General features: G+C 72.8%; 46 protein-coding genes and 1 pseudogene (2 of these 47 cut by a window edge). 29 read left to right on the top strand and 18 right to left on the bottom strand.

The window, feature by feature from the left end:
• Together NMK44_RS17890 and NMK44_RS17885 are read left to right on the top strand one after the other, a co-directional pair.
• Positions 1-1690 carry the 3' portion of an MFS transporter gene (locus NMK44_RS17890; protein WP_254744174.1) on the top strand. It extends 5 nt beyond the left edge of the window, so 1690 of the gene's 1695 nt are visible here — the last part of the coding sequence; its start codon lies off the left edge, out of view; the stop codon is at positions 1688-1690.
• A 169-nt stretch (positions 1691-1859) separates the two neighbouring features.
• Positions 1860-3047, top strand: coding sequence for an acyl-CoA dehydrogenase family protein (locus NMK44_RS17885; RefSeq protein ID WP_254744172.1), 1188 nt, complete (start codon positions 1860-1862; stop codon positions 3045-3047).
• 163 nt (positions 3048-3210) lie between these two features.
• On the opposite strand, the gene NMK44_RS17880 is transcribed toward NMK44_RS17885, so the two are convergent.
• A complete protein-coding gene (locus NMK44_RS17880) occupies positions 3211-3645 on the bottom strand; it encodes a cell division protein SepF (protein ID WP_254744170.1) in 435 nt (144 codons plus the stop codon).
• Between the two features lie 232 nt (positions 3646-3877).
• On the opposite strand from NMK44_RS17880, the gene NMK44_RS17875 reads away from it, so the two are divergent.
• From NMK44_RS17875 to NMK44_RS17830, 10 genes are all read left to right on the top strand, one after another.
• Entirely contained in the window at positions 3878-5125 is a 1248-nt protein-coding gene (locus NMK44_RS17875) for a DUF5685 family protein (protein ID WP_254744168.1), read from the top strand.
• 442 nt (positions 5126-5567) lie between these two features.
• The gene (locus NMK44_RS17870) at positions 5568-7508 is read left to right on the top strand and encodes an FAD/NAD(P)-binding protein (protein ID WP_254744166.1); all 1941 of its coding nucleotides are present in this window, start codon (positions 5568-5570) and stop codon (positions 7506-7508) included.
• Between the two features lie 49 nt (positions 7509-7557).
• Positions 7558-8445: an amino acid ABC transporter permease gene (locus NMK44_RS17865; protein ID WP_374215286.1), complete on the top strand. Its 888-nt coding sequence runs from the start codon at positions 7558-7560 to the stop codon at positions 8443-8445.
• Between the two features lie 5 nt (positions 8446-8450).
• Positions 8451-9203, top strand: coding sequence for an amino acid ABC transporter ATP-binding protein (locus NMK44_RS17860; RefSeq protein ID WP_254744268.1), 753 nt, complete (start codon positions 8451-8453; stop codon positions 9201-9203).
• Positions 9204-9278: 75 nt separating this feature from the next.
• Complete coding sequence (locus tag NMK44_RS17855) at positions 9279-10244, top strand: ABC transporter substrate-binding protein (RefSeq protein ID WP_254744164.1); 966 nt, start codon at positions 9279-9281, stop codon at positions 10242-10244.
• Positions 10245-10275: 31 nt separating this feature from the next.
• On the top strand, positions 10276-11370 hold the full coding sequence (locus NMK44_RS17850) for an LLM class flavin-dependent oxidoreductase (protein ID WP_254744162.1): 1095 nt from the start codon (positions 10276-10278) through the stop codon (positions 11368-11370).
• Complete coding sequence (locus NMK44_RS17845; protein WP_254744160.1) at positions 11367-12677, top strand: NtaA/DmoA family FMN-dependent monooxygenase; 1311 nt, start codon at positions 11367-11369, stop codon at positions 12675-12677. The genes NMK44_RS17850 and NMK44_RS17845 overlap by 4 nt, the downstream gene beginning before the upstream one ends.
• 323 nt (positions 12678-13000) lie before the next feature.
• Positions 13001-13906: a S1 family peptidase gene (locus tag NMK44_RS17840; RefSeq protein WP_254744158.1), complete on the top strand. Its 906-nt coding sequence runs from the start codon at positions 13001-13003 to the stop codon at positions 13904-13906.
• Positions 13907-14107: 201 nt separating this feature from the next.
• Positions 14108-15061: a slipin family protein gene (locus NMK44_RS17835; protein WP_254744156.1), complete on the top strand. Its 954-nt coding sequence runs from the start codon at positions 14108-14110 to the stop codon at positions 15059-15061.
• Between the two features lie 338 nt (positions 15062-15399).
• The gene (locus NMK44_RS17830; RefSeq protein ID WP_254744154.1) at positions 15400-16473 is read left to right on the top strand and encodes a S1 family peptidase; all 1074 of its coding nucleotides are present in this window, start codon (positions 15400-15402) and stop codon (positions 16471-16473) included.
• Between the two features lie 218 nt (positions 16474-16691).
• On the opposite strand, the gene NMK44_RS17825 is transcribed toward NMK44_RS17830, so the two are convergent.
• Both NMK44_RS17825 and NMK44_RS17820 read right to left on the bottom strand, forming a co-directional pair.
• A complete protein-coding gene (locus tag NMK44_RS17825; RefSeq protein WP_254744152.1) occupies positions 16692-17135 on the bottom strand; it encodes a subtilase-type protease inhibitor in 444 nt (147 codons plus the stop codon).
• Between the two features lie 431 nt (positions 17136-17566).
• Positions 17567-18052 carry a PPOX class F420-dependent oxidoreductase gene (locus NMK44_RS17820; protein WP_254744150.1) on the bottom strand — a complete coding sequence of 162 codons (486 nt, stop codon included), beginning with the start codon at positions 18050-18052 and terminating at the stop codon, positions 17567-17569.
• Between the two features lie 190 nt (positions 18053-18242).
• On the opposite strand from NMK44_RS17820, the gene NMK44_RS17815 reads away from it, so the two are divergent.
• The 3 genes from NMK44_RS17815 (at position 18243) to NMK44_RS17805 (ending at position 23947) form a co-directional block, all read left to right on the top strand.
• On the top strand, positions 18243-21767 hold the full coding sequence (locus tag NMK44_RS17815) for a DNA polymerase III subunit alpha (protein WP_254744148.1): 3525 nt from the start codon (positions 18243-18245) through the stop codon (positions 21765-21767).
• Positions 21764-22891, top strand: a complete 1128-nt coding sequence (locus NMK44_RS17810; protein WP_254744146.1) for a DNA polymerase Y family protein — start codon at positions 21764-21766, stop codon at positions 22889-22891. Before NMK44_RS17815 ends, NMK44_RS17810 begins: the two co-directional genes overlap by 4 nt.
• Positions 22892-23041: 150 nt before the next feature.
• Positions 23042-23947, top strand: a complete 906-nt coding sequence (locus NMK44_RS17805) for an esterase/lipase family protein (RefSeq protein WP_254744144.1) — start codon at positions 23042-23044, stop codon at positions 23945-23947.
• A 33-nt stretch (positions 23948-23980) separates the two neighbouring features.
• On the opposite strand, the gene NMK44_RS17800 is transcribed toward NMK44_RS17805, so the two are convergent.
• Positions 23981-24457, bottom strand: coding sequence for a MarR family winged helix-turn-helix transcriptional regulator (locus tag NMK44_RS17800; RefSeq protein ID WP_254744142.1), 477 nt, complete (start codon positions 24455-24457; stop codon positions 23981-23983).
• A gap of 68 nt (positions 24458-24525) precedes the next feature.
• Here NMK44_RS17800 and NMK44_RS17795 point away from each other — a divergent pair, with 68 nt between their 5' ends.
• On the top strand, positions 24526-24960 hold the full coding sequence (locus NMK44_RS17795) for a winged helix DNA-binding protein (RefSeq protein ID WP_254744140.1): 435 nt from the start codon (positions 24526-24528) through the stop codon (positions 24958-24960).
• An 18-nt stretch (positions 24961-24978) separates the two neighbouring features.
• On the opposite strand, the gene NMK44_RS17790 is transcribed toward NMK44_RS17795, so the two are convergent.
• Positions 24979-25395, bottom strand: a complete 417-nt coding sequence (locus tag NMK44_RS17790; protein ID WP_302888332.1) for an organic hydroperoxide resistance protein — start codon at positions 25393-25395, stop codon at positions 24979-24981.
• Positions 25396-25513: 118 nt separating this feature from the next.
• On the opposite strand from NMK44_RS17790, the gene NMK44_RS17785 reads away from it, so the two are divergent.
• Positions 25514-25984, top strand: a complete 471-nt coding sequence (locus NMK44_RS17785) for a MarR family winged helix-turn-helix transcriptional regulator (protein WP_254744136.1) — start codon at positions 25514-25516, stop codon at positions 25982-25984.
• A 104-nt stretch (positions 25985-26088) separates the two neighbouring features.
• On the opposite strand, the gene NMK44_RS17780 is transcribed toward NMK44_RS17785, so the two are convergent.
• Entirely contained in the window at positions 26089-27126 is a 1038-nt protein-coding gene (locus tag NMK44_RS17780) for a lytic polysaccharide monooxygenase auxiliary activity family 9 protein (RefSeq protein ID WP_254744134.1), read from the bottom strand.
• A 241-nt stretch (positions 27127-27367) separates the two neighbouring features.
• On the opposite strand from NMK44_RS17780, the gene NMK44_RS17775 reads away from it, so the two are divergent.
• The 6 genes from NMK44_RS17775 to NMK44_RS17750 all read left to right on the top strand — a co-directional run bounded on the left by NMK44_RS17775 (position 27368) and on the right by NMK44_RS17750 (position 36147).
• Complete coding sequence (locus NMK44_RS17775) at positions 27368-29452, top strand: carboxyl transferase domain-containing protein (RefSeq protein WP_254744132.1); 2085 nt, start codon at positions 27368-27370, stop codon at positions 29450-29452.
• Between the two features lie 84 nt (positions 29453-29536).
• Complete coding sequence (locus NMK44_RS17770; protein WP_254744130.1) at positions 29537-30826, top strand: ATP-grasp domain-containing protein; 1290 nt, start codon at positions 29537-29539, stop codon at positions 30824-30826.
• Positions 30823-32676, top strand: a complete 1854-nt coding sequence (locus NMK44_RS17765; protein ID WP_254744128.1) for an IucA/IucC family protein — start codon at positions 30823-30825, stop codon at positions 32674-32676. Before NMK44_RS17770 ends, NMK44_RS17765 begins: the two co-directional genes overlap by 4 nt.
• A gap of 152 nt (positions 32677-32828) precedes the next feature.
• On the top strand, positions 32829-34568 hold the full coding sequence (locus NMK44_RS17760) for an IucA/IucC family protein (protein WP_254744126.1): 1740 nt from the start codon (positions 32829-32831) through the stop codon (positions 34566-34568).
• Positions 34565-35752, top strand: a complete 1188-nt coding sequence (locus NMK44_RS17755) for a type III PLP-dependent enzyme (RefSeq protein WP_254744124.1) — start codon at positions 34565-34567, stop codon at positions 35750-35752. Before NMK44_RS17760 ends, NMK44_RS17755 begins: the two co-directional genes overlap by 4 nt.
• Before the next feature lie 95 nt (positions 35753-35847).
• The gene (locus tag NMK44_RS17750) at positions 35848-36147 is read left to right on the top strand and encodes a DUF6506 family protein (RefSeq protein WP_254744122.1); all 300 of its coding nucleotides are present in this window, start codon (positions 35848-35850) and stop codon (positions 36145-36147) included.
• Between the two features lie 49 nt (positions 36148-36196).
• On the opposite strand, the gene NMK44_RS17745 is transcribed toward NMK44_RS17750, so the two are convergent.
• The gene (locus NMK44_RS17745) at positions 36197-36730 is read right to left on the bottom strand and encodes an MmyB family transcriptional regulator (protein ID WP_254744120.1); all 534 of its coding nucleotides are present in this window, start codon (positions 36728-36730) and stop codon (positions 36197-36199) included.
• A 212-nt stretch (positions 36731-36942) separates the two neighbouring features.
• On the opposite strand from NMK44_RS17745, the gene NMK44_RS17740 reads away from it, so the two are divergent.
• On the top strand, positions 36943-37692 hold the full coding sequence (locus tag NMK44_RS17740) for an SAM-dependent methyltransferase (protein WP_254744118.1): 750 nt from the start codon (positions 36943-36945) through the stop codon (positions 37690-37692).
• A 37-nt stretch (positions 37693-37729) separates the two neighbouring features.
• Positions 37730-38893 carry a methyltransferase domain-containing protein gene (locus tag NMK44_RS17735; RefSeq protein ID WP_254744116.1) on the top strand — a complete coding sequence of 388 codons (1164 nt, stop codon included), beginning with the start codon at positions 37730-37732 and terminating at the stop codon, positions 38891-38893.
• Here the strand turns inward: NMK44_RS17735 and NMK44_RS17730 are convergent.
• A complete protein-coding gene (locus NMK44_RS17730; protein ID WP_254744114.1) occupies positions 38869-39798 on the bottom strand; it encodes a GNAT family N-acetyltransferase in 930 nt (309 codons plus the stop codon). The genes NMK44_RS17735 and NMK44_RS17730 overlap by 25 nt on opposite strands.
• A 136-nt stretch (positions 39799-39934) precedes the next feature.
• Here NMK44_RS17730 and NMK44_RS17725 point away from each other — a divergent pair, with 136 nt between their 5' ends.
• Both NMK44_RS17725 and ddaH read left to right on the top strand, forming a co-directional pair.
• The gene (locus NMK44_RS17725; protein WP_254744112.1) at positions 39935-40312 is read left to right on the top strand and encodes a GntR family transcriptional regulator; all 378 of its coding nucleotides are present in this window, start codon (positions 39935-39937) and stop codon (positions 40310-40312) included.
• 62 nt (positions 40313-40374) lie between these two features.
• On the top strand, positions 40375-41151 hold the full coding sequence (ddaH, locus tag NMK44_RS17720; RefSeq protein ID WP_254744110.1) for a dimethylargininase: 777 nt from the start codon (positions 40375-40377) through the stop codon (positions 41149-41151).
• A 13-nt stretch (positions 41152-41164) separates the two neighbouring features.
• Here the strand turns inward: ddaH and NMK44_RS17715 are convergent, their stop codons facing one another.
• Together NMK44_RS17715 and NMK44_RS17710 are read right to left on the bottom strand one after the other, a co-directional pair.
• Positions 41165-42034 (bottom strand): peptidoglycan-binding domain-containing protein, encoded by an 870-nt coding sequence (locus tag NMK44_RS17715; protein WP_254744108.1) that lies wholly within the window; start codon positions 42032-42034, stop codon positions 41165-41167.
• A gap of 206 nt (positions 42035-42240) precedes the next feature.
• A complete protein-coding gene (locus NMK44_RS17710) occupies positions 42241-43419 on the bottom strand; it encodes a DUF5925 domain-containing protein (RefSeq protein ID WP_374215285.1) in 1179 nt (392 codons plus the stop codon).
• A 156-nt stretch (positions 43420-43575) separates the two neighbouring features.
• Between NMK44_RS17710 and NMK44_RS17705 the strand changes: the two genes are divergently transcribed.
• Positions 43576-44889 carry a xylan 1,4-beta-xylosidase gene (locus tag NMK44_RS17705; protein ID WP_254744266.1) on the top strand — a complete coding sequence of 438 codons (1314 nt, stop codon included), beginning with the start codon at positions 43576-43578 and terminating at the stop codon, positions 44887-44889.
• 23 nt (positions 44890-44912) lie between these two features.
• On the opposite strand, the gene NMK44_RS17700 is transcribed toward NMK44_RS17705, so the two are convergent.
• The 6 genes and pseudogenes from NMK44_RS17700 to NMK44_RS17675 all read right to left on the bottom strand — a co-directional run bounded on the left by NMK44_RS17700 (position 44913) and on the right by NMK44_RS17675 (position 53443).
• Positions 44913-48635 (bottom strand): lipopolysaccharide biosynthesis protein, encoded by a 3723-nt coding sequence (locus tag NMK44_RS17700; protein WP_254744106.1) that lies wholly within the window; start codon positions 48633-48635, stop codon positions 44913-44915.
• Between the two features lie 4 nt (positions 48636-48639).
• Positions 48640-49431: a polysaccharide deacetylase family protein gene (locus tag NMK44_RS17695; RefSeq protein ID WP_254744104.1), complete on the bottom strand. Its 792-nt coding sequence runs from the start codon at positions 49429-49431 to the stop codon at positions 48640-48642.
• Between the two features lie 308 nt (positions 49432-49739).
• Positions 49740-50750 (bottom strand): annotated as a pseudogene (locus NMK44_RS17690) (glycosyltransferase family 2 protein); the annotation flags it as partial.
• Positions 50747-51559 (bottom strand): glycosyltransferase family 2 protein, encoded by an 813-nt coding sequence (locus NMK44_RS17685; RefSeq protein WP_254744103.1) that lies wholly within the window; start codon positions 51557-51559, stop codon positions 50747-50749. The pseudogene NMK44_RS17690 and the gene NMK44_RS17685, both read right to left, overlap by 4 nt.
• A 375-nt stretch (positions 51560-51934) precedes the next feature.
• Positions 51935-53029: a GNAT family N-acetyltransferase gene (locus NMK44_RS17680; RefSeq protein ID WP_254744102.1), complete on the bottom strand. Its 1095-nt coding sequence runs from the start codon at positions 53027-53029 to the stop codon at positions 51935-51937.
• A 3-nt stretch (positions 53030-53032) separates the two neighbouring features.
• Positions 53033-53443 (bottom strand): hypothetical protein, encoded by a 411-nt coding sequence (locus NMK44_RS17675; RefSeq protein WP_254744101.1) that lies wholly within the window; start codon positions 53441-53443, stop codon positions 53033-53035.
• 365 nt (positions 53444-53808) lie between these two features.
• Here NMK44_RS17675 and NMK44_RS17670 point away from each other — a divergent pair, with 365 nt between their 5' ends.
• The gene (locus tag NMK44_RS17670; protein WP_254744099.1) at positions 53809-54615 is read left to right on the top strand and encodes an SGNH/GDSL hydrolase family protein; all 807 of its coding nucleotides are present in this window, start codon (positions 53809-53811) and stop codon (positions 54613-54615) included.
• 6 nt (positions 54616-54621) lie between these two features.
• On the opposite strand, the gene NMK44_RS17665 is transcribed toward NMK44_RS17670, so the two are convergent.
• Complete coding sequence (locus tag NMK44_RS17665; RefSeq protein WP_254744097.1) at positions 54622-56274, bottom strand: serine/threonine-protein kinase; 1653 nt, start codon at positions 56272-56274, stop codon at positions 54622-54624.
• 44 nt (positions 56275-56318) lie between these two features.
• A protein-coding gene (locus NMK44_RS17660) for an urease accessory protein UreH domain-containing protein (protein WP_254744095.1) crosses the window boundary here: on the bottom strand, positions 56319-57671 show its 3' portion. It continues 210 nt past the right edge of the window; only the last 1353 of its 1563 coding nucleotides appear in the window; the start codon falls outside the window, past its right edge; the stop codon is at positions 56319-56321.

Raw genomic sequence — 57671 nt, 5'->3', positions numbered from 1 at the left:
CGGGACGACCACGGGCCGCGAACAGCGGACGGCGGGCGTTCCCCGGCAATGGCGCGGGACCGAAGCGGGCGGCGGTGCGAACCGCTGGGTCGTCCTGCTCGTGCTCTGCGTCAGCCTGCTGCTGGTGGCCGTCGACGCCACCGTGCTGCACGTCGCGGTCCCCGCCGTCACCGAGGACCTGCGCCCCGGCTCGATCGAGCTGCTGTGGATCGTGGACGCCTACCCGCTGGTATGCGCGTCCCTGCTGATCCTCTTCGGCACCCTCGGCGACCGCGTCGGCAGACGCCGGGTGCTGCTGCTCGGCTACGGGCTGTTCGGCGCGGCCTCGGCTCTCGCGGCCTTCGCGGACACCCCCCAGACCCTCATCGTGGCCCGCGCCCTGCTGGGCGTCGGCGGCGCGATGATCATGCCCGCCACCCTGTCGATCCTGCGCCAGGTCTTCCCCGACCGCCGGGAGCGCGCCCTCGCCATCGGTATCTGGAGCGCGGTGGCCGCGGTCGGCGCGGCCGTCGGCCCGCTGCTCGGCGGCTTCCTGGTCGAGCACTTCTGGTGGGGCTCGGTCTTCCTGATCAACATCCCGCTGATGGTGGTGGCCCTGCCGGTGGGCCGCTGGCTGCTGCCGGAGTCCACCGGTGAGCGCGACGGACCGTGGGACGTGCTGGGCGCCGTCATGGCGGCCGGCGGACTGTTCTGCGTGGTCTTCGGCGTGAAGCGGGTGGGCAGCGGCTTCGGTCTGCTGGAGCCGCTCACCGCGCTCCCGGCGGTGTGCGGTGTCCTGCTGCTGGTCCTCTTCGTCCGGCGTCAGCGGCGCCGGACGCACCCGCTGGTCGATCTCAATCTGTTCGCCCGCCCGGCCTTCTCGATCTCGGTCGGCTGTATCGTCCTGGCGCTGCTCGCGCTCGTCGGCCTGGAGCTCATAGCCGCCCAGTACCTCCAGCTCGTGCTGGGACTCACCCCGCTGGAGACCGGGCTGCGGCTGCTGCCGCTCACCTTCGCCGCGATGGCCGCCGGACTCGCGGGGTCCCGGATGCTCCAGGGCCTCGGCCCGCGCACCATGGTGGCGCTCGGCTTCGGGCTCACCGCCGCCGCGGTGCTCACCCTCACCGTCATGGGCCAGGGCGACCGGCCCGCGGTGCTCATCGGCGCCTTCGTCGTCCTCGGCTTCGGCCTGGAGATGACCCTCTTCGGTGCCTATGAGTCCATGCTCAACGAGGCGTCCGCGGAGTCGGCCGGTGGCGCCGCCGCCATCGGCGAGACCTCCTACCAGCTCGGCGCGGGTATCGGCATAGCGCTGCTGGGCAGCGTGATGAACGCCGCCTACAAGCCGGGAGTCTCCTCGGTCACCGGGGTGCCGCACCACGCCAGCGCCGACGCCGGGGAGTCGCTGGGCGCGGCCTACGAGGTCTCCCACGATCTCGGCGGGGCCGCCGGAGAAGCGCTGCGCGCCGCCGCCCGCGCCGCCTTCGTCCACGGACTGCACGTCACACTCGTGGTCAGCGCGGGACTGCTGCTGCTCGGCGCGCTGGCCGCGCTGCGGCTGCCGAAGACCATGGAGTGCGCACCCGCCGAGGAGGCGTCCGCACCGGGCGCCGCCGCGGACGCGCCGGGCGGCGCGGACCGGGTGCAGGCCAAGGAGGCCCCGGCCCGCCGCGACCGCGCGGCTGTCGTGGGCGCCGATTCCACCGGCTGACCTGGCGCGGGGCCGCCAGGACGGGCCCGAGTGGGTCTGGACGGCGGACGGGGCCCGGCCGTAGCGTCGGATCCGACACGGATGATCAGTCGGCCGTCGGGGCGGAGGGCGCGCCCGGCGACCGGTGGACGTCCGCCGCACCCGCCGTACGCACCGGAGGCCGCTACCCATGTCCGCTGGCACCCTGCCGCCGTTCGACCCGAGCGATCCGCTGGGCATCGACGACCTCCTCGGAGCTGAGGACCTGGCGGTCCGCGACACCGTGCGACAGTGGGCCGCCGACCGCGTCCTGCCGCAGATCGCCGACTGGTACGAGCGCGGCGAACTGCCCGGTATCCGTGAGCTGGCCCGTGAGCTGGGCTCGATCGGCGCGCTCGGGATGTCCCTGACGGGCTACGGCTGCGCGGGCGCCAGCGCCGTCCAGTACGGACTGGCCTGTCTGGAGCTGGAGGCCGCCGACTCCGGGATCCGTTCCCTGGTCTCGGTGCAGGGCTCGCTGGCGATGTACGCGATCCACCGCTTCGGCTCCGAGGAGCAGAAGCAGCGGTGGCTGCCGGGGATGGCCTCCGGCGAGATCATCGGCTGCTTCGGGCTCACCGAGCCCGACATCGGCTCCGATCCGGCCGCCATGCGCACCCACGCCAAACGGGACGGCTCCGACTGGGTGCTGACGGGCCGCAAGATGTGGATCACCAATGGCTCGGTGGCCGGGGTCGCGGTGGTCTGGGCCCGCACCGACGACGGCATCCGCGGGTTCGCCGTCCCCACCGACACCCCGGGCTTCTCGGCCCCCGAGATCAAGCACAAGTGGTCGCTGCGCGCCTCGGTCACCAGCGAACTGGTGATGGACGAGGTACGGCTGCCCGCCGACGCGGTGCTGCCCGGCGGCACCGGGCTGCGCGGACCGCTGAGCTGTCTGAGCCATGCCCGCTACGGCATCGTCTGGGGCGCGATGGGCGCCGCGCGGGCGTCGTTCGAGGCGGCGCTCGACTACTCCCGGACCCGGGAGCAGTTCGGCCGGCCGATCGGGGGCTTCCAGCTCACCCAGGCCAAGCTGGCCGATATGGCGGTGGAGCTGCACAAGGGCGTTCTGCTCGCCCACCACCTGGGCCGGCGGATGGACGCGGGACGGCTGTGTCCCGAGCAGGTCAGCTTCGGCAAGCTGAACAATGTGCGGGAGGCGATCGAGATCTGCCGCACCTCACGGACCATCCTGGGCGCCAACGGGATCTCGCTGGAGTACCCCGTGATGCGGCACGCCACCAACCTCGAGTCGGTGCTGACCTACGAGGGCACCGTCGAGATGCACCAGTTGGTGCTCGGCAAGGCGCTCACCGGCCTCGACGCCTTCCGCTGAGCCGCGGAGGCCTCCAGCCCGGGCGAGTGAACCGAAGGGGCGCGACCCTGCCGAAAGGGAGAGCGCGCGGAGGCCGCGAGGTACGAGTGGCCGAGCACGGTCGACCGTCGGCAGGGGCTTCAGCGCCCCGGAGGAGAACCGAGCCCCTGGAAAAGGGGGGGGCTCAGCTCTGGTTGAAGAAGCCGCCGATCGAGCGCTGGGTCTCACCGCTGACGATCTGGTAGTCCGCCGGGGTGAGCAGGAAGACACGGTTGGCGACGCGCTCGATGGAACCGCGCAGCCCGAACGTCAGCCCCGCGGCGAAGTCGACGACGCGCTTGGCGTCGGCGGACTCCATCGTCGTCAGGTTGACGATGACCGGGACCCCCTCCCGGAACAGCTCACCGATGCCCCGGGCGTCCCGGAAGCCGTCCGGGGTGACCGTGGCGATACGTGTGCCCTGGTCCTGCGCGGCCTGGTCGGCCACCCGCACGCGCGGGTCGGTCACCCAGGAGTCGCCGGGCTCGGGCCCCTCGGCGTAGTCGTCGTCGTAGTAGCGCTCGTCATCGCTGTCGTCGACGAGGCCAAGCCAGGCACTCGCCTTGCGTACCGATCCCATGGACGCCTCCTTTCGCTAACGGTGTGTACTGTCCGCCCCTCCATGGTCGTCCATGATGCGGATGGTGTGCCACGTGGATTGCGGCCGCACAGGGGATTCGTGACGTTACTGGTGCACAACGCCTGGCGCCATATCAGAGTTCCACCTGCTTAAGGGGGCTGACGGGGTGCTGGGTAGACTCCGCCGGGCCGGACGGGTGACGTCGGGGACGTACGGGTGAACGGGGATCTTCGTGTTTGGCATTATCCGGCCTTGCCGCCATCGGCTGTCGGAAAACCTGCGGACCGAATGGATGGCGCATCTGTGCGGGTTGTGCCTCGCGTTGAGGGGCGATCACGGGCAGTTCGCCCGGGTTGCCACTAATTACGACGGTCTGGTGATCTCGGTACTGGTCGAGGCCCAGACCGGAGCCTCCGACAGCGGGCGGCGTACGGCGGGGCCGTGTCCGCTGCGCGGGATGCGCACCGCTTCCGTCGCCCAGGGCGAGGGCGCCCGGCTCGCCGCCACCGTCTCACTGGTGCTGGCCTCGGCGAAGATGCGTGACCATGTGGATGACGGCGACGGGGCGTTGGCCCGGCGGCCGGTCGCCGCGGCCGCCCGCCGGGTCGCCGCCCGCTGGGACCGGGCCGGGGCGCGCAGCGGTGCCGAGATCGGCTTCGACACGGCCGTGCTGCTCGACGCGGTCGGCCGGCAGGGCGGCATCGAGGGCGCGGCCGGGATCGGCACCTCACTGCTCACCGTCACCGAGCCGACCGAAACCGCGACGGCGGCGGCTTTCGGCCATACCGCGATCCTGGCCGGGCGGCCGGAGAACCGGGCCCCGCTGGAGGAGGCCGGACGGCTCTTCGGACGGCTGGCCCATCTGCTGGACGCGGTGGAGGACCTGGCCGAGGACGCCGAGACCGGCGCCTGGAACCCGATCGCCGCCACCGGCGCCGATCTCGCCGATGTGCGCAGGCTCTGCGACGACGCGGCGCACGGGGTGCGGCTCGCCCTCCGGGACACCCGGTTCGCGAGCAAGGGTTCGGGCAGGCTGGCGCATGTGCTGCTGGCGCATGAACTGCCGCGCGCGGTGGACCGCGCCTTCGGCACCACCGGCTGTGCGCACACCGTCGAGGCCGCGCCGCCCGGGTCCGGTGCGCCGGAGCTCGAGATGCTCGGCCCCGAGGGATCCCAGGGAGCGCCGCCCCCGCAGTCGCCGTGGATCAACAATCCGCACGGTCCGGGTGGCGCGCCGCCGGAGCCGCCGAACCGGGGCCGCCGCCGGGGGCTGATAGCCGGGTGCGCGGTGTGGTCCGGGCTCTTCTGCACCTGTCAGGTGTGCTGTAAGGATCCGTACCACGACCCGTGGACCGGGGAGCCGCGCGAGGGGCTGTGCCACAAGTGCGATGACTGTTCCGACTGCTGTGACTGCTGCAACTGCTGCGGTGATGGCTGTAACTGCTGCGACTGCGACTGCGGGTGTGACTGCGGCTGCTGAGCGGCGGCCGCGGCCGGGTGCCCGAGGGGAGGGCGACGGGCCGGCACACCGGGACGGGTGTGCCGGCACACGGGTGCCGAAGCGGGTGTGAGGACGCGTGAGAACGCGGATGTACGGGGCCACATCGGACGGAATGTGCGATGGGCGGGCGAAGCCTCCCGAGGCAGCGGAGGCGGGCGATCAGCCCGAACAGGACGACGACCACACCCGACCGAAGTCGATGTGGTCGCGGGTGACCAGTCGCTGCCATGAATACATGCGCCAAGTGGAGCAGCCTTCCGGCCGTGCGTCAACTGAGCTGAGACGCGCTGCTCACAGTTCGGACAGCCTTGACAACCGGCCGTAGGGACGCCTTAATCTCGGCGCCAGGCCGTGCTGAGGGGTGCGGCCGGGTGTGAAGGCCCGCGTTGAGTTCACTCGAAGAACTCACGGAGCCTTTCGTATGTCCGCGATCCCGGACCTGCCCTCCCGACCGCCCCGAACTCCCCGGTCCTCCCTTGCCGCCCGGCCCTCCCGGCCGTCCGCCGTGGTCATCGTCGGTGCGGGCCCGCGCGCCACCGGACTGGTGGAACGGCTCGCCGCCAACGCCCCCGAGCTGTACGGGGCCGGCGCCCCGCCCTTCGCCGTCCACCTGGTCGATCCATACCCGCCCGGCGGCGGCCGTATCTGGCGCCCCGACCAGTCCCCGCTGCTGTGGATGAACTCCATGGCCGAGGACGTCACGATGTTCACCGACGCATCGGTGGAGGGCGAGGGGCCGGTCCGCCCCGGGCCCTCCCTCGCCGAATGGGCCGCCCGGCTCCGCGACGGCGACCTCCCCGACGGCCCGACCGGCACCGTCCCGCCCGAACTCGCCGCCGAGGCCGCCGCGCTGACCGGTGACAGCTTCGCCACCCGGCGGCTGCAGAGCGCCTATCTGCGCTGGGTGTACGAGCGTGCGGTGGCCGCCCTGCCGCCCGGGGTCACCGTCCATGAGCACCGGTACCGCGCGGTACGGATCACCGGGCCGCGCGACGGACGCCAGCAGGTGTGGCTGGAGGGCCGGGCCACCCCCATCACCGCCGACGCGGTGGTCCTCGCCCTCGGCCACCTCGACGCCGAACCCGACGCCGAACAGCGGGCGCTCTCGGCCTTCGCCGCCGAGTACGGACTGGTCCACCTCCCGCCGGAGTTCACCGCCGACAGCGACCTGGACGTACTGCGCCCCGGTGAGCCGGTGCTCGTCCGCGGCCTCGGGCTGGCCTTCGTCGACCTGATGGTGCTGCTCACCGAGGGCCGCGGCGGACGCTACGAACGCGGCCCGGCCGGGGAGCTGAGGTACCGGCCCTCGGGGCGGGAACCCGTGCTGCACGTCGGATCACGCCGTGGCGTCCCGTACCACGCCAAGATCGGCTATCCGCTGGACGGCGAACGGCCGCCGGTGCCGCGCTTCTTCGGCCCCGCCGAGGTGGACGCGCTGCTGCGGCTCCCCGGCGGGCCCGACTTCCGGCATGACATCTGGCCGCTGATCGACAAGGAACTCGGATACGCCCACTACCACCGGCTGTTCACCGCCCACCCCGAGCGCACCACCCTGGAGTGGCGGGTCTTCGAGGAGCGCTACGCCGCCCGCCCGCCCGGCGACCCCGCCCTCGCCGCGCTGATCGCCTCGGCCGTACCCGATCCGGCCGACCGGCTCGACCTCGACGCCCTGGACCATCCGCTGGCCGGGCTGCGGTACCCCGATGAGGAGGCGCTGCAACAGGGGCTGCGCGGATATATCGAGGCCGATCTGGCCCGCCGTCATGACCCTGAGCACAGCCCCGACCTGGCCGTCTTCCTCGCCCTGCTGTCCGTCTACGGGCAGCTCATCCGGCTCGGCGACATCGGCGGCTGGTGGCACGGCTTCTTCAGCTACCTCGCCTCCGGTCCGCCCGGACCACGGCTGGAACAGCTCCTCGCGCTCTCCCGCGCCGGAGTCGTCCGCTTCCTCGGCGCCGGGCTGACCGTGACCACCGACCCCGGACGCGGGGTGTTCCGGGCGTCCGGCGACGGTCTGCCCGGACACACCGTCGAGGCCCGCGCCCTGGTCGAGGCCCGGCTGCCGGAACCCACCGTGGAGCGCAGCCGCGATCCGCTGCTGCGCTCCCTGCACCGCGACGGCGCGGCCGCCACCCCGGCCGGACTGCTCGCCGTCAGCCCCGATGACGGCCGGGTCCTGGACCGGGCCGGACGTCCGCATCCCCGCCGCTTCGCCCTGGGCCCGCACACCGACGCCCGCGCCTCCGGCGCCTTCGCCCGGCCGCGTACCAACGCGCCCGCGTTCCGCCAGAACGACGCGACCGCGCGGGCCCTGCTGCGCTGTCTGCGCGCACTGGCCCACAGCGCCCCGCTCAGCGCCTGAGCGCGACCGCTCTGCCCCTTCCCGCTCGCCCCTCCTCGAAGGACCTCCCGTGTCACTGACCTCCGATCCACCCCTGAAGACCGCACCCGAACCCACCCCGGCCGAGGACTACTCGGCGCTCAAGGTCGTCCCCGTACGCCACCCCTGGCGCTGGGTCGCGGTCGCCGTCACCGCCGTCCTGGTCGCCCAGTTCGCCCATGGCCTGGTCACCAACCCCGGCTGGGAATGGGAGGTGTTCGCCCGGTTCTTCGCAACCGAGACCATCCTCAAGGCGGTCTGGATCACCATCCAGCTCACCTTCTACGGCACCGCGCTGGGCTTCGCCCTCGGTATCGTGCTGGCCTTCATGCGGCTGTCCGCCAGCCCGTTCCTGAAGTCGGTGGCGTTCACCTACATCTGGGCGTTCCGCTCCATCCCGCTCATCGTCCAGCTTCTGTTCTGGTTCAACCTCACCTACCTCTACCAGCGGCTGGACTTCGGCATCCCGTTCGGCCCCGGCTTCTTCTCCTTCGACACCGCGGGCCTGGTCGGCGCCATGAGTGCGGCGGTCCTCGGACTCGCCCTGCACCAGGCGGCCTACGCCGCCGAGATCGTGCGCGGGGGAGTGCTGGCCGTCGATGCCGGACAGCTCGAGGCGGCGGCAGCGCTCGGCATCCCCCGGCTGCGCCAGCTCCGCAGGATCGTGCTGCCGCAGGCGATGCGCTCGATCCTGCCCAACGCCGCCAACGAGGTCATCTCCCTCTTCAAGGGCACCTCGATCGTCTCGGTGATGGCGATCGGCGAACTCTTCTACCAGGTGCAGGTCGTGTACGGCCGCAACGGCCGGGTGGTACCGCTGCTGATGGTGGCGACCGTCTGGTACATCGTCCTGACCACCGTGCTCTCCGTCGCGCAGTACTACGTCGAGCGCCACTTCTCCCGGGGAGCCACCCGATGACCGCCATGGTCGACATCCGCTCCGCCCACAAGAGCTTCGGAACCCTGGAGGTGCTGCGCGGGATCGACCTCCAGGTGCGCGCCGGAGAGGTGGCCGTCGTCCTCGGACCGTCCGGCTCCGGCAAGTCCACGCTGCTGCGGACCATCAACCACCTGGAGAAGGTGGACAGCGGCTGGATCAGCGTCGGCGGCTCACTGGTCGGCTACCGCCGCCAGGGCAACCGGCTGTACGAGCTGCGCGAGCGCGAGGTCCTGCGGCAGCGCACCCGGATCGGCTTCGTCTTCCAGAACTTCCACCTCTTCCCGCACCTGACGGTGCTGGAGAACATCACCGAGGCACCGGTCTCCGCGCTGCGCCGCCCCCGCAAGCAGGCCGTGGAGACCGCCGGGACGCTGCTGGCCCGGGTCGGTCTCGCGGACAAGGCGTCCGCCTACCCCCGCCAGCTCTCCGGCGGACAGCAGCAGCGGGTGGCCATCGCCCGTGCGCTCGCCCTGGAACCGGAGCTGCTGCTCTTCGACGAGCCGACCTCCGCACTCGACCCCGAGCTGGTCGGTGAGGTCCTGGACGTCATCAAGGACCTGGCCCACCAGGGCACCACCATGGTCGTGGTCACCCATGAGATCGGCTTCGCCCGTGAAGTGGCCGACACCGTGGTCTTCATGGACGACGGCCGGATCGTCGAACAGGGACCACCGTCCGAGGTGCTCGACCGTCCGCGCGAGACGCGCACCAAGGCGTTCCTCTCCAAGGTCCTGTGACCTCCCGCCCCCACCGGTACACCCCGCCCGTCCCCGTATATCCCGTATCCCGCACACCCCCGCAAGGAGCCTCCCGTGAAGACCCGTCGCACCCTCGTCACCGCCGTCGCCGTCACCCTCGCCTCGACCCTGCTCGGCGCCTGCGGCAGCGGTGACGCCCAGCAGACCGTCGGGGCCGAGGGCAAGCGGGGCGGACAGCTCAACATCGGCCCCGACCAGCACCGCGTCAGAGGCAAGAAGGTGGCCGCCATCGCGGCCGAGCTGCCCGCGGCGATCCGCGAGCGGGGCACCCTGCGGATCGGCGGCAGCGCGGACGCCGCCGCGCCGCTCGGCTTCTACGCCACCGACGACAAGACCCGTATCGGCTCCGAGATCGACCTCGCCACCCTGGTCGCCGACACCCTCGGCCTGAAGGTCGACTTCCAGGCGGTCTCCTGGGAGAACCTCTTCGTCGGCCTGGACAGCTCCAAGTTCGACGCCGTGTTCTCCAACGTGACCGTCACCGAGGAGCGCAAGGAGAAGTACGACTTCGCCACCTACCGGCTGGACGACCTCGCCTTCGAGGCCAAGAAGGGCACCCCGTGGCGGGTGAAGGGGCCGAAGGACGTGGCGGGGAAGACCGTCGCCGTCTCCTCCGGCACCAACCAGGAGAAGATCCTGGTCGACTGGAGCAAGGAGAACGAGAAGGCGGGCCGGAAGCCGGTCGGCATCACGTACTTCCAGAAGGACACCGACTACTACCTCGCTCTCCAGTCCGGGCGGATCGACGCCTATCTCGGCCCCCACCCCACCTCCGCCTACCACGTCGCCTCGGCCGGGCAGACACAGATCGTCGGCACCCTCTCGGGCGGCGGCGACGCGGTGCAGGGCAAGATCGCCGCCACCACCAGGAAGGGCAGCGGACTGGTCGACGCCTATGCGGCGGCCATCGACCACGTCATCGACGACGGTTCGTACGCCAAGGTGCTGAAGCGCTGGGGACTCGCCGGTGAGGCGGTCGAGAAGTCCGAGATCAACCCGCGCGGCCTGCCGAAGCAGTGACCGTCCACCCCGACCGAGGAAGGCCCTGACCATGGCCCCATCCACCGGCCCCCTGCACCTGGCCGCCGCCGTCGACGGCACCGGGAGCTACGCGGCGCCGTACTACGTCGAGCTCGCGCGACTCGCCGAGCGCGGCACGCTCGACTTCATCACCCTGGACGACTCGTTCGGCCCCCCGGGGGAGGGTCCCGGCCGGCCCGACGCGCTCGCCGTCCTGGCGCGCGTCGCTCCGGCCACCGAACGGATCGGCCTGGTGCCGACCGTCACCACCACGCACACCGAACCGTTCCATGTCTCCTGTGCCGTGGCCACCCTGGACTGGGTGAGCCGCGGCCGGGCGGGCTGGACGGTCGGGGTGTCGGCGACCGAGGCGGAGGCGCGGCTGGTGGGCCGCCGCCCCGCCGCCCCCGCGGCCGAACTGTGGGCCGAGGCGGGCGAGGTGGCCGATGTGGTGGCCCGGCTGTGGGACAGCTGGGAGGACGACGCGGAGATCCGCGACATCGCCACCGGCCGCTTCATCGACCGCGACAGACTGCACTACGTCGACTTCGAGGGCGGCCACTTCCGGGTGCGCGGCCCGTCCATCGTCCCCCGGCCCCCGCAGGGCCACCCGGTGGTGGCCGTCGATGCCACCGATCCCGTCACCCGGGACACCGCCGCCCGCCACGCCGATGTGGCGTTCGTCCGGGCCACCACCCCGGACGCGGCGGGCCGGATACGTGACGAACTGCGGCTGCGCGCGGGGGAGTCGGGCCGGGATCCGGGCGCGCTCACCGTGCTCGCCGCCGTCACCGTGGACCTGTCGGACGGTGAGTACGCGGCCGGGCCGGGCAGTGCGCGGGGCCCGCTGACCGCCGTGGACGACCGGCCGCCGCTGTACCGCGGGGGACCGGTGGACCTCGCGGACCTGATTGCCGGGTGGCACACCGCCGGGGCCGTGGACGGCTTCCACATCACCCCCGCCGCACCGCCCGGCGATCTCGAACGGTTCGTCAACGGCACCGTGGCGCTGCTCCAGCACCGCGGACTGTTCCGCACCTTCTACCCCGGTACGACGCTCCGGGAGCACCTGGGGCGGCCGCGCCCCGCCAACCGCTACGCCCTGGCGAGGGAGGGAGCCCGGTGAACGACACGAGCGGACCCGGCAGGCAGATCCATCTGGCCGCGCACTTCCCCGGGGTGAACAACACCACCGTATGGGCCGACCCCCGTTCCGGCAGCCAGATCGACTTCTCCTCCTTCGTCCATCTGGCACGTACCGCCGAACGCGGGCTGTTCGACTTCTTCTTCCTCGCCGAGGGGCTGCGGCTGCGCGAGCACAACGGCCGTATCCACGACCTCGATGTGGTGGGCAGGCCGGAGTCGCTGACCGTGCTCTCCGCGCTGGCGGCCGTCACCGAACGACTCGGCCTGGCCGCCACCGTCAACGCCACCTTCAACGAACCGTATGAACTGGCCCGCCGGCTGGCCTCCCTGGACCATCTCAGCGGGGGCCGCGCCGCCTGGAACGTCGTCACCTCCTCCGACGCCTTCACCGGTGAGAACTTCCGGCGCGGCGGCTATCTGGACCGGGCCGACCGCTACACCCGGGCCGCCGAGTTCGTGGCCACCGCACGTGAGCTGTGGGACTCCTGGACGCCCGGGGGCACCCCCCGGCCGTTCGCACACCACGGTGAACACTTCGGTATCGAGGGGCATTTCGGGGTGGCGCCCGCGCCGCAGGGCCATCCGGTGGTGATCCAGGCCGGGGACTCCGACGAGGGCCGGGAGTTCGCCGCCTCCGCCGCCGACATCATCTTCACCCGGCACGGCACCCTGGAGGCGGGCTGTGCCTTCTACGCCGACGTCAAGCGAAGGCTGGCGGCCCACGGCCGGGCCCCGGAGGATCTGAAGATCATGCCCGGGGTGACCTTCGTCCTCGGCGACACCGCGGCCGAGGCCCAGGAGCGGGCCGCGGAGATCCGGCGGCAGCAGGTCTCCCCGCAGACCGCGCTGCTCACCCTGGAGCAGATCTGGGGGGTGGACCTGTCCGGCTACGACCCCGACGGACCGCTTCCGGACATCGATCCGGACCCCGGCTCCGAGCGCTCCCAGGGCCGGGTGCGGCATGCCGATCCGCTGGCGGTGGCGGCGAAGTGGCGGGCCCTCTCGGAGGAGAAAGGGCTGTCCATCCGGCAGACCGTCATCGAGACGACCGGCCGGCAGTCCTTCATCGGCACCCCGGAGGCCGTCGCCGCCGAGATGGCCGCTTTCGTACGGGAGGACGCGGCCGACGGCTTCATCCTCGTGCCGCATCTGACCCCCGGCGGACTCGATGACTTCGTGGACCGGGTGGTCCCGCTGCTCCAGGAGCGCGGGGTGTTCCGCACCGCGTACACCGGCCGGACACTCCGCGACCACCTGGGGCTTCGCCATCCGGGAGAGGAGCGCTGAGGGGTTCCCCGCGGGCCGGGACACCGGACCGCACCAGGGCCCGCGAGGTTGCGCGGAGGTCGGCGGAACCTGAGGGTCCGTAGCCGCGTCCTCAGGGATACCCAGGGGATGGGTGCACCGCCCCGGTGGCCGGAAGCCGCCGGGGCCATGTGCCCGGCGGCCGCTGACAGTTACACGTTTTCTCTTGCGCGCCGAGGGCGATGGCCCGAATACTTCGGGAAGCGCTTGTCAGGAACACGTCGAATTTGCGTTCGGTGTGATCTTTGACTGCGCCTCACGGGCCTGCCCACCCAAGCGGACCCCCGATTCCCTCGGAGGAAGAGTTGAGGATCAAGCGCACTGCCCCCCACGGCACCCAGGCGAGACGTATAGCCCTGATCGCCGCCACCTCGGCGCTGATGGCCGGAACGGCACTCGCCGCCCCCGCCGCCTACGCCGGAAGCGACAAGGCCGCCACGTTCAGCGCGACAGAGGTCAGGGCGGCGAGCGACGCCGTTCTCGAGGCCGATGTCGCGGGCACCGCCTGGTATGTCGACAAGGCGACCAACACCCTCGTGGTCACCGCCGACAGCACCGTCTCCGCGAGCGAGATCGCCAAGATCAAGAACGGTGCGGGTGCGAACGCCGACGCGATCGAGGTGAAGCGCACCCCCGGCAAGATCAACAAGCTGATCTCCGGTGGCGATGCCATCTACGCCAGTAGCTGGCGCTGCTCCCTCGGGTTCAACGTCCGCAACGGCAGCGGAGCCAACTACTTCGTCACCGCGGGTCACTGCACCGACGGCGCGGGCACCTGGTGGTCCAACTCCGGACACACCACCACCATCGGCCCCACCGCCGGGTCCAGCTTCCCGACCAATGACTACGGTCTGGTCCGGTACAGCGGTTCGGTCAGCCCGTCGGGCACCGTCGGCAGCCAGGACATCACCCGGGCCGCCAACCCGACCGTCGGCCAGACGGTCACCCGGCGCGGCAGCACCACCGGCACCCACAGCGGCCGGGTCACCGCGCTGAACGCCACCGTCAACTACGGCAACGGCGACATCGTCTACGGCATGATCCAGACCACCGTCTGCGCCGAACCCGGCGACAGCGGCGGTCCCCTCTACTCCGGGTCCACCGCCCTCGGCCTCACCTCCGGCGGCAGCGGCAACTGCTCCACCGGCGGGACCACGTTCTTCCAGCCGGTCGTCGAAGCGCTGAACGCCTACGGGGTCAACGTCTACTAGACCGGCCGACCCCCCGTTCGTTCCCCCTCTCGCCGTCATCGGCATGCCGTCGGCCGCCCCTCACCGGCCGCTGGCATACGGCGAAGGAGCCCCCGCCCGGAGTGCCCGGCGGGGGCTCCCCCCTGTTGTCGAGCCGGACTATCGTGGACATCAATACCCCGGATGGGGCATTGGTCGTGATACGGACGGCAGGTGGCCGTGATGATCGATGCGCTGGTGACAGTGGTCGTGGTACTGGCCTGTCTGGGCGTGGTCTGCGCCCTGGCGGCGGCCCGAGTGGTCAAGCAGTACGAACGGGGGGTGGTCTTCCGGCTCGGGAGGCTGCGGTCGGGTATCCGGGGCCCGGGGTTCACCATGATCACCCCGGTCTTCGACCGGCTGCACAAGGTGAACATGCAGATCGTGACGATGCCCGTGCCCGCGCAGGAGGGCATCACCCGTGACAACGTGACGGTCCGGGTCGACGCGGTCGTCTACTTCAAGGTCGTGGACCCGGCGGAGGCGATCATCGCGGTGGAGGACTACCGCTTCGCCGTCTCTCAGATGGCCCAGACCTCACTGCGCTCGATCATCGGCAAGAGCGATCTGGATGATCTGCTCTCCAACCGGGAGAAGCTCAACCAGGGCCTTGAGCTCATGATCGACAGCCCGGCGGTGGGCTGGGGCGTCCATATCGACCGTGTCGAGATCAAGGACGTATCGCTGCCGGAGACCATGAAGCGCTCGATGGCCCGGCAGGCGGAGGCCGACCGGGAGCGCCGCGCCCGGGTCATCAACGCGGACGCGGAGCTCCAGGCGTCCAAGAAGCTGGCCGAGGCCGCCGCCCAGATGTCCGAGAGCCCGGCCGCGCTCCAGCTCCGGCTGCTCCAGACCGTGATGGCGGTGTCGGCGGAGAAGAACTCCACGCTGGTGCTGCCCATCCCGGTGGAGCTGCTGCGGTTCCTGGAACGGGGCCAGGAGGACGAGCGGCCCCTGACGGCCGGGCGTACGGAGCGGAAGCCGGAAGGCGCCGGGGCGGAGAGCGTCGCCGGGGCGGAAGCCGTCCCCGCCGCCGATTCCGCTGCGCCCCGCGCGGTGACGGAGGAGCGGTCCGCCCGGCCGGTCCCCACCCTCACCGAACGCGAACCGGAGCCGAGGCCCACCGTGGAGCGCTGACCTCGGGGGTTCCACACCCCCCGGCCGGTGATCGGCATCCGCTGGGATAGTGTCCTGCCCGCGCACCCCTTCGGTGCGCGGGCTTCGTCATGCCGGTTCCGGTACGGTGCCGGTTTCGATTCCGGCACCGGAGCACCTCGTGTCGGGCACATGACCGCCCCGTAAATTTCACAGCCCGGACGTGAACCTGCCCTTGTGTGGCCCAGGAGCCCTGGGAATACTCGGCGGCAACTTGGCATGGACGCGCCGTGAACGGGCAGACGCGCCCTGCCACCCGCCTTCCGGGCCCGGCACCCCACTGCCGCTTTCGGGCCCAACCCCCCACTGGAGGTTCTGAGTTGAAGCACCGCCGCATACCCAAGCGTCGCGTCGCCATCGCCGGAGCCGGTATCACGGCCCTCGTGGCCGCGGGACTCACCCTGCAGAGCGCCAATGCCGCCCCCGGTGACCAGCCGGACCCCCTGTCGGTGAAGGCCGCGGGCAAGCTGGCCAACGGTCTCGTCTCCTCGCTGGGCGATGACTCCGCGGGTGCCTACTACGACGCCCAGAGCAAGAAGCTCGTGGTCAACGTGGTGAACGACGCCGCCGCCGACAAGGTCCGCGCGGCCGGGGCCGAGGCCAAGGTGGTCAAGCACACCCTCGCCCAGCTCGACTCGGCGCGGGCCACCCTCAAGGACAAGGCCACCCTGCCCGGTACCGCATGGTCGGTGGACCCCAGAACCAACAAGGTCGTCGTCACCGCGGACCGCTCCGTCAAGGGCGGCGCGCTGGACAAGCTGACCCAGGTCACCGACGGGCTGGGTGACAAGGTCGAGGTGAAGCGGTCCAAGGGCGCGTTCTCGACCTTCATCGCCGGTGGCGACGCCATCTGGGGTGACGGCGGCCGCTGCTCGCTCGGCTTCAACGTGGTCAAGGACGGTCAGCCGTACTTCCTGACCGCCGGCCACTGCACCGAGTCGATCAAGAGCTGGTCGGACTCGCAGGGCGGCGAGGAGATCGGGGCCAACGAGGGAAGCTCCTTCCCCGGCAATGACTACGGCCTGGTCAAGTACACCAAGGACACCGAGCACCCGAGCGCGGTGGACCTCTACAACGGCAGCACCCAGGCCATCGCCAAGGCGGGCGACGCCACGGTCGGCCAGAAGGTGCAGCGCAGCGGCAGCACCACCCAGGTGCACGACGGCGAGGTCACCGCCCTCAATGCCACCGTGAACTACCAGGAGGGCACGGTCGAGGGGCTCATCCAGACCACCGTCTGCGCCGAGCCGGGCGACAGCGGCGGCGCGCTCTTCGCGGACGACACCGCGCTGGGCCTGACCTCCGGCGGCAGCGGTGACTGCTCCGGCGGCGGCGAGACCTTCTTCCAGCCGGTTCCGGAGGCGCTGGACGCGTACGGCGCCTCGATCGGCTGACCGGCCGGTCCCGTGACCCTGGCGCCCGGTGCGGGGGCGTAGGGTCGCACCGAGAACAGAGGCCCCCCGGACACCCGTGGACGGTGTCCGGGGGGCCTCCCCTGTGTCCGCGGCCGGTCAGACCGCGTTCACCGGTGCCGCGTCGTGCGGCACTGCGTTCGGTGGTGCGTGGTGCGGTGGTACGTCGTACGGGGTCGCGCCGCTCTGTCGCGCGCCGCTCAGAACCCGAAGACCTGGGTGGTCACGGCGTCCCGCTGGCAGTTGTTCGCGAAGGTGTGCTCGTACGAGACCCGGCGGCCGTCCCAGACCCCCGTGGCGGTGACCGTCACCGGCCGCCATTCCTTGGTGCAGATCCGGCCCGGCTCCGCCGACAGCGTCAGCGAGTTGAAGGCGCCGTCGACGGTGCGCAGTTCGGCGCACGCCTTGGCGGCGGCCGGGTGGGTACCGGAGGCGGTGGGCTGACAGCTGAGCGTCACCGCCCGCTGTACGTCGGCCGTCGCCGCATCCGCGCCGTAGCCGACGGTGAGGACCATCGCAGAGGCCGGGTACAGGCTGTCGGGCTGCGCGGGCGCGGCGTTCGCCGTGCCGCTCGCACCGATCCCCAGCGCGGCGCTCAGGGCCACGGCGGCCCCCAGACCGATCGCCCCTGTGGTCTTCCGCATTTCGAACGCTCCCTAGCTCGTGGTTTCAGATACCGGACGGAGTTCTACGCCGTGCGCGTCGGGAACGCATGTCGATCGAACACTTCCGGTCGCTATACGTAGTCATTCGGCGGCTTATTGTCGCGCGCGGAGGGTATCGCTCCGTGGAACGCCGCGTATCCGGCGGATGCGCGGAGGGCGGGGCGGGCCGACGGGCGTGCGCCCGGCGCGGAGGTGTCCGGAGTGTCCGCCGGTTCCTGAACTACATGGTCAGAGCACTCGTATGGGATCAGGCAGGGCCATATGGGGCAGGGGGTGATGATCCGTCCGTCGGTTACCGGTGAGTGTGGGGCCCGAGGGGCGGGTGAGTGAGTTCCTGCCAGCGCAAGGTGACCGGCGGGCGGGTGCTCAAACGGCCTCCGGCGGCCGGAACGGTGGTGTACAGCGCGGGGTCAGCTATCCAGATCGCGGCTCAGGGAGCCGGTCCGGTGGCTCCATCCGTAGGCCCGGCCGGCCCGCAGTCGCACCACCAGCCGCCGGTCGGCGACCATCGCGGCGCGGAACTCCTCCCAGTCCGGATGCTCACCCTGGACGGCGCGGTAGATCCCGACCAGTTCGTCGACCGTGGCGTCGTGCGGATCGCCGGCCACCGGGGTCAGCTCGGCGTCGCCCTCGGCTACCAGATAGGAGGTGCGGTCGTCGCTGGTGACATAGAAGCTGGCGCGCGGATCGCGGCGCAGATTGCGGGTCTTGGCGCGGTCGTCGGTGACCGAGACGCGGATCAGGTGGGTGGCCGGGTCATAGGTGAAGGCGACGTTCGAAAGCTGGGGCCTGCCGTCGCGCTTGAGGGTGACCAGTGTGCCGGTGCGCTGCTCCCGCAGCAGCCCGAGCGGGGCGTCCTGGGAGGGTGCGCTGGAATCCCCGGGTCGCTCGGTCATGAGGATCAAGCGTAGGGCGCGGACTGCCGGTTCTCCTGGTGCGACACGCGGGATGTAGAGGTGTTTTGCGTGCTTATGGTGTATATGGAAGGGCCGCCGAACCGACTCGCACGTCTGTTCGAGAATGGGGTTATGGTGGGGCGTGGGACGAACAGGGTCGGTCAGGGGGTGTGAGCAGCGGGAGGTGCGGATGCCAGGCTTCACGCATCTGCACACCGCGTCCGGATTCTCCATGCGGTACGGGGCCGCGCATCCGGAGCGGCTCGCGGAGCGCGCCGCCGAGCGCGGTATGGACGCGATCGCGCTGACCGATCGCGACAGCCTCGCCGGAGCGGTGCGGTTCGCCCGCGCCTGCGGGGCCGCGGGGGTGCGCCCGCTCTTCGGGGTGAACCTGGCCGTCCGGTCGGAACCCCCGGAGCCGGGGCGTACGGTCCGGCGCCGCACCCCGGTGCGCGGCGGGGCGTTCATCGACGAGTCCGCGCCCCGGGTGGTCTTCCTCGCCCGGGACGGCGCGGCCGGATGGGCCGCGCTGTGCGGTCTGGTCTCCGCCGCCCACGCCGGGCTCGGCCACCCCGGCTCCGCCCGTGCCCATGACGACGGACCGCCGCTGCTGCACTGGCGCGACCTGGTCGACGGCGGTGGCGGGGCGCTCTCCGCGCTGACCGTGCTGCTCGGCCCCGACTCCGATGTCGGCCGGGCCCTGGCTGCCGGCCGCCCCGACCGGGCCGCCCGGCTGATCACCCCCTGGCGCGAGCTCTTCGGTGACGCGCTGCGGCTGGAGACCGTGTGGCACGGCCGCCCCGGCACCGGCCCCGGCTCGCTGCGGCTGGCCGCCCGTACCGTCGGCTTCGCCGCCGACCAGGGCGTACGGTCCGTGCTCAGCAACGCCGTGCGCTACGCCGACCCGGGGGAGGGACCGGTCGCCGATGTCCTGGACGCCGCCCGGCGGCTGGTCCCGATCGATCCGCGCCGCCCCGGCTCGCTCGACAGCGGTGAGCGCTGGCTCAAGGGCCCGCGGGAGATGGCGGAGATCGCCGAACGGATCGCGGAGGCGGCGGGGATGCGGCGGGACGCCGCGTACCGGCTGCTGGAGGAGACCGAGCGCACCGCCGCCGCGTGTCTGGTCGACCCCGAGGACCACATCGGCCTCGGCAGTGTCCACTTCCCCGAACCACGGCTGGTCGGCGCCGGACGGCGCAGCGCCGAGCGGGTGCTGCGGTCGCGCTGCGCCGCCGCCATGGTGCTGCGGGGGTACGACCGCGACCGGCCGCGCTGGGAGCGGCTGGAGGACGAGCTGCGCACCATCGAGCGGCTCGGCTTCGCCTCGTATTTCCTCACCGTCGCCCAGGTCGTGGACGACACCCGCGCGCTCGGGGTCCGGGTGGCCGCCCGTGGCTCCGGCGCGGGCTCGTTCGTCAACCATCTGCTCGGGATCGCCCACGCCGACCCCGTCGCCAACGGGCTGCTGATGGAGCGGTTCCTCTCGGTGCGGCGGGCCGCGCTGCCCGACATCGACATCGACGTGGAGTCCGCGCGCCGCCTCGATGTCTACCGCGCCATCTTCGACCGCTTCGGGGCGGAGCGGGTCGCGACGGTCGCCATGCCCGAGACCTACCGGGTGCGCCATGCGGTGCGGGACGTGGGTGCGGCGCTCGGTATGGACCCGGATGAGGTGGACCGGCTCGCCAAGTCCTTCCCGCACATCCGCGCCCGTGACGCCCGCGCGGCCCTGGCCGAACTGCCCGAGCTGCGGGCGCTGCGCGAGGCGACCGCCGAGCAGGAACGTTTCGGCAAGTTCTGGGAGCTGGTCGAGGCGCTGGACGCGCTGCCCCGTGGTCTCGCCATGCACCCCTGCGGGGTGCTGCTCTCGGACTCCGGGTTGTTGGCCCGTACGCCCATCGTGCCGACCAGTGGTGAGGGCTTCCCGATGTCCCAGTTCGACAAGGACGATGTCGAGGAACTGGGGCTGCTCAAACTCGATGTGCTGGGTGTGCGGATGCAGTCCGCGATGGCGCATGCGGTGGCCGAGATCGTGCGGGTCACCGGACGGACGGTGGACCTCGACGACCCCGCCGTGGTCCGCCCCGGCGACCCCGCCACCTACGATCTGATCCGCTCCACCGAGACGCTCGGCTGCTTCCAGATCGAGTCCCCGGGGCAGCGCGATCTCCTGGGGCGGCTCCAGCCCACCTCCTTCCATGACCTCGTGGTCGACATCTCGCTCTTCCGGCCCGGCCCGGTCGCCGCCGATATGGTGCGCCCCTTCATCGAGGCCCGGCACGGCCGCACACCGCCGCGCTATCCGCATCCGGATCTGGAGGAGGCGCTGCGCGAGACCTATGGGGTGGTGGTCTTCCATGAACAGATCATCAAGATCCTCTCGATCATGACCGGTTGTGAACGGGACCTCGCCGACGAGGCACGGCGCGCGCTGTCCGACCCCGAACGGCAGGGGCGGGTACGGGCCTGGTTCCGGACCGAGGCCGCGCGGCGGGGCTATCCGGCGGAGGTGCTGGCGCGTACCTGGGAGATCGTCGAGGCGTTCGGCTCGTACGGCTTCTGCAAGGCGCACGCCGTCGCCTTCGCGGTGCCGACGTATCAGTCCGCCTGGCTCAAGGCGCACCATCCGGCGGCCTTCTACGCCGGGCTGCTCACCCATGACCCCGGGATGTACCCCAAGCGGCTGCTGCTGGCGGACGCGCGGCGGCGCGGGGTGCCGATCCTCCCGTTGGACGTGAACCGCTCGGGGGCCGCCTATCGAATCGAACTGATGTCCGGTGGCGATGGTGGTGGCGAGGGCGCCGGGGTCCGGCTGGCCCTCTCCGACGTCCACGGCATCAGCGAGGCGGAGACCGGGCGGATCGAGGCCGGGCAGCCGTACTCCTCGCTCCAGGACCTGTGGCTGCGCGCCCACCCCGGGCGGCCGGTGGCCGAACGGCTGGCCCAGGTCGGCGCGTTGGACGCGTTCGGTCCGAGCCGCCGCGACCTGCTGTTGCAGATCGCCGAACTGCACCGGCAGCAGCGGGGCGCCGCCCGGCACGACGGCGCGGGCCAGCTCCCGCTGACCGAGGCCGGGCCCGCCGCCCCCGCCGGACTCCCCGACCTCGACGCGGACGAACGCCTCGGCGCCGAGCTCGGTGTCCTCGGCATGGATGTCTCCCGCCATCTCATGAGTGACCACCGGGAGTTCCTGGAGGAACTGGGCGCGATGTCCGCGAAACGGCTGCGGGACGCCCGGCACGGCGAGACCGTACTCGTCGCCGGAGCCAAGGCCGCCACCCAGACCCCGCCGATCCGCTCGGGCCGCCGGGTCATCTTCACCACCCTCGACGACGGCTCCGGGCTGGTCGACTGCGCGTTCTTCGACGACAGCCACGCCGCATGCGCGCACACCGTCTTCCACTCATGGCTGCTGCTGGTGCGCGGGGTGGTCCAGCGGCGCGGCCCGCGCAGCCTCAGCGTCGTCGGCTCGGCCGTCTGGAACCTCGCCGAACTGGCCCGGCTCCGCCGCGAAGGCGGCCTGGACGCGGTCGCCGCCGAACTGGCGGCGGGCCCGGACGACGGTACGCGCGAACCGGCCGGGGCCGGCTCCGGCCGCCGCATCCAGATGTCCACCGGCTACGCCATGCACCCCTGGGCCGACCTCCGGCCCGCGGGCGACCAGTCCGCCACCGGCCGCAAACTGTGGCACGCCAGCCCCGGGAGCGCGGGATGACCCCCGGCCGTCACCCCGCCGATCCCCGTCGCCGCCCGGCGGGGGAGGGGCGGTCGAGCGGCGCGTCCGCGGACGCCGAACCTCCGGCAGGAGGAGAGCGGTCGGGCTCCGGGGCCGGGGAGCCGCATGTGCTGTATGTGCGGTTCCGGCGGGGGGCCGGGCAGGAGGCGTTGGGGGAGGACGTCTACCAGGGGCTGCTGGCGTTGCTCGGGGAGCTGACGCCCGTCGTCGAGGCGCTGCCGCCCGATGCCGCGTTCGCCGATGTCCGCGGTGCGCTGCGGTACTTCGGGCGGGACGCCGCCGGGCTCGCGGGGATCGTGCGGGTCCGGGCGCTGGCCCGGTACGGCGTCGACTGCACCGTCGGCGTCGCCGCCAACCCCATGCTCGCCCGGATGGCCGCCCAGGACGCGGCGCCGGACGCGCCCGGCGCCGTCCGCACCGTGCCCGGCGACCCCGGCGCCGTCGCCGCGTTCCTCGCCCGCAAGCCCCCCACCGCCCTGCCCGGTGTGGGCCCGGCCACCGCGCGCACGCTGTGTGCGTACGGGCTCGACAGCGCCGCGCGGATCGCCGACGCGCCCCTGGGCACCCTGCAGCGGATCCTCGGCGCGTCCACCGCGCGTACGGTGCACGCCTGGGCCCGCGGTGTCGACCCGGCGCCCGTCACCCCGAACGCCCCGGCCCGTGCCATGGGGGCGGAACACCGGTTCCGCCACGATGAGCTGGACCCCGTCCGGCGGCGCCGGGCGCTGCTCACGCTCGCCGACGGGCTCGGCGCCCGGCTGCGGACGAGCGGGCAGGTGGCGGCGGTGCTCGTGCTCACCGTCCGGTACGCCGACCGCTCCACGACCACCCGCTCCCGCACCCTGGCCGAGCCGACCGCGCACACCCCGGTGCTGACCTCCGCCGCATACGCGCTGCACGACGCGCTAGGGCTGCAACGGGCCCGGGTGCGGGCCGTGTCGCTGCGGGTCGAGGGGCTGACCGACGCCGGACTCGCGGCGCACCAGCTGACGTTCGACCCCGCCGATGAGAAGTCCCGGCGGCTGGAGGCGGCGGCCGACCGGGCGCGCGCCCGCTTCGGCCCGTCCGCGGTACGGCCCGCCGGATTCCTGGACGTCGCGTGAAAAGTAGGTAGACGTTCCTTCACTGACCAATGGCTGGATGCCTTTGCTACTCACGCGTAATTTCGTCTCAGCGCACCACCCCATGTGATCCGGATCGCAGGGCGCGCCGTCAGTGCAACCCTCTCTCCCCCACGGCGAGGAGTTCATGTGATGCTGCCCTGGAGGCATATCCCTGGTTTCCGCAGGTCCCGCAAGACCCGGACGGTCAGCAGGTCGCGCAGGTTACTGCCCGCGCTGGCCCTGACGGTCGTGGCGACCGCCGTACCCACCGCGGCCGAGGCCGCGAGTTCGGGTGCGGTGAGCAGCGGGTGGAACAACTATTCCTGCAAGCCATCGGCCCAACATCCCCGCCCCGTGGTGCTGGTGCACGGCACCCTGGGCAACTCCATCGACAACTGGCTCGGCTTCGCCCCCTACCTGGTGAAACGCGGCTACTGCGTCTTCTCCCTCGACTACGGCCAGTTGCCGCTCGTGCCCTTCTTCCACGGCCTGAACCGGGTCGACAAGTCGGCCGCGCAGCTGTCCTCCTACGTGGACCGGGTACTGGCCGCCACCGGCGCCCAGAAGGTCGACATGGTCGGACATTCGCAGGGCGGCATGATGCCCCGCTACTACCTCAAGTTCCTCGGCGGTGCGCCCAAGGTGAACGCCCTGGTCGGCCTGGCTCCCAGTAACCATGGCACCACCCTGTCCGGGCTGACCAAGCTGCTCGACTACTTCCCGGGTGCCGGCGATCTGATCGCCCGGGCCGCGCCGGGACTGATGGACCAGGTCGTCGGCTCCGACATGCTCAAGCGCCTCAACGAGGGCGGCGACACCGTCCCCGGGGTGCGTTACACCGTCATCGCGACCAAGTACGACGAGGTCGTCACGCCCTACCAGTCGCAGTTCCTGTCCGGACCCGACGTCAAGAACGTGGTGCTCCAGGACCTGTGCCGGACCGATATCTCCGAACACCTCGCCATCGGGCTGACCGACGGCCTCGCCTTCCACGAAGCCGTCAACGCCCTCGATCCGGAACACGCCACCCCGACGACCTGTGCGTCGGATGACTGACCCTTGACAGAAAGCGGTTGACGGCTCATCCCGCTAGCGGGTGGTGCGCCTTCCGAGGGCGTCCACGAAGCGGGTCAGCAGCCGTGCGAACGCCGCTCTGTCCGCTTCCGGCCACTCCTCCATCGCCTCGGCGAACACGGAGCGCCGGAAGCGGCGGACCTCTTCGGTCAGCGCGCGCCCTGCCTCGGTCCTGACGAGCAGGGCGCGCCGTCCGTCCGCCTGGTCCGCCTCCCGGCGCACCAGCCCGGCGGCCACCGCACCGGCGACCAGCTTGCTCGCCCGGGGCTGGTCCACGGCGAGGGCGGCGGCGATGCCCGAGACGGTCGCGGGGGTTCCGCTCTGCTCCGCCGCCTCGATGGCGTCGAGGACGTCGAACGCCGCGCCCCCGGTGTCGGTCCGCGGTGAGTGCCCGTTGGCCAGGCGCGCCAGGGACCTCCTGCTCTGACTCCGCCGGATGGCGACCATCGCCCGCTCGACCTCGTCGATGTGCTGTGCGCTGTGGTGGTCCATCGCTCCTCGATGCATAATCAATAACATCTAGTTGCTACTTTACATGCATCGCGGGGGAAGGCGGAGCCATGGAGGAACCGAAGCCGATCGGATACTGGCTCAAGCGCCTGGACGCGCTGATCGACGCGGACTTCGAGCGCGCCCTCGCGGGGAGCGGGCTGACCCGGCGCCACTGGCAGGTGCTGAACTCGCTCACCGCGGCTCCGTGCCGGACCGATGAGCTCTCCGCCGCCCTGCTCCCGTTCTGGGGCGAGGGGACGATCACCCTCGACGAGGTCCTGGTCTCGCTCCGCGGGCGCGGCTGGGCCGGCCGGGTCGAGGGGGAGGGCGGCCGCTGGGCACTCACCCCGCTCGGCGCCGAAGGGCGGGCCGAGGCGGCGGGGCGGGTCGGGGCCACCCGGCGGCGGCTGATGGACGGGGTGACGGCCGAGCAGTACCACGAGACCGTACGGGTGCTGAGCCGTATGGCCGCGAACCTCGAAGCCGCGCCCCCCGCCGCATAGCCGCCGGGGCCGAGGCGCTTATTCGGCGATCAGCTCGACCTCGATGTTGCCCCTGGTCGCCTTGGAGTACGGGCACACCTGGTGCGCCTGCTCGACCAGGCCGCGGCCCTTCTCGCCCTCCAGCTCCGCGGGCAGCTCCACGCGCAGCGTGACCTTGAGCCCGAAGCCGCCGTCGGCCTCGTCCTTGCCGATGCCGACCTCGGCGGTCACCGAGATGTCCTTGGTGTCGACCTTGGCCTGGCGGCCGACGAGGCCGAGCGCGCTGGCGAAGCAGGCGGCGTAGCCCGCGGCGAAGAGCTGCTCGGGGTTGGTGCCCTGACCGCTGCCGCCGAGCGCGGGCGGCATGGCGAGCGCCAGGTCGATCTGGCCGTCGGAGGTCACGGCCCGGCCGTCGCGTCCGTTGGCCGTGGCGACCGCGGTGTAGAGCGCATCCATGGAGACCATCCCTTTCGAGTCCTGTGCGGGTTCGAGCCTGTCGGCGTTCGGGGCCGAACGCCGACACGAAGTAGAGCACACAATTAAGTTGTGCACAACTAAAGGGTACGCTGGAGGTATGTCGCACCAGCCCCGCCCCGATCTCCTCCGGCTCGACCTCCAGCTCTGCTTCACCCTGCACGCGGCGTCCCGCGCCTTCGGCGGCGTCTACCGCCGGGTGCTGCGCGAGACGGAGCTGACCTACCCGCAGTACCTGGCGATGCTGGTGCTGTGGGAGCACGGGGAGATGCCGGTCAAGAAGCTGGGGGAGTATCTGCGGCTGGACTCCGGCACCCTCTCGCCGCTGCTCAAGCGCATGCAGACGGCCGGTCTCGTCCAGCGTGAGCGCAGCGCCCAGGACGAGCGTTCGGTGACCGTGCGGCTGACCGCGGAGGGCGAGGCGCTGCGTGAGAAGGCCCAGGACATCCCGCTGAAGGTGGGCGAGGCCAGCGGTCTCGACATGGAGGAGATGGTGGACCTGCGGACGCGGCTCCAGCGGCTGACGGCCACGCTGGACGCGGCGCTGGCCGAGGAGGCCGACGGCGCCTGAGCGGCGGTTTCTGGGCGGCGCCGGACATGGAGGAGCCGGTCCCGGGGGTGCCGTCAACAACCCCCGGAACCGGCTCCGGCCTGTGGCCCGGCATGTGGCCCGCGTCAGCCGCGGCGCCGCGCCGCCTTCCGGCGGCCGTTCGCGGTGAACAGCACCGCCGCCCCGGCCGCGAGGACCGCGGCACCGCCGATGGCGAGGGTGGTGGTGTTGCTGTCGCCGCCGGTCTGGGCGAGGTGCTCACCGCTGTCACCGGTCGCGGTGGGAGCCTTGGCGGCGTCGGCCCCGGCGCTCTTCACGCCGACGTTCTCGCCGGTCCGGGGCTTGTCCGTGTGCTCGGGGGCCTTCACGCCGTGCTCGGTGTGCCCGGCGCCGGCCGCCTTCGGCGCGTCGCCGCCGTGTCCCCGGTGGTCGACGGTCGACTTCGGGGCGCCCGCGGCGATCTGTGCGTCGTCCGGTGCGGACGCCTTCGGGGCCGACGCCTCCGGGGCCGTCTTCGGCGTGCCGGCTGTACGGCCGAAAGTCACGTCCGAGCAGGTGTAGAAGGCCTCGGGGCTGTCCGAGCGCTGCCACACGCTGTAGATCAGGTGGCGGCCGGACTTCTTCGGCACCTTGCCCTTGAAGACGTAACTCCCGTTCTTCAGCGTCGGGTCGGTGACCTTGGCGAAGGGCTTGGCCTCCAGATCGGACCAGGCCAGCCGCTTGGTCGGCTTGTAGCCGTCCTTGGTGATGTACAGCGCGAAGCTGCCCTTGTGCGGGGCCGTGGCCCGGTAGGTGAAGGTGCGGGTCCCGGCCTTCATCGCCGTGGCGGGCCAGTCGGCGCGCGGCAGATCCAGGCCCTTGTACTTGTCGCGGCCCGCGCTGCACAGCTTTCCGTCCGGGATGATCTGCTTGTGCCGCCCGGCGGCGTCGGCGATGTTGACCTCGTTCCAGTCGTACAGCGGCTGGGTGCCCCCGGCCGCCACCGCCGCCTTGCAGGCCGCCGAGACCGGGTTCTCCGGGCCCTCGGCGAAACACGCCGAGACCCGGCTGACCGGGTTCTGCATCGAACCGTGGGCGGTGGCCGGAGCCGCGTTCAGCGTGGTGAGGGCGAGCGGCACCACACCGAGTGCGGCTATCCGTGCGGCCTGACGACGAGCGGTCATCGTGGGGAACTCCTTCGCTGATGGGGGCGACGCGCAGCACGCTAGCCACGCCGATCAGGCGATTCGCCCCGCTTATGGCGGAGTTAAGGGGCAGCTCAGGCTGAGCTGAGAATGATGTCCGGTTCGAACCGGAGTGCGACCGTCCGCCGTGGTCCGCCCCTCCCGCTCCGCCGCCGGGGCGAGGCCGGGGACACATGCCGAGAATGGTTGCGGAGGGTCGTGTGCGTGGAAGGTGAGTGGCATGACCGGAACGAACTCCCGTACGAACGACACGGCCGGCCCCGGGGCGACGCGGTCCGGCCCGTCCGGCCCGCCCGCCCTGTCACGGCCGTCGTCGCGCAGGTCCGCCGTGGAGCTGATCGAGGCGGTCCTCGACCCGGGCACCCGGAGGTCCTGGGACGAACCGGTCGTGATCACCACCGAGGACCCCGACTACCGCGCCGACCTCGAGCGGGCGCGTGAGCGCACCGGGCTCGACGAGTCGGTGATCACGGGGGAGGGGCGGATCGAGGGGCGCCGGGTGGCGTTCGTCGCGTGCGAGTTCCGCTTCCTGGCCGGTTCGATCGGCGTCGCGGCCGGGGAACGCCTGGTCCGGGCGGTGGAGCGGGCCACCGAGGAACGGCTCCCGCTGCTCGCCGCGCCCGCCTCCGGCGGCACCCGGATGCAGGAGGGGACGGTCGCGTTCCTCCAGATGGTGAAGGTGGCGGCGGCGATAACCGAGCACAAGGCCGCGGGCCTGCCCTACCTCGTACATCTGCGCCACCCCACGACGGGCGGCGTCCTCGCGTCCTGGGGCTCGCTGGGCCATGTCACCGCCGCCGAACCGGGGGCGCTGATCGGCTTCATGGGCCCGCGGGTGCACGAGGCGCTCTACGGCGAGGAGTTCCCGCCCGGCGTCCAGGTCGCCGACAACCTGATGCACCACGGCCTGATCGACGCCGTACTCCCCGCCAGCCGCCTGGGCGGCGTGGCGGCCCAGGTCCTCCGCGTCCTGTGCGGAGACCCTGCCGAGGGCGGTGTGTCCGCTGCACCCCGACCCGCCGAGGGCGGTGTGTCCGCTGCACCCCGACCCGCTGGTGGCGGTGTGTCCGCCGGACCCGCGTCGGCCTATGGCGGAGACCCCGCCGGACCCACGCTCGCCGACGGCGGTGGGTCCGCCGGGCGCCCGCTGGCCGATGGTGGTGAGCCCGTCGGGTCCGCGTTGGTCGATGGTGGTGGGTCGGTCGCACCGCTTGCTGATGGCGGAGCGCCCGTGGTCTCGCCTGTCGACGGCGGAGACTCCGCCGGGCCTCAAGCCGTCGAGAGCGGTATGTCCGCTGAGCTCCCGCTTGCTGACGGCGGCGGGCCCGCCGGGCGCCCGCTGGCCGATGGCGGAGGCCCCGAAGCGTCCCAGCCCGCCGATGGCGGTGTGTCTGGTGCAGCCCCGGTTGCCGGTCGCGGTGAGCCCGCCCGGTCCGCTCCGGCGGTCGGGGGCGTCGCTTCGTCCGGTGTCCGGGCCGCGGGCGACGGGGCCTGCCCCCGGCCCGTGCCCACCGCTGAGGAGTCGATCCGGGCGTCCCGGCGGGCCGATCGGCCCGGGGTGCGGGATCTGCTGCGGGTCGCCGCCGAGGATGTGACCCCGCTCAGCGGGACCGGGGCCGGTGAGCACGACCCCGGGCTGCTGCTCGCCCTCGCGCGCGTCGGCGGCACGCCCTGCGTCGTGCTCGGGCACAACCGGCGCAGCGCGCGTGAGGGCGAGACCGGCGATGGGCCGGGGCAGGGTCAGCCGCTCGGCCCCGCCGGTCTGCGGACGGCCCGGCGCGGGATGCGGATCGCCGCCGAACTGGACCTCCCGCTGCTCACCGTCATCGACACCGCGGGCGCCGCGCTCAACCGCGCCGCCGAGGAGGGCGGGCTCGCCGGGGAGATCGCCCGCTGTCTCGCCGACATGGTGACCCTGCCCGCGCCCACCCTGTGCCTGCTGCTCGGCCAGGGCGCCGGGGGCGCCGCGCTCGCGCTGCTGCCCGCCGACCGGGTCGTGGCCGCGCGCCACGCCTGGCTGTCGCCGCTGCCGCCCGAAGGTGCCTCCGCGATCCTTTACCGCACCACCGAGCGGGCGTACGAGGTCGCCGGGCGGCAAGGCGTACGCTCCGCCGATCTGTTCGCCCAGGGCATCGTCGACCGGATCGTGGACGAGTCAGACGCGGAGGAGGGCCGCCCGGAGATCTTCCTGGACCGGCTGGGCCGTATCCTCGGAGCCGAACTCGCCGCCCTCCGCGCGCGGGGCCAGGACGAGCGACTGGCCGAGCGCCGGGCCCGGCACCGCCGTATCGGGGTGAAGGGGTGACGGGTTGACGGCGAATCAGGGCCAAACGGGCAGGCGGGCCGACCCAATTAGCGGTCTTAGGCATGCCTAACCTAATCTCGGGCCGTGAACGAGCATGATCCCGAGGCGGCGTCACGGCCTTCCTCCACCCCTGCCCGGCGGTCCGACCGGCTCCACCTCCTCGCCGTCAACCCCACCGACTCCGTCACCGAGGGTTTCCTCCCGGCGGCGGCGAGACTGGGGCTCGCGGTCACCCTGCTCACCGATCAGCCCGAGGCGCATGAACGCGCCTACGCGCGCGTCCGCGCGGCCGGGACCACGCCCCTGCCCGAACTCGCCGTCGAGCACTGCGACGTACGGGACTTCCGCGAGGTCATCAGCCGGGTCGCCGCCACCGGGCGGCGGCCCCGGGCGGTCTTCACCAACAGTGACCACCTCCAGGCCCAGGCCGCCCTCGCCGCCGAGTACTTCGCCCTCCCCGGCAAGGACTGGCGCGCCGCGCTGCGCACCAAGAACAAGGCCGAGCTGCGCCGCGCCCTGGCCGCGGCCGGTGCCGACGCCGTCTGGTCCACCGAACTCGGCACCGGACAGGACCCGTCCGACCTCGCCGGGCTCGACGCCCCCTACCCCTGTGTGGTCAAACCGCGCGAGGGCGTGGCCAGCGAGGACGTCGTCCTGGTCGCGGACGCGGCCGAACTGGTCGAACGGTGCCGCGCCATCCGGACCCGGCGGCCCGGGGCGGCGCTGGTGGTCGAGGAGTTCCTCGACGGTGAACTCCGCACCCTCGAAACCCTCGGTGACGGCCGCACCCTGCACGTCCTCGGCGGGTTCCGGACCGAACTCTCCCCGCCCCCGCACTTCATCGAGGAACGGCTGAGCCTGCTGCCCGCCCCGCAGCCCGAACCGCACACCGGCCAGGTGATCGCCCAACTGCGCGCGCTCGGTGTCGGCTTCGGCATCTGCCACACCGAATACGTCGTCCAGGGGGACCGGGCCCGGCTGATCGAGGTCAACTACCGGGCCATCGGCGACCAGTGCGACCTGGTGCTCGCCGACCTCCTCGGCGTCCCGCTCTTCGAACACGTCCTCCGCACGCACCTCGGCGAGCCGCTGCCGGACGACCTCGGCGCGCGGACCGACGGCCGGGCCCGGCTGGAATACGTCGTGGCGGACCGCCCCGGACGGCTGGTCTCCGCCCCGGCGGCGACCGTGAGCGAGCGCACCGGCGTACGGCTGGACTACCGTCCCCTGCGTGACATCGGCGAGGAACACCCGCTCCACCGCACCAACCGCGACTTCCTCGGCGTCCTGCGGGCGACCGGCACCGACCAGGGGCTGATCGACGCCGCCGTGGCGGAGTTCCTGGCCGCCCACCGATGGGAGATCGCGTCATGAGCGGGGTGACCGGGACGTCCGGGACCTCCGAGGGCGCCGAGGAGGAACTCCTGGGGCGGGTGGTGGACACCCTGCTCCGCGAGGACGCGTACCGGCTGCGCACCCGCGCCCGCGCCGTACGCCGCGCGGACGGGGGCGACTGGCTGCGGATCGCGCTGGAGGGAGGGGAGTACGTGCTGCTGCCGGTGGAGGAGGACGGTTTCCAGTGCGAGATCCGTGCCCGCCGCCCGGTCCGGCTGGAGGTCCGGCCGGCGTCCGCACCCCCGCCGGACGCGGCGGACGTGCCCGGCGCCGAGGCCGTCACCGGGCTCGACGCGGTCCTCGGGGTGTTGCGAGGCGTGGTCCCGGCCGAGGACCGGGCGGGCTATGACGCGTTCGTCGGCGAGTGCCGGCAGGCGCTGGACACCGCGCTGTTGCACGACCGCGTCCGCCCCGCCGTCCTCGACCGGCTGACCACCCGCCACGGCCCCCTGCCGCCCGCGCCGGGCCCCGGCTGGACCGGGATGACCGGGGCGCTCGCATACGAGACGCTCGCCGCCTTCCGTGACCACCCCGTCTATCCGACCGGCCGCGCCCGCTCCGGCTTCGACGAGTCCGCGTTACGCGCCCACGCGCCCGAATTCCACCCCACGTTCCCGCTGCGCTGGATCGCCCTGCCCCGGGAGGCGGTCACCGGGGATCCCGCCCGGCTGCCGGGGTGGTGGCCCACCCCGGCCGGGCTCGGGCTGGCGCGCGGTCTGGACCGTACGCATCTGGCCGTTCCCGTTCATCCGCTCACCGTCGGCCGTCCGCTGGCCGACGCGCTGCGGGAGACCGGGCTCGACGGCTCCGCCCGGCTGGCCGAGCGCGCGTACCTCGACGTCGTGCCGACGCTCTCGATGCGGACCGTCGCCGTCGCCGACGACCCCCTGGTCCACCTCAAACTGCCGCTCACCACCGCCACCCTGGGGCTGCGCAACCGGCGGACCGTCAAACCCGGCACCCTGACCGACGGCGAGGTCGCCCAGCGGCTGGTGGAGGCGGTGATCACGCGGGAGCCGCGGTTCACCGACACCGTGCTGCTCGCCGATGAGACCACCCATCTGCACGCCGGGCACGAGCTGCTGGCGACCCTGGTGCGCCACTATCCGCCCGGTCTGGAACACACCCGGATCGTGCCGCTGGCCGGGCTGCTCGCCCGTACACCGGACGGCGGGCTGGTGGTGGACGCGCTCGCCGACCGCTATTACGGCGGCGACCTCCATGCCCTGCTCGACGCCTACTACCGGCTGCTGTTCGACTTCCACACCACCCTCTTCGCCCACGGCGTCGCGCTCGAGTCCCACCAGCAGAACACCTCCCTGGTGTTCGAGGACGGCCCCCCGGGCGCCCGCACCGGCACCCGCCTCCGGCTGCTGATCAAGGACCACGACGGTCCGCGCGTCCACGCGATACGGCTCGCCGCGATGATGGGCGGGGGCGAGGCGGCCGATCTGTGCGGGTTCGACGACCGCAGAATCCTGACCGGCGGCGATGTGCCGGTGACCGATGTGTTCACCACCATCACCGTCCATCTGTGCGCGGCCGCCCCGGCGTTCGAGCTTGCCGCGCTCGGCCGGGCACCCCTGGACGATCTGCTGGGGCGGCTGCGCCACCGGCTCACCGAGGCCGTGGACCGGATGGCCGGGACCCGGCCGGGCGCCACGGCGGATCTGCTGCGGGCCCGGCTGCTGGACGCGCCACGACTCCCGGTCAAGGCGATGGTCACGGCGGGCACGCTGCTGCCCAAGGAGCGCACCGGCGCCGCCGACATCAACAAGCACTACGTCACCGGGCCCAATTACCTGCTGCCGCGGGGGAGCGGCGGATGACCACCGAGCCGCCGGGCGGTTTACCCACCGGACCCGCCGGACCCACCGGACCCACCGGACCCTCCCGGCTCACCCGACCCACCGGACCCTCGTACCGTTCCCCGTCCACCACGCCTCCCGCCACCCCCCTCCGCACCCGCTGGAGCCGCCCGATGCCCTCACCCTCCTCCCCGTCCGCCTCCTCCACGTCTGCTCCCGGCGGCGCCGCCACCGCCGTGGCCTCCGCCGATGAGGTGGCCGCCCACACCCTCCTGAACTGCCTGCTCCGCGAGGTGTCCGGCCCGGAGCACCAGACCGTCGTCGCCGACGGACGGCTGCGGCTGCGGCTGCCCCGCTGCGGGGCGCTGCTGAGCGTCGGACTGCGCCGTACCTCCCTCATCGGGGCGCACCGGTTCACCGGACCGGTCAGCGAACAGCGCGACGGCACCTGGACGGAGGTCACCTGGCACGGTCTCGCCGAGCGCATCCACCGGGAGCTCCATCTGCGCACCGGTGTGCGCAACGACGAGTTCCTCGACCAGGTCGCCTCCAGCCACGCCGGGATGACCGCGGCCCTGGAGGAGCGGGGCAAGGCCACCGGGCGCGCCGCGGACGACGCCTATCTGGCCTCCGAGCAGTCGCTGTTCTTCGGCCACCGCTTCCACCCCACCCCCAAGGCCCGCACCGGAAGCGCCGACGCCTGGTCGCGGTTCGCCCCCGAGGCCGGGGCCCGCTTCCCGCTGCACCACCTCGCCGTACGCGAGGAGTTCGTCCGGGAGGAGTCCGCCGTCCCCGGGGCCCTGGCCGCCCTCGACCGGCATCGGCCGGTGCCCGACGGCTACCGGCTGCTGCCCGCCCACCCCTGGCAGTACGCCATGCTGCGCGACCACCGGGCGCTGCGGGCGGCGCTGGGCCGCGGCGACGTACTCGACCTCGGGCCCGGCGGACGGGACTTCGCGCCGACCGCGTCGGTCCGCACCCTCTACGACGGCCGGGACTTCCTCAAGTTCAGCCTGAACGTGCGGATCACCAACTGCCTGCGCAAGAACGCCGACTACGAGCTGTCCGGTGCCGTCGCGCTGACCCGGCTGCTGGAGCCGGTCGCCGCCGACCTCGCCGCCCGCTTCCCCGGCGCCGACATCCTGCGCGAGCCCGCCTACCGCACCCTCGACCTCGGCCACCGCGAACTCACCGAGGGCTTCGGCGTGATCGTCCGGGAGGGTCTTGCCGCCCGGCTGCGGCCGGGGCTGACCGGGCTGCTGGCGGCGGCCGTCGCCGACGAGTACCCGACCGGCGGCGCCCAGGTCTCCCGGCTGCTCGCCGGGGCCGGGCCGGACCATGCACTGGCCTGGTGGCAGGCGTACCTCGAGCTGCTCGTCCCGCCCGTGCTGGCCGCCTACTTCGACCACGGCGTGGTCCTGGAACCCCACCTCCAGAACGTGGTCATCGGCGTCGACGCCTCCGGCACCCCGCGACAGGTGCTCTTCCGCGACCTGGAGGGGACCAAGCTGCTGCCCGGACCCCATGCCGCCGCGCTCGCCGCGCTGCCCGCCGCCGTCGCCCGCCCCATGAGCTACGGACGTGAACGCGGCTGGGACCGGGTGGTGTACTGCCTGCTGGTCAACCACGTGGCCGAGATGGTCGCCGCGCTCGCCGACCGCCACCCCCGGCTGGAACCCGCGTTGTGGTCGGCGGTCCGCCGGGTGCTGTGCGAACGCTCCGCCGCCCATGACGACCCGCCCCCGCTGCGTGCCCTGGTCGCGGGCGTCCCGCTGCCCGCCAAGGCCAACCTCCTCACCCGCTGGGCCCGCAAGGCCGACCGCGAGGCGGGCTACGTCCGTATCGCCAGTCCGCTCGCCTCCGCGCTGCTGTCCGAAGCGGCCCACGTCATCTCGCCCGGGAGCAGCCGATGATCACCCCGTCCGTCATCGACCGCGCCACCGACCTCGGTGGGGACGACCTGCCCGCCTACGTCTACGACCTCACGGCGCTCGCCGACCACGCCCGCGCCGTACGGGAGGCGCTGCCGCCCGCCGTCGAGCTGTACTACGCCGCCAAGGCCAACCCCGCGCCGCGCGTCCTGACCGCCCTCGCCCCCTACGTCACCGGCTACGAGGTGGCCTCCGGCGGTGAACTGGAGCATGTCCGCGACGCCGTGCCCGGATGGCCGCTGGCCTTCGGCGGACCGGGCAAGACCGCGACCGAGCTGCGGCGCGCCCTGAAGCTGGGCGTGGAGCGCTTCCACGTCGAGAGCGAGCATGAACTGCGGCTGCTGGCCGCGACCGCCGCGGCCGGCGGCCACACCGCCGACGTCCTGCTCCGTGTCAACCTGCCCGTGGACGACGGGGAGCTGGGCGGTGCCGCGCTGGCCATGGGCGGCCGCCCCAGCCCCTTCGGCCTCGACCCCGACCGTATCGAGGACTGCCTCGGCCACTTCGGCCCCGGCGGGCCGCTGCGGCTGCGCGGGATCCACGCCCACCTCGCCAGCGGACTCGACGCCCCCGCCCAGGTCGCGCTGGCCGGGCGGATCACCGACTGGGCGCGGGAGCTGTCCGACCGGCACGGCCTCGCGCTCACCGAGGTCGACGTCGGCGGCGGGATGGCTGTCGACTACACCCGCCCCGAGGTCCGCTTCGACTGGACGGCCTACGGCGAGGGCCTGGCCGCCGTCGCCGACCGGAACCCCGGACTGACCCTGCGGATCGAACCCGGGCGCGCGCTGACGGTCTACTGCGGCTGGTACGTCACCGAGGTGCTGGACCTCAAGCACAGCGGCGGAGAGGCGTTCGCGGTGCTGCGCGGCGGCACCCACCACCTGCGCACCCCGGCCACCAAAGCGCACGACCAGCCCTTCCGGGTGCTGCCCGAGGACCGGTGGGACCACCCGTGGTCACGCCCGGCCATGACGGGGGAGCCGGTCACGTTGGTCGGCCAACTGTGCACCCCCAAGGACGTCCTGGCCCGCCGGGTCCCGGTGGACGCACTCCGGGTGGGCGACCGGATCGCGTTCGCCCTCGCCGGTGCCTACGCCTGGAACATCTCGCACCATGACTTCCTGATGCACCCGAGGCCGGGCTTCCACTACCTGGGCGGCTGACCGGTGACCCCGCTCTCTCGGGCTCGGTTCCCGGTGCATGCCCGCCCCGGTCCTGCTTGGCTGGTGACTCTGGCGATCACAGGAGGTCGATTCGTATGGCGCTCACGCACTGGGGATTCATCTACACGGCGGACGGCAGCGCGGCAGGCGGCGATGTCAGCGTCGTGGACACCGGTACATGCCGCACGGTGCTCGTCGGGGTGGAGAAGCCCGAGGAGGGTATCGAGGTCGCGCGCCGCCTGGTCGGCGAAGGTGTGCAACTGATCGAGCTGTGCGGGGGGTTCGGGCCGGTATGGGCCGGGCGTGTCATCGAGGCGATCGACGGCGCGGTCCCCGTGGGCGTGGTGGGCTACGGGCCCGAAGCGGTCGATCAGGTACACGCGATTTTCTCCTGACCTGTGCCGCCTCCTTCATTCCGAAGAGGGGAGAGGCTTCCGCCACCGCTCAGCCGGAGACCGCGCGCAACGCGCCCGACCGCCGTCCGGTCAGCCGGTCGAGCGCGGCGGACGCCGCCTCGTCGGCGGGGAGGTGGACAACCAGGAGCTGCTCGTCATCGGCGGGCAGCTCCAGCGTCTCGAAGGCCAGGCGCAGTTCGCCCACCTCGGGATGGACCAGGCGCACCACACCGTTGGGGCGCGGCAGGCCGGGGAGGGTCCGTACCCGCTCGGCGAAGGCGGCCCCGGCGGTGATGGTCAACTGGTCGGCGAGCGCGGCGATATGCCGGTCCGCGCGGAACGGGCCCTGCTTGAGGGCCGCGACCTGGTCGTCGGCGACCCGGTCCCAGTCGGGGAAGGCGGTGCGCGCCCGGCTGTCGGCGAAGACGAAGTGCGTGAGGTTGGGCGGGCCGCCGTCGCAGCCGTCCAGCAGCCCGATGGGCCGGGCCAGCCGTTCGTAGCCGTCCGTCCAGGCGAGGGCCTCGCTCAGCCGGTTGAGCAGTACGGCGGGGGCGGGCTCCAGCCGGTCGAGCAGCGCTCGCACCGTGGGTCGCACCGTATGGCCCGGCGGTGTGCCGCCGTTGCAGCTGACGCCGCCCTCGGCCCCCTTGGTGAGCCGGTGCAGATGGATGCGCTCGCCCGGAGTCAGCCGGAGGGACCGGCCGTATGCCGCCGCGGACTAGGCCCGGCGGATCTCATCGGGCGATGCCCGGAAATCCGGATGCGCCCGCCGGGGCGGGGTGCCAGGCTGCGCGGATGGACCGACGACAGATCTCCCGGCTCGCGCACGCCGACCACCCCATCGCCGCACCGCTCGCCGACCCGACGGTCGAACGGCTGCTGGAGCGGGCCGTCGCCGACCGGGCGCGAGTGCTGGACCTCGGCTGCGGACAGGCCACCTGGCTGCGGCGCGCGCTGGCGCTGCGGCCGGGGGCGGTGGCCGAGGGTGTCGACACCGACGGCGCCGCCCTGGAGCTGGGGCGCGCCGCCGCGGAGGAAATCGGCGTCGCGGACCGGCTGGTGCTGCACGAGGGCGATGCCGCCGCGTTCCGCGCCCCGCACCGGTTCGACACCGTCCTCAGCGTCGGTGCCACCCACGCCTTCGGCGGTCTGCCGGCCACGCTCGCCGCGGCCCGGGACCATCTCGCCCCCGGCGGCCGGGTCCTGATCGGTGACGCCTTCTGGGAGCGCGAGCCGGGGGCCGCGGCGCTGGAGGCGCTGGACGCCGTACCGGAGGACTTCGCCGACCTGGCGACCACCGTGGACCGCGTGGTGGCCGACGGCTGGACACCGGTCTTCGGCCACGTCAGCACCCTCCAGGAGTGGGACGACTACGAGTGGAACTGGACCGGTGCGCTGGAGCGGTGGGCACTGGACCACCCCGGGGACCCCGGCGCCGAGCCGGCCCGCGCCGCCGCCGCCGAGCACCGGGACGCCTGGCTGAAGGGCTATCGCGGCACCCTCGGCTTCGTCACCCTGCTGCTGCGGCCGACGACGGCCCCGTGACCGCGCCGCTGTCAGCGGCGGCTGGCAGCATCGCGGTATGGGAGCCGAGGACACCACCACCGCCTACTGGGACTCCGCCGCGGCGGACTTCGACGACGAGCCGGACCACGGGCTGCGCGATCCGGACGTCAGAGCCGCCTGGGCCGCGCGGCTGCGCGACTGGCTGCCCGGGCGGCCGCCCGGCGAGCCGCTCGACGTACTCGACCTCGGCTGCGGTACGGGCAGTCTGGCGCTGCTGCTGACCGAGGACGGCCACCGGGTGACCGGAGTCGACCGGTCGGCGCCCATGGCCGAGCGCGCCCGCGCCAAACTGGCCGGGACCGGCGCCACCGTGCTCACCGGGGACGCGGCGGCGCCCCCGGTGGCGGAGCGGGCCTTCGATGTGCTCCTGGTGCGCCATCTGCTGTGGCTGCTGCCGGAGCCCGCGGCGGTGCTCCGCCGCTGGGCGCGGCTGCTGCGGCCGGGCGGCCGGCTGGTGCTGGTCGAAGGGCGCTGGGGGGAGTCCGATCCGGTCGGACTGACCTCGGCAGAACTGACGCGGATGGTCGCGCCGTTGGCGGCCCGCACTCGGCTGGAGCAGCTCGGGCCAGAAGCGGCGCTGTGGGGCCGGGAGGTGCACGACGAGCGCTATGTCCTGGTGGCCGACCTCGCCCGCACCGCACGGCACAGCGAGATCGTCGACGTCCATCTGATCCTGCGCCGGGGCGGGGAGGTCCTGCTCGGCCGCCGCTCCGGCACCGGCTACGCCGACGGGCTGCTGCACGCCCCGTCCGGCCATGTCGAGGACGGCGAGGACGTACGGGCCGCCCTGATCCGCGAGGCCGAGGAGGAGACCGGGGTCGTCCTCGCACCCGGCGAGGTGCGGGTCGCACTGGTCATGCAGCACAAGTCGCCCACGGGCACGGCCCGCACCGGCTGGTTCTTCGAGGCGGACGCGGAGACCGGGCCGGGCGGCGGTCATCAGCCGGTCAACCGGGAGCCGGACAAGTGCTCGGAGCTCGGCTGGTTCCCGCTGGACGCCCTGCCGGACGACATGGTGGCCTACTGCCGCGCGGGTCTTGAAGCGTACCGGGCGGGGGAGCGGTTCGTACTGCACTGGCACGAGCCGGGCGACAGCATCGGGTTCGATCCCGCGGGCCCCGACCGGCTCGTCCCCCTGCCGGTGTCACCTCCGGATCAGGCCGCCAGCTCCCGGACATAGCGCCACTCGGTGACGGCGGGCGCGTAGCCGAACCACTTGTTGATCGCCAGCATCGGCTGGTTGTCGCCGTCGTTCCCGGTGAACGCCTCACGGCAGCCGGCCGCGCGGGCGCGGTGCAGCGCGTCGTGCTTGGCCAGCTTTGCCAGCCCCCGGCCCCGGAAGGCGCGCGGCGTACCGGTCATCCCCGACCAGTAGCGGCCCCGACCGTCGGTGTGCGCCACGCTGTACGCGGCGACCGCCCCGTCCACCACGGCCACCGTGGTCAGTTCGCGGTCCAGCGCGGGGTGCTCCCAGACCAGGGCGATCCACTGGTCGTACGGCAGCCGTCCGGCGGCCACGTCCCCCGGCTCGTCCTCGGTGCACTCCGCGTCCGCCTCGTACAGCGGACGCGGATCCCCGGCGAAGTCCGCCGCCGTGCGCAGTGCCACGCCCTCCGGCAGCCCGTCCGGGGCCAGCGGCGGCAGCGCGGCCGTGGTGAGGTCGAGCCGCTGGACCCGGGAGGACCGGCCGCGCCGGTAGCCCCGGCGTTCGGCGAACGTCACCGCGTGCGGGGCCTCCACGGTCCAGGCGAAGACCTTGGCGGCCCCCAGCCCGGCGAGCCGCTCCTCCGCGGCGGTCACCAGGGCCGAACCCGCGCCCCTGCCCAGGAAGTCCGAGCGCACCGAGGTGTTGGCGAAGGCGAGTCCGGGCTCCTCGCTGTCGTGGAAGACACCGATCTCGGACGAGCCCACCACCTCACCGTCCGCCTCGGCGACCAGCAGCCGGTACTGACGGTCCGTCGGGGAGCTCGCCACCTCCCACGCCACGGTGGACGCGGTGGTCACCAGATAGGGGAAGGCGGAACGGCGCGCCGCTGCCACGGCCTCCGCGTCGGCGGGACGGAACTCGCGCACGATCATGGTCATGGTGTCGCAGGCTACGGTGTCCCCGCCCGCGGTGCCCCCCGTTTTCCGGACACCGGTGTGACGTCACACCACGACATCGGACAATGGGCAGGACACGTCCTGCCGCCCGCACCCATCACATGCCGAGGAGCCCCGCGTGGCCTTGCAGATCACCGTCGACCCGGACGCGGCGACCGCCCCCTTCGAGCAGCTCCGCGCCCAGATCGCCGACCAGGCCCGGTCCGGCGCGCTGCCCGTGGGCTACAAACTGCCCACCGTGCGCGGTTTCGCCGATGAGCTGGGGCTCGCGGCGAACACGGTCGCCAAGGCGTACCGGGCGCTGGAGGCCGACGGTGTGATCGAGACCCGCGGCCGGCACGGCTCCTTCGTGGCGGCGGCGGGCGACGCGGCCCGGCGCCAGGCTGCCGAGGCCGCCCGGACCTACGCCGAGCGGGCGCTCCGCCTCGGCCTGGACCGCGCGGACGCGCGCGCCGCCGTCGAGGACGCGCTGCGCGCCGTCTACGACGCCTCCTGAGCTCCCACATCCGTACCGCGTCACCGCCCCATCCGTCCCCGTTCCCGACCAGGAGTCCCCCCATGGCCAGCCGGAAAGCCCTCGTCCGACGCCCCAGTCCCCGCCTCGCCGACGGACTGGTCACCCATATCGACCGCAAGCCCGTCGATCCGGAGCTCGCCCTGCGGCAGTGGGAGGACTACGTCGCGGCCTTGCGCGCCCACGGCTGGGAGACGGTGGAGGTGCCCCCGCTCGACGACTGCCCGGACGGGGTGTTCATCGAGGACACCATGGTCGTCCACCGGAACGTGGCGCTGATCGCCCGCCCCGGCGCCGGGTCCCGCAGGCCGGAGACGGCCGCCGCCGAGGAGACCGTGACCGCCCTCGGCCTCTCGCTCAACCGGATCCGGGAGCCGGGAACGCTGGACGGCGGTGACATCCTCAAGATCGGCGACACCCTCTACGTGGGGCGCGGCGGCCGTACCGACGGCGAGGGCGTACGGCAGTTGCGCGCGGTCTTCGAACCGCTGGGCGCCCGGGTGGTGGCCGTCCCCGTCAGCCGGGTGCTGCATCTGAAGTCGGCGGTCACCGCCCTGCCCGACGGGACCGTCATCGGCTATCCGCTGCTGGTCGACGACCCCGCCGCGTTCCCCCGCTTCCTGCCCGTCCCCGAGGAGTCCGGTGCCCATGTGGTGCTGCTGGGCGGCGGACGGCTGCTGATGGCGAAGAGCGCACCGCGCAGCGCCGAGCTCTTCGCCGATCTCGGCTACCAGCCGGTCCCGGTGGACATCAGCGAGTTCGAGAAGATGGAGGGCTGTGTGACCTGCCTGTCCGTACGGCTGCGCGAGCTGTACGGCTGAACGGCACCGGATCTCAGTAGCCGTAGCCCCCGCCGTAGTCCCCGCCGTCACCGTCACCGTCGTTGTCGAATTCGCTGCGCGGGACGGTCCGGTCCTCCAACGCCTTGCGGGTGATCGGGCCGTAGACGCCCGGGGAGTGGTCGCCGTCGATGTCCTGCTCGGACTGGAAGTCGGCCACGGCGTCCTCGACGCGCCCGTCGAAGTCGCCGTCCTCCTCGCCCTCGTAGTACCCGACCTGCGCCAGCCGGCACTGGAGGTCGGCCACCTCGGAGCCGCTGTCGCCACGCCGCAGGGTCGCCGGTCCGGCGGCCGCGGGTGGTGCGGGCGGCTCCGGCGAGGCACTGGCCGACGGGGTGGCGGGCGGGCTGGACGACGGTTTCTTCGAGGGTTTCGGGGGCTCGGCGGGCCGGTGCGAAGGGGACGGCGAACCCTTGCTCCGGGAGGGGGAGGGGGAGGCCGAGGGGGACGACGCGGAGGGGGCCGGGCTGCTCGGGGTGACTCCGGCCGTGGGGCTGTGGTGCCCGGCGGGCGGCGCCGCGCGGTCCTCGCCGCCGCCGTCCCCGGCGAACATCCCGCCCGCGAAGGCGATGACGCCGAGCAGGGCGCCAACGGCGGCCGCGGTGATCAGCGCGCCGGGGTGCTGCCGCCATACGGGCCGCCGGGCCGGGGCCGCCTCCTCGTCACCGGTCTTCTCGCCGTCCACAGGGTCTTCCCCGTGGACGAACGCCCCGTCCCCGTGCTTGTCCTGGGCGTGGTCGCGGCCGCAGGAGCATTCATAGACGATGGCGGTGGGACCGCCCCAAGTCCGTATGGCCGGATCGTGCTCATCGCTGGAGGGCGCTTTGACATAAGGCGGGACCCGGAGTGAGTCGAGATCCCGCATCCCCTCCGGCTCCGGTGTTGCATTATCCAACGGTCGGCCGCCTTCCTGTGGAGCTGCCGGTGATTATGCAGCTTTTCGGATGGCGTGACCATGTCGTGCCGCCTGGTGGACGCTGATCGTCACAAGAACATTATCGGCCACGTCATATGGGCCCTGACGATGCTCACGGAGATGACAAATTCACCTCCGTGAACCCCGTCCCCGGCTCACAGATACAGCCCCGCGTCCGCGTCACCCGGCTGGACCGGTACCGACGCGGGCCGGGTGCCGCGGCGCAGCGCGAACAGCTCGGCCAGGGTGGCGCCGTCCCGGCCGACCCCTTCCTCGGTGCCGAGCCAGCCGACCGCCTCCGGGCGGGTCAGCTTGCCGACCTCGATCCGGGCCAGACAGCGGCCGGGCCGGACCACGGCCGGGTGCAGCCGTTCCAGATCCTCGTTGGTGGTCACTCCGACCAGGACGTTCCGCCCCTGGCCGAGCAGACCGTCCGTCAGGTTCAGCAGCCGGGACAGCGCCTGGCCCGCGGTGTGCTTGGCCTCGCCGCGGATCAGCTCGTCGCAGTCCTCCAGCAGCAGCAGCCGCCAGCGGCCCTTGGCCGAGCCGTCGTCCTCGCCGATCGCGATGTCCATCAGATAGCCGACGTCGGTGAACAGCCGCTCCGGGTCCAGGACGCAGTCCACCTGGCACCAGTCCCGCCAGGAGCGGGCCAGGGTGCGCAGTGCCGAGGTCTTGCCGGTGCCGGGCGGGCCGTGCAGCAGCAGGAGCCGCCCGGCGATGTCATCCGGGGTGACCTTCATCAGCCCGTCCATCGCCTCGGCGACCGGCGCGGTGTAGTTGCCGCGGATCTCCTCCCAGGTCCCGGCGGAGATCTGCCGGGTGGTGCGGTGCGGACCGCGCCGCGGCGAGACGTACCAGAAGCCCATCGCCACGTTCTCCGGCTGGGGCTCCGGCTCGTCCTCCGCGCCGTCGACCGCCTGTCGCAGCACCTTCTCGGCGAGCGCGTCGTCCACGGCGGTCACGGTCACGTCCGCGCCCCGGTTCCACCGGGACACCAGCAGCGTCCAGCCCTCGCCCTCGGCGAGCGTCGCGCTGCGGTCGTCGTCACGGGCCGCGCGCAGCACGGTGGCCGAGGGCGGCAGCAGCGTCACCCCGGACTTCACGCGGTCCACGGAGTGGCTGCGGGCGTACGGCTGCTCACCGGTGGCGAAGCGCCCGAGGAAGAGCGCGTCGACGACATCCGACGGCGAATCGCTGTCATCGACGTTCAGCCGGATCGGAAGGGACTGTTCGGCGGGTGTCGTGGGCAGGGTCTGCCTCCTGGAGACGCGGGTCGGTGCGTCGGTCAGGCGCACCCGCCCCATGATCCAGCACGAGGGGCGTCCACGCACCGGGGTTTGTGGCCGTTTGGCGAACGGTTCCGAAGAACCCCACCGGAATGGGGGCGTTCACGGATACTCTTACCCTTTGTGGGACGTCAAGGTAAGGAACGGGCCGGATTATCGGGTGCGAGGCGGCGGCGGACCGGCACGCTGCTCGCTGTCGGCATGGCGGTGCTGACCGTCCTGCTGACCACCTGCACCGGCTGGCCGGGCGGGGGAGAGACACCGCGCGGGACGGCGTCGGCCGACGACAGATCCGCCGCGCCGGGCCTCGGCTGGGGATTCACCCATACCCAGTACAGCGCGGACCAGGGCACCGCGCGGGGCGTACGGACGGCCGAGAAGACCCTCTCCGACCGCCGGATGCCGCAGAACCAGCACCTCATGGGCTGGGGCGCGGGCAACCCCGAGCCGTCGCCCGGCCGCTATGACTTCGCCGACCTCGACCGGCGGGTCGCCCTGATGCGCCGCACCGGCACCGAGCCCGTGCTCACCCTGTGCTGCGCCCCCGACTGGATGAAGGGCGGCTCCCCGGGCCGCACCGACTGGTCGCAGAAGTCGCTGGAGACCGCGCCGAGCCCCGCCCACTACAAGGACTTCGCCAAGCTGGCCGGAAAGGTCGCCGCACGCTATCCGGACGTCCGGCACTTCATCGTCTGGAACGAGTTCAAGGGTTTCTACGACGAGTCCAAGCGGCGCTGGAACTACGAGGGCTACACCCGGCTGTACAACCTGGTCTACCGCGAGCTGAAGAAGCGGAACGCGAAGAACCTGGTCGGCGGCCCGTATGTGGTCGCCGACAGCGATCCGCCCGGGGACTCCGAAGGTCCGGCCGAGGTGCGAGGGGTGTGGGGCAGCCTCGACCCCCGGTCGGTGGCCGCGATCCGGTACTGGAACCGGCACAAGGCCGGTGCCGACTTCGTGGTGGTGGACGGCTCCAGCTACACCCGTGAGGGCGACCGGCTGATCCCGGACGCTTTCCGCGCCACGGAGAAGTTCACCGATGTCACCCGCTGGCTGCGGGAGACCACCGGACTGCCGGTGTGGTGGGCCGAGTGGTACGTCGAACCGGCCGGAGCCGGCGACCGGCGGGACGGCTGGAGCGAGCGGCGCCGTATCGCGGTGCAGGCCACCGCGCTGATGCGGCTGGCCGACGGCGGCGCCGGGACCGCCTTCTACTGGAACCCCCAGCGGCGCGGCTCGGGCTGCCCCGGCTGTCTGTGGCGCAGCACCGAACTGGCCGACGGCGGCACCCCGCTGCCGATGCTGAAGCTGCTGGGCCGGTTCGCCAGGGAGTTCCCGCCCGGCACCGCCTTCCGCACGGTCGACATCGCCGCCGACGGCCGGGAGAAGCTCCAGGTCCTCGCCGACGACCACGCCGTGCTGGTGGTCAACACCCGTGACCGCCCGGTGAAGGCCAGGGTGGACGGGCGCTCGTTCGACCTCGGCGGGTACGGGGTGCGCTGGCTGAAGCGGTAGGCGCCGGGCCTGGAGCCATGAGGTCATGACATCGTCAGGAACCGCTGCACCAGGGACGCCAGCACCACGCCCAGCAGCGGCAGCGCGAACCAGAACGAACCCTGCATCCAGCGCAGCCGCCGGACGCTCGGCTCCACCCCCACCCGCACCACCTCCCGCGCGGCCAGCAGCACCAGAAGTGCCACCGCCGCCAGCGCCCCCAGCACCGACCACGGCGTCCAGGTGATCAGTGGCCCGGCCGGGCCCGGCGCGGGCTCGGCCACCGCTCCGCGCGGTGGCCGCTTCAGCTCGTACAGCGAGGTGTCCTCGTTGGACAGCACCCGGCGCAGTTCGGGGCGGCCGTCGAGGGAGCGCGCCAGCCGCCGCTGCCAGTCCGCGGGGTAGCCCGAGTCCATATGGAGATAGACCGACTGACCGCGGCCCAGCATCAGATACGACCGCGGACCGGCCTCCCGCAGCGCCCGGACCAGGGAGTCGACCCGGGACGGATCGAGCGGGGCCAGGGTGGGGACGTAGTCGACCCGCTCCATGTCCCGCTCACCCCACGGCATGGCCGGGGTGACGTTGTTGACGGTGTCGTTGCTCATCCACAGCACCCGTACCGTCGGGCGGTCATGGGCGTAGAGGTACTCCATCGCCGCGACCTCGCCCGGCCGCACCCGCTCGAAGGTCTCATTGCCCCAGCGGGCCACCAGGAAGCCGGACATCAGGGTCAGCCCCGCCAGCAGGGCCGCCAGCGGACCGAGCCGCCCCCGGTCCCGCAGCCGGGGGAACAGCCCCAGCGCGGCCAGGGCGCAGGCACCCGGCAGCGCGAACAGGAAGACCCGCAGCGCCATCTCCCCGCCGTACGACTGCATCCCGAAACCCAGGAACGGTACGAAGGTCAGCACCAGCAGCGAACGCTCCGCGAACCCCGCCCACCGCCGCCGCAGCACCCCCCAGCAGGCGAAGGCCAGCACCCCGCCGGCCAGCGCCACCCGGGTGTAGAGGACCAGTTTGTGCACACTGCTGCCGCCCTCGATCCGGCCGGAGACGGAGGACGAGACATTGCCGCCCACCCCGCCCATCCCGCCGAAGAGCTCGTCGAAATGGCCCGACCAGTACGGTTCGGCGAGCCACCCCACCCAGACCACCACCATGACCCCGCACAGCAGCGGCAGTCCGTACAGCTCGGAGCGGCGCAGCAGCACCAGCGCGCCGACCACGCCGAGCATCACGAACGGCGTCAGCTGATGGGCCGCCACCGACGCCGTGAACAGCACCAGCAACAGCCCCAGCAGCGCCACCCGCTGCCCTGGGGAGGCCCCGGCCACCTCGGTCTCACCCGGCCGCAGCCTGCCGCGCAGCACCCGGGGCTCACGGAACCACACCAGCAGAACGGCCACGAAGACCAGGTAGAAGAGATAGGTGAAGCCCTGCGGGGAGAAGTAGTCCTGGCCCACCCAGCCGCTCAGGGCGAACAGCCAGACCGCCGTCCACTTCGCCCGCCAGCTCCCGCGCACCGCCCGCATCAGCACCATCAGCGGTGCCAGGTAGAGCAACTGGATCAGCGTCGGCCACCAGCGCAGCAGTTCACCGAAGTCCGTCACCCCACAGGCGCCCGCCAGGAACTGGGCGCCCGCGAAGAAACCGGGCCAGCTCCAGCGCGCGTCCAGATCGGGCACCGCGTCCCCGGTACGCCCGATGTAGTCCATGAACCCCAGGTGCTGCCAGGCGGTCGGGAACCGCGGCTGCGCCTCCAGTACGGCGGGCACCGCGTGCAGTGAGACCACGGTGGCCAGCAGGGTGACGGTCAGCAGCGCCCGGTGCGGCCGCTCCAGCCACAGTCCGCCCGCGAAGACGGCGACGAGCAGCGCGGCCCCGGCGAGGGTCGCGGGAGGCAGCACCGACACCAGGCCGAGCCCCCCCATCGCGTCCAGTTCGGCGTCGCCCATACCGGTCAGCGGCAGCCAGTAGAGGGCCAGCGCGGCGATCAGCAGCCCCCACAGCAGCGCCCCGGCGGTCCGCGCGCGGCGGACACCCCCGGCTGTTCCGGCCTCGGCCGGCAGGGGCGAGCCGCTCGCATGGGCCGGCAGCGGTGCGCCCCCCGGGCCCGTCCCGCCCGAACCGCTGCTGGCCTGCGAGGCGTTCCCGGCCGGGCCCCGGACGGGAACGGGGTTCCGGTGCGCCGTCGCGTCCGCGCCCCGCTCCGCCGGGTCGCCGTCCGGACCCCGGCGGGTGTCCGGGCGCCGCTCGGGGTGGTCGAGGTCCGTCCGCACCCCGAGGGCGAGGGTGTCGGTGTCCAGTGCGGCGCGCAGCGCCCAGCGGGTGCCGTAGGGCTCGTCGTGCCCGCCGAGGATCCGCCTGCCGCCGCGGTCGCCCCGCACGGCCAGGTCGGCCAGATCGCCGTCGGGCGCGGTGGCCGTCTCGGCGGCCGGGCCCGGGGCGGCCGGGGCCGCGGGCGCGGCGGTGACCACCCGGCGGAGCCGCACCGCCGCGATCCCCGCGATGACCGCCAGGCTGGAGATCTCCGCGACCCCCGCCCCGGTCAGCCCCATCCGCGGCAGCAGCAGCAAGGTGAGCCCCAGCACCAGTACGCACAACAGGCCCTGGAGATAGGCGAGTCCTGAGGTACGGCTCTGCGCCCGCAGCACCGCGAAGTACACCTCGATGACCACGCGCAGCGCCGCCCCCACCGCGAACCACCGCAGCAGCGGCGCGGCGGCGTCCGCGTAACCGTCCCCGAACACCCCCAGGATCTGCGGGGCGAAGACGAACAGCACCAGGCAGACCGGGATCATGATCCGGGCCATCCGGCGCAGCGCGGCCCGGCAGTTCTCCGCGAGCCGGGCCGGGTCGTGCGCGCCCTCCACGGTCAGCGAGGCGCCCATGTTGATGGCCAGCAGATTGGTGGTGCCGCCGATGATGGTGGTGATGTAGAAGTACGCGTTGTCCTCCGCGCTCACCTGCGAGGCCACGATGACCGGCACCGCGTAGACCACGGCCAGCGAGAACAGCGAGCCGGTGCAGTCCCCGGCGAGGAAACGCCCCATCTCCCGCAGCGACGCCGGACGCGCGGTGTCCTTGGTCGTCCGCGTATGACGGGGCACCAGACGGCGGAAGACCAGCCAGCCCAGCGGCAGTACGGACACCGCGATGGCGGCGACCCAGGACACGAACACCCCGGCCGTCGGGATCGCCGCGGCCAGCGCGATGAGCAGCAGCAGCTTCGCCGCCGAGAACACCGCGTTGCCCACCGGCACCCAGAACGCGCTGCGCAGCCCGGTCAGTACCCCGTCCTGGAGGGTCAGCAGCGACCAGGCGACCACCGCCGCGATGAAACCGAGCCCGTGCAGCGGGCCGTGCAGGAAGCGGTACGACGGCCCCCAGGCGTTGAGCGTCAGCAGGAAGACCACCGCCGCGACCGCGACCACCGCCGAACTCACCGTGTACGTGGTGAGGACCAGCCGCCCGGTGGTCCGCCCCGCGACCGGGATGAACCGGGCCAGCGCACCGGTCAGGGTCACCGCGGTCAGCCCCGCGACGAGCTTCATCGCGGCGATGGCCGCCGACCCCTGGCCGACCGCGTCCTCCGCGTAGTAGCGGGCCGCCGCCAGCCAGAAGCCGAGGCCGAGGACGGCCGAGATGCCCGTGTTGAGCATCAGCGCGTAGGCGTTGCGGAAGAGCTGGTCGCGCGTCCCCCGCGGGGCGGCGGGAGCCTCGGCGGCCGTCCCCCGCTCCTCGGCCCGGGTGGTCGTGTCGGACACGGGCTTACGTCACCTTTCCGAGTACCTGACGTGATCTGCGGACCAGTGCGTATCCCTTGGTCAGGGCCCGGTCCCCGGCGAAGTGGCGGCCGAGTGCCCGGCCGCTGACGAGCTGCTGGAACTCCTCGATGCGGGTGGTGCGGCGCACCGTGACGCGGCGCAGGGCGTACGGCCCCTGGCGCCGGGTCGCCAGCGCGTTCCCCACCGCGAGGGACACCCCGAACCCGGCCGAGCGCACCGCGTGTCGCACCCGGCGGCTGGAGTAGCCGTACGGATAGGCGAACGACACCGGCACGCGGCCCAGTTCGGCGGCGATGATCTCCCGGCAGCGGGTCACCTCGAACCACAGCCGGGCATCGGAGAGCTGGTCCAGCTGGGGGTGGGTGTGGCTGTGGCCGCCGATCTCCACCCCGGCCGCGGCCAGTTCCCGCACCTGCGACCAGTCCAGCATCAGGTCGAGCGCGCCCTCGGTCTCGTAGCGGCCGCGCAGCCAGCCGGTGGAGGCGAACAGCGTGGCCGGGAAACCGTGGTGGGCGAGGGCGGGGAGGGCGTAGCGGTGCACGCCCTCGTAGCCGTCGTCGAAGGTGATCAGCACCGGGTTCGGTGGCAGCGGGCCGCGCCCGCGCCAGGCGGCGGCCAGCCGTTCGCAGGTCAACGGGGTGAAGCCGTGTCTGCCGAGCAGATCCATCTGCTCGGCGAACGCACCCGGTGCGACGGAGAGCCCGTGGGTGGCCCGCGCGGGGGAGTGGGCCACCGCGTGGTACATGAGGATGGGCACCGGCCCGCGGCCGCTCATGCCGCCCCCTCGCCCCGGGACTCCGGGCGCCCGCCGCCGGACACCCCGTCCGTCCCCTCCCGCGCGGCGGCCCCGCCCCTGGCTGCGGCAGCCGTGTCGCCCGGTGCGGAGGCGGTGTTCTCCGGCATGGCGAGTGCGCGGTCCGGACCGGCGGACGTGACTTCCGGCGTGGCGGGTCGTCCCGCGAAGGTGGTGTGGGCCTCCCGCGCGGCGGGGGGTGTGGCGCCCGCCGCCGCGGGGCCGCTCTCCGGTACCGAGTACGACCCCACCGGTGCGGCGGACACCCCCTCCGCCGCCGCGGGGATGGTGAAGCGCGGGCCGCCGCCCCGGCGGGCACGGGCGCTGCCGATCACATAGCCACCGGTGGCCGCCGCCACCCCCGCCACGATGGCGGCCGCCCGGCCGGCCCCACCCGCCCGGCCGAGCAGCGCGTCCCGCACCCCGCGGGCGACCCCCGCGGGCAGCACCCGCGTGGTGTAGCGGCGCTCGGCCGACAGCCCGTCCTGTGCCCCCACACTGCGGGCCACCAGCGCCTTGGAGAGCCCCTCGGCGTAGGCGCGGCTGCGGAAGTAGGCGAACCGCTCCCGCGCGGCGGGCACCTTGTGGTGGATCACCGCGCGGTCGTCGATCAGCAGCACCGCGTCCGGGCGGGCGCGGGTGAGCCGGATGCACAGCTCGGTCTCCTCGCAGCCCAGCGGACGCTTGTCGCCGTCCCGGCCGATTCCGGTGGCGAATCCCCCGGCCAGGGCGAACGCTTCCCTGCGGAACGAGGCGTTGCCGCCCAGGACGTTGCGCACCCGGACCCGGCCCGGCGGCAGCCCCCGGTACGTACAGCCGACGACCCAGTCGAACTCCTCCGGGAACCAGACCGGGCGGCGGCGCGAGGCCCACCGGGGGACCGTACGCCCGCCGACCGCCATCACCCGCGGATCGTCGTACCCGGCGGCGAAGTGGCGCAGCCAGTCCCGCTCGGCGACGGCGTCGTCGTCGAGGAAGGCGATCACCTCACCGCCGGACGCGGCGATCCCGGTGTTGCGGCCCGAGGACAGGCCGCGGGGGCCCGCGTTGGCGAGCACCCGCACCTCCTGCCCCGCGTCCGCGCCGCCGGACCGCCCGCCACCGTCCGCTCCACCGCGTCCGTAGTGGTCCGTGAGCCGCCGCAGCAGCCGCGGGTTGTGGTCGACCACCAGGAGCGTTTCCAGGGCGGGCAGGGACTGGTCCCGCACCGAGGCCACCGCGGCGAGGATGTCGTCCCAGCGGTCCTCGGTGTAGACGCAGATCACCACGGAGATCCGCACCGGTGGTGTGCGAACCGTCAAGACACCTCCCCCCGGACCGCCGCGGTGGCCATCGCCGGGCGGCGCGGCCGCCGGACCCCGCGCTCGGCGAGGATCACCTTGAGCACCCGGAGCCCGTCGCGGACGGCCCGCAGATTGCTGACACCGTGGATCCGCTCGTACTCATGGCTGGGGATCTCCTGGACCCGCAGCCCCGCCTTCACCACGCGGATGTTCATCAGCGTCTCGACCTCGAACCCGGCGCAGTCGAGCGCGATCTCATCGAGGCAACTGCGCCAGAAGGCGTTGTACCCGTAGCAGAGATCGGTGTAGCGGGCGCCGAACTTCCGGTTGACGAAGGCGGTGAGCGCACGGTTGCCCAGTTTGCGGATCGGCGTCATGTCGTCGGTGCCGCCGCCGTTGGCGAACCGGGACCCCTTGGCGAAGTCCGCGCCCGAGACCAGTGCCGAGACATAGCTGACGATCTCGGCACCGTCGGCCGAACCGTCGGCGTCGACCATCACCACGATCTCTCCGGTGCAGGCCGCGAATCCGGTGATGAGGGCATCTCCCTTGCCCTTTCCGGACTGCGCCACGACTTTGACGTCCGGCCACAGTTCGCGGGCCACCCGGACCGTGTCATCGGTGGAATTACCATCCACCAGGACGACTTCATGGATCCAGTCGGGCAGTGTTTTGAACACGTAGGGAAGATTCTCCGCCTCGTTCATCGCGGGAATCACGACGCTCACCGGTGGCGCAATCGCGAGATGCGATGAAACCGGTCGGTATCGATGCGGTCCGGACAACGGAACGACATCCGATTCGGCCGGGCGCACAAAGGAGCTCATGAGTCTGTATTTCCCTCTCGTCCGGTGGACCGTCCGCCCGGGCGGTCCTTTGGTGTATCCGGTTCGAAAGGGGGGTCCTCACCCGCCCATGACAGCATGGACTGTTCTACGGGCCGGGCAAGCTGGCTGGTGTTGCTGGCCTCGCGGCACGCGACTCGGCACGCCCCGGCGCACACCGGGACGGACGATCGCGGCACCCCCCTACCGCGCCCCGCACCGGGGACCACCGCGGCGGCCAGACCCTCCCCAGGGGCCGCCTCATATGGTGATCCGTTTCCGCTGCGAGTGTTTCCACGACGGTATTGACGCCGAAACTCTAGGGCATATCCGTTGTGCCGACACCTCCTTCGGGAATGTTGTTCATCATTTCGTGCCTCATTTCTTCGACCGGATGCCCCCCACCTGCTTCAGCAACCGGTCGGCCGGTCCGAACAGCTCCGGCCGGGAGAGCACCGTATTGCGCAGCGCCCGCACCGGGGCACGGTGTGCCCGATGCCCGAACGCCACCGGGTGACGGCGCGCCACCCACCCTTCCGACACACGGAGGTCGCGTGTTTTCAGGGAGTCCTTGTAGTCCTTCTCGCCGCGCCCCAGATCGAGATATGCGACACCCTGCCCAGCGGCACCTTCCGCCATGCGCAGATGCAGCACAAGTCCGGGCGAGAATTTGGCATATGCCGGGTCGTACGCCGGGAACCAGCAGGCGAGTACCCGATCCGAACGCAGTCCGAAATGCGCGGCCACCGGTTTCCCGTCCGCGTAGAGCACCGAGAGCAGCCCTTCGAAGGAGGCCCGGCGGGTGTGGAACAACTGCTGCACCAGCCGGACGATCCAGGGGTGGGCGAACCGGTCGCTCCGCCCGGTCCTGCGGTACTGCGCGGACTTCCAGCCGATCAGTGTGCGCAGCACGGCCGGGTCGCGCTCGTCGTGGACGTAGACCACCTCGGCGTGGTCCCGGTCCAGTCTGCGGGCCTTGGCCAGGGTGGAGCGGGTGAACTTCGGTGAACGGGAGCGCAGTTCGGCGAGATACGCCTCGTACCCCCGGTCCACGTCGATCACGGGGGAGGGGAACTCGCCCCGGACCCCCGCCGTGAACGGGCGCTGCCCCTCGACCAGGTGGTCGAACTCCCACAGCGACAGCCCGCAGGCCCGCATCAGCTCCCGCGGGTCCCACCGGAAGCCGGGGCGGTGCACCACGCCCTGGGCGTCCGACAGGCCCAGGCCGATCGCCCGTCCCACCCCGAACCGGGTCCGCTGGAAGGGGAAGAAGGCCACCGGCTCGCCCTCCTCGCGCACCACCGCGATCCGCACACCGCGGCGGCAGCGGCCGACGGCGAGGGTGAACTCCGGTGCCAGGAAGGGGTTCGCCAGCTCCGGTGAGCCGAGCAGATGGGCCTTCGACTGCAGGGCGGTCCAGGCCTCCCGGTCGGCTGCCGTCAGCTCACCCGGGCGGTATACGCCGATCTCCACGTGTCATTCCTGACTTCTCGTCGTACGGCCTGCCCGGCCCGTCGCACCCCGGGGCCGGCGGGCGACCCGCGTCCCGGTGAGGATCAGCAGGCTCAGACACCCGACCGCCAGCACCCCGCCCCGCACCGACCAGAGGTGCAGCGCGAGCATGGCCTGGGCGACCAGCAGATCGAGCGCCAGCGCGCCCGTGACCGCCAGCACGCAGCGGGCGACGGTGTCAAGGCCGCGCAATGCGCCGCCCACCGCCATCGCGGGTGCCACCACGAGAAAGAAGAGCGTGAACGGCGCGCGCAGCGGCGAGTCGACATCGGCGAGCGCCAGTGCGGCCCCCACCCCTCCGATGCCCACGACAACCCCTGCGATCACCGGCAGGTACTCCGCACCCACCGGTCTCTTGCCAGTGATGGTCTGCATTGGCGACTTGCCCCCCGAAGCGCCGGATGCCGGGCTTCAATGTCGCGTACTCAACGGAGGCGCGTCAAGACGGAGAGTAGGTACGAACGCGCCACGGGAGCGCGAATGGTTGAGCACTCACCAAGGTGCTGTGCGCCGTGTGCGCCCGGTGTGCGCCTGGGGGCGCCCGGGGTCAACCCCCCTTCTGACCGCAAGAATCTTGCCAACTACGCGCATGGATCGGCCCGTTCGACGGCATGACATAGCCATGTCATGTCGTCGAAACATGTGCGGGCGGCGTGACTGACGGTTTCGAACGCTTTTGCCCCCGCCCGGGGTGATCGCGCCTCACATCGGCACAGCAGAGACCCTGCTAGGGAGATCGAATGAAACTGTCCAGACTCACGGCGGCCGTTGGAGCGTTCGCCGTAAGCGCCGTCCTCGCCCTCACCGGGGCCGGCACCGCCCACGCGAGCGAGAACAGCGCGGGCCCCGCCTATGTGGCGCTGGGTGACTCCTACTCATCCGGCGTCGGCACGGGCAGCTATGACAGCTCCAGCGGCGGCTGCAAGCGCAGCAGCAAGGCCTACCCCGCGCTCTGGGCCGCCTCTCACTCCCCCTCCAGCTTCAACTTCACCGCCTGCTCCGGTGCCAAGACCGCCGACGTCCTCAACAACCAGCTCGGACCGCTCAACTCCGGCACCGGCCTGGTCAGCATCAGCATCGGTGGCAATGACGCCGGGTTCGCCGACGTCATGACCACCTGTGTGCTGCCCGGCGAGAGCGCATGCCTCAGCAAGATCGCCAGCGCTCGTACCTTCGCCCAGAACACCCTGCCGGGCAGGCTGGACCAGGTGTACAACGCGATCAGCGCCAAGTCCCCCTCCGCCCACGTGGTCGTCCTGGGCTACCCGCGCTTCTACAAGCTCAACGGCTCCTGCATCCTGGGGCTGACCGAGGCCGAGCGCTCCGCCATCAACGGGGCGGCCGACCTCCTCAACTCCATCACCGCCAAGCGCGCCGCCGACCACGGCTACAGCTTCGCCGATGTCACCAGCCGCTTCTCCGGCCATGAGATCTGCTCCGGCAGCGCCTGGCTGAACAGCCTCACCTGGCCCATCGACGACTCGTACCACCCCAACGCCGCCGGACACTCCGGCGGTTACCTCCCCGCCTTCGCCGCGGCCGTCTGATCCCTCTCAGCCACCCTCGGACGAGGGTGACGCGGAGGCCGAAGAGGAGGCCCCGTCCGTCGGGGCCTCCTCGCACACCACGGTGAACGACACCTTCCGGGACGTGACCGCGTCCTGGCCCCGGGTCTCCACCGCGATCCAGTCCTTCCGGGCCCCGGGCGCCGCCTCCGTATGGCGCACCGTCCGGGACGACCCCGTCGCACCACCGGTGAACTCCAGCTTCTTCCAGCCCGGATCGGCCACCTCACCGCTTCCGGTGATCCAGCGGTACTCCACGGTCGTGGGCGCGCGGTTCACCGTCACGGTCGCGGTGAAGGAGGGCGCCTCGCCCTCCGGCGGCGGACACGCCCCCTGGTAACTGCCGCGCGCCGCCTTCACGATGATCGTGATGGTCAGCGACGGCCGCTCCGTGGACGAGGCGCCGTCCGCCGGACGCGAGGCCGTGGCTTCCTTCCCCGCGTCGTCATCGGACGCGGGACGGTCCGGGTCCTGAGCGGCCGGGGCCGTGCTGTGCGAACTCCCGCCGCCGCTGGGTGTGGTGCCCCCGTCGCCCCCGCCGTCGTCCAGCAGCGCCCAGGTCACCCCGCCCAGCGCCACCCCGGCCAGCAGCGCCCCCACCACCAGCGCGGCCGCCGCGCCCCGCGACCGGTGGTCCGGCCGCGGCGCGTCATCGGACCGCGGCGGCGGGACGGGCGCGGAGGGCTTGACGGAGGCGAGGCGGAACGGCGCGGTGTCCGGGCCGTCCGGGTCGGAGCCCGCCGACGCCGGTACGGGCGCGGAAACGGGCACCGACACCGGGCCGGACGAGGGCCGGGGCGTACCGCCCGCCGCCACCAGCCGCAGCAGCCGCTCCGCCTCCGCCGCCGCGAGCCGCCGCCCCGGATCCTTGTGCAGCAGCCCCTCCAGAACGGGGGTGAGCGGACCCGCGCGGCGCGGCTCCGGCAACGACGCGTCCACCACCGCCCGCAGGGTGCTCAACGGGGTGTCCTGGCGGAACGGCGAGACCCCCTCGACCGCCGCGTACAGCAGCACGCCCAGCGACCACAGATCGGCGCCGGGGCCCGGCGGTTCGCCGAGGGCCCGCTCGGGCGCCAGGAACTCCGGCGAGCCCACCAGTTCCCCGGTCAGCGTCAGCGTCGCCGCGTCTCCCTCGACCGCCGCGATGCCGAAGTCGGTGAGCACCACCCGGCCGTCGTTGGCGATCAGTACGTTGCCGGGCTTGACGTCCCGGTGCAGCACCCCGACCGCATGGGCCGCCCGCAGCGCGGTCAGCACCTCGGCACCGATGAACGCCGCCCGCGCGGGCGGCAGATGGCCCTCCGCGTCCAGGACCTCCGCCAACGACAGTCCGCGCACCAGCTCCATCACGATCCAGGGGCGGCCGTCCTCCAGCGCCACATCATGGACGGTGACCACATTGCGGTGCGAGACCCGCGCGGCCGCCCGGCCCTCGCGCTCCAGCCGGGCGTACAGCCGCCCGATGTCACGGTCGCCGAGCCCGGCCGGGGCGCGGACCTCCTTGATGGCGACCTCGCGGCCGAGCGCCTCGTCGTGCGCCCGCCACACCACACCCATTCCGCCGTGGCCCAGCACGTCCAGAAGGCGGTAACGCCCCCCGGCCACCCGCTCGCCCCGCCGCCCCGCGCCCTCGTCGCCCATGGCCGAGTCCTCCCCCCAACCGAGCAATTCGGGGTGAATGTACCTCAACCGAGCGTAGTTGCCGCCCCCCTGAGCACCAATCCGCATCCGAGGACGAGCACCACGGTGGCCGTGCCCACCGGCGAGGCGCGGTGGAGCGCCGCCAGCAGCCGGTGACCACGGCCCGTGGCCGCCGCGCGGCGCGCCCTCAGCCGCTCCGCGGCCCGGTGGCCGAGCCGCACCACCGTGAACCCGGCGAGCGTCAGGGTCAGCGCCAGGCCGAGCCCGTACGCCAGCACCAGCAGGAAGCCGAACCACGCCTGCCCCAGGGCCGCCGCGCCCACCAGCACGATGACGGCGGAGGGGCTGGGGACGAGCCCCCCGGCGAAGCCGAGCAGCAGGGTGCCGCGGAGGGTGGGCCGCACCTCATGGGTGTGGCTGTGCCCGTCACCGTGGTCATGGGTGTGGGTGTGGGTGTGACTGTGCCCGTGGTCGTGATCGTGCGCGTGGTCATGCGTGTGGTGCTGGTGCTGGTGCTGATGGCTCGACTGGCGCCGTCGGCGCAGCGCCTTGTGCAGCAGCCGTGCCCCGGCCGCCGAGACCAGCACCCCGCTCGCGATGCCCAGCCAGGAGATCACCGAGGGCGCCGCCGCCGAACCGGCCGTGACCAGCAGCCCCAGCGCGAACACCCCCATGGTGTGGGTGATCGTCACCGACGCGCCCAGCGCCACCATGTCGCGCAGCGCGCTGCGCCCGCCGGCCGCGGCGGCCGCGGCCATCATCGTCTTGCCGTGCCCGGGGGCCAGCGCGTGCATCGCGCCCAGTAGTACGGCGGTGGCGAACGCGGTCAGCGCGAAGCCGAAGGTGATGTCATGCCGCGCCACCATCGAGGTCAGCGCCTCGGTCCAGCGGTCGACACCGCGCGGCAGCAACCCCGACGCCACTCCCTTCCGCTCCTCGGCCTCGGGCGCGGCGGCGAGCGCGGGGCCGCCGGGCCGCGCCCGCAGGCTCGCCGAGCGCTGGTCGGGGGGTGAGGAGAGCTGGTCCCCGGGATAACCGGTCAGCCGCCGCGAGGCGGACTTCTGCGGCACATCGGAGCCGGAGAGCGTCATCCGGTCGCCCCGGGCCGTCATCTCCCGCCAGCCGGGGCCGGTGCCGATGTCCTTCGGCCGGTACGAGACGGCCGCCCGCTCCCCGCGCGCCAGGGCGGCGGTCAGACGGCATTCGACACGCAGGGTCGGCAGTCCCGCCTGACCCTTTCGGATGTGACCGGCGGTGTGCGCGGCGCGTACCGGCACCGCGCGCTCGTCCACGGTCAGTCGCGCCCCGCGCGCGGCGCTTGCGCAACGGCGCGCGGCCCAGGTGTTCACCTCACGCCCCGAGAGGGCACCGTCGCCGTCGCGGTCGATCTCCGGTTC

The organism is Streptomyces cucumeris (assembly GCF_024295805.1).
Lineage (GTDB): Bacteria > Actinomycetota > Actinomycetes > Streptomycetales > Streptomycetaceae > Streptomyces > Streptomyces cucumeris.
The sequence above is the reverse complement of the archived record's forward strand: the minus strand, read 5'-3'. Positions and strand labels throughout refer to the sequence as shown.

What these genes read in the sequence shown, in the direction of transcription:
- NMK44_RS17885 (WP_254744172.1), top strand. Translation starts at nt 1,860, where the DNA reads ATGTCCGCTGGCACCCTGCCGCCGTTCGACCCGAGCGATCCGCTGGGC.
- NMK44_RS17880 (WP_254744170.1), bottom strand. Translation starts at nt 3,645, where the DNA reads ATGGGATCGGTACGCAAGGCGAGTGCCTGGCTTGGCCTCGTCGACGAC.
- NMK44_RS17870 (WP_254744166.1), top strand. Translation starts at nt 5,568, where the DNA reads ATGTCCGCGATCCCGGACCTGCCCTCCCGACCGCCCCGAACTCCCCGG.
- NMK44_RS17860 (WP_254744268.1), top strand. Translation starts at nt 8,451, where the DNA reads ATGGTCGACATCCGCTCCGCCCACAAGAGCTTCGGAACCCTGGAGGTG.
- NMK44_RS17850 (WP_254744162.1), top strand. Translation starts at nt 10,276, where the DNA reads ATGGCCCCATCCACCGGCCCCCTGCACCTGGCCGCCGCCGTCGACGGC.
- NMK44_RS17835 (WP_254744156.1), top strand. Translation starts at nt 14,108, where the DNA reads ATGATCGATGCGCTGGTGACAGTGGTCGTGGTACTGGCCTGTCTGGGC.
- NMK44_RS17825 (WP_254744152.1), bottom strand. Translation starts at nt 17,135, where the DNA reads ATGCGGAAGACCACAGGGGCGATCGGTCTGGGGGCCGCCGTGGCCCTG.
- NMK44_RS17820 (WP_254744150.1), bottom strand. Translation starts at nt 18,052, where the DNA reads ATGACCGAGCGACCCGGGGATTCCAGCGCACCCTCCCAGGACGCCCCG.
- NMK44_RS17815 (WP_254744148.1), top strand. Translation starts at nt 18,243, where the DNA reads ATGCCAGGCTTCACGCATCTGCACACCGCGTCCGGATTCTCCATGCGG.
- NMK44_RS17810 (WP_254744146.1), top strand. Translation starts at nt 21,764, where the DNA reads ATGACCCCCGGCCGTCACCCCGCCGATCCCCGTCGCCGCCCGGCGGGG.
- NMK44_RS17805 (WP_254744144.1), top strand. Translation starts at nt 23,042, where the DNA reads ATGCTGCCCTGGAGGCATATCCCTGGTTTCCGCAGGTCCCGCAAGACC.
- NMK44_RS17800 (WP_254744142.1), bottom strand. Translation starts at nt 24,457, where the DNA reads ATGGACCACCACAGCGCACAGCACATCGACGAGGTCGAGCGGGCGATG.
- NMK44_RS17795 (WP_254744140.1), top strand. Translation starts at nt 24,526, where the DNA reads ATGGAGGAACCGAAGCCGATCGGATACTGGCTCAAGCGCCTGGACGCG.
- NMK44_RS17790 (WP_302888332.1), bottom strand. Translation starts at nt 25,395, where the DNA reads ATGGATGCGCTCTACACCGCGGTCGCCACGGCCAACGGACGCGACGGC.
- NMK44_RS17785 (WP_254744136.1), top strand. Translation starts at nt 25,514, where the DNA reads ATGTCGCACCAGCCCCGCCCCGATCTCCTCCGGCTCGACCTCCAGCTC.
- NMK44_RS17780 (WP_254744134.1), bottom strand. Translation starts at nt 27,126, where the DNA reads ATGACCGCTCGTCGTCAGGCCGCACGGATAGCCGCACTCGGTGTGGTG.
- NMK44_RS17775 (WP_254744132.1), top strand. Translation starts at nt 27,368, where the DNA reads ATGACCGGAACGAACTCCCGTACGAACGACACGGCCGGCCCCGGGGCG.
- NMK44_RS17765 (WP_254744128.1), top strand. Translation starts at nt 30,823, where the DNA reads ATGAGCGGGGTGACCGGGACGTCCGGGACCTCCGAGGGCGCCGAGGAG.
- NMK44_RS17760 (WP_254744126.1), top strand. Translation starts at nt 32,829, where the DNA reads ATGCCCTCACCCTCCTCCCCGTCCGCCTCCTCCACGTCTGCTCCCGGC.
- NMK44_RS17755 (WP_254744124.1), top strand. Translation starts at nt 34,565, where the DNA reads ATGATCACCCCGTCCGTCATCGACCGCGCCACCGACCTCGGTGGGGAC.
- NMK44_RS17750 (WP_254744122.1), top strand. Translation starts at nt 35,848, where the DNA reads ATGGCGCTCACGCACTGGGGATTCATCTACACGGCGGACGGCAGCGCG.
- NMK44_RS17740 (WP_254744118.1), top strand. Translation starts at nt 36,943, where the DNA reads ATGGACCGACGACAGATCTCCCGGCTCGCGCACGCCGACCACCCCATC.
- NMK44_RS17735 (WP_254744116.1), top strand. Translation starts at nt 37,730, where the DNA reads ATGGGAGCCGAGGACACCACCACCGCCTACTGGGACTCCGCCGCGGCG.
- NMK44_RS17730 (WP_254744114.1), bottom strand. Translation starts at nt 39,798, where the DNA reads ATGACCATGATCGTGCGCGAGTTCCGTCCCGCCGACGCGGAGGCCGTG.
- ddaH (WP_254744110.1), top strand. Translation starts at nt 40,375, where the DNA reads ATGGCCAGCCGGAAAGCCCTCGTCCGACGCCCCAGTCCCCGCCTCGCC.
- NMK44_RS17715 (WP_254744108.1), bottom strand. Translation starts at nt 42,034, where the DNA reads ATGCGGGATCTCGACTCACTCCGGGTCCCGCCTTATGTCAAAGCGCCC.
- NMK44_RS17705 (WP_254744266.1), top strand. Translation starts at nt 43,576, where the DNA reads ATGGCGGTGCTGACCGTCCTGCTGACCACCTGCACCGGCTGGCCGGGC.
- NMK44_RS17695 (WP_254744104.1), bottom strand. Translation starts at nt 49,431, where the DNA reads ATGAGCGGCCGCGGGCCGGTGCCCATCCTCATGTACCACGCGGTGGCC.
- NMK44_RS17685 (WP_254744103.1), bottom strand. Translation starts at nt 51,559, where the DNA reads ATGAGCTCCTTTGTGCGCCCGGCCGAATCGGATGTCGTTCCGTTGTCC.
- NMK44_RS17675 (WP_254744101.1), bottom strand. Translation starts at nt 53,443, where the DNA reads ATGCAGACCATCACTGGCAAGAGACCGGTGGGTGCGGAGTACCTGCCG.
- NMK44_RS17670 (WP_254744099.1), top strand. Translation starts at nt 53,809, where the DNA reads ATGAAACTGTCCAGACTCACGGCGGCCGTTGGAGCGTTCGCCGTAAGC.
- NMK44_RS17665 (WP_254744097.1), bottom strand. Translation starts at nt 56,274, where the DNA reads ATGGGCGACGAGGGCGCGGGGCGGCGGGGCGAGCGGGTGGCCGGGGGG.